Annotated in this window: 71 protein-coding genes (1 of these 71 cut by a window edge); 27 read left to right on the top strand and 44 right to left on the bottom strand. The window is 62.0% G+C overall.

All coding sequences use genetic code 11. From position 1 onward, the window contains the following. From LB515_RS21795 to LB515_RS21775, 5 genes are all read right to left on the bottom strand, one after another. Positions 1-558, bottom strand: partial view of a hypothetical protein gene (locus tag LB515_RS21795; protein ID WP_224708928.1) — the 5' portion only. 42 nt of this gene lie to the left of the window's left edge; only the first 558 of its 600 coding nucleotides appear in the window; its start codon is at positions 556-558; the stop codon falls past the left edge of the window. A 213-nt stretch (positions 559-771) separates the two neighbouring features. Beyond that, positions 772-1,455 (bottom strand): outer membrane protein, encoded by a 684-nt coding sequence (locus LB515_RS21790; protein ID WP_224708927.1) that lies wholly within the window; start codon positions 1,453-1,455, stop codon positions 772-774. Positions 1,456-1,714: 259 nt separating this feature from the next. Beyond that, positions 1,715-2,704 carry a Coat protein gene (locus LB515_RS21785; RefSeq protein WP_224708926.1) on the bottom strand — a complete coding sequence of 330 codons (990 nt, stop codon included), beginning with the start codon at positions 2,702-2,704 and terminating at the stop codon, positions 1,715-1,717. Positions 2,705-2,743: 39 nt separating this feature from the next. Beyond that, entirely contained in the window at positions 2,744-3,649 is a 906-nt protein-coding gene (locus LB515_RS21780; RefSeq protein WP_224708925.1) for a hypothetical protein, read from the bottom strand. 205 nt (positions 3,650-3,854) lie between these two features. Continuing rightward, a complete protein-coding gene (locus tag LB515_RS21775; protein WP_224708924.1) occupies positions 3,855-4,427 on the bottom strand; it encodes a hypothetical protein in 573 nt (190 codons plus the stop codon). Positions 4,428-4,791: 364 nt separating this feature from the next. Between LB515_RS21775 and LB515_RS21770 the strand changes: the two genes are divergently transcribed. Further along, the gene (locus LB515_RS21770) at positions 4,792-5,109 is read left to right on the top strand and encodes a YMGG-like glycine zipper-containing protein (protein WP_040980804.1); all 318 of its coding nucleotides are present in this window, start codon (positions 4,792-4,794) and stop codon (positions 5,107-5,109) included. Positions 5,110-5,332: 223 nt separating this feature from the next. Here the strand turns inward: LB515_RS21770 and LB515_RS21765 are convergent, their stop codons facing one another. The 6 genes from LB515_RS21765 to LB515_RS21740 form a co-directional block, all read right to left on the bottom strand. Next, the gene (locus LB515_RS21765) at positions 5,333-5,524 is read right to left on the bottom strand and encodes a hypothetical protein (protein ID WP_224708923.1); all 192 of its coding nucleotides are present in this window, start codon (positions 5,522-5,524) and stop codon (positions 5,333-5,335) included. Positions 5,525-5,526: 2 nt separating this feature from the next. Further along, a complete protein-coding gene (locus LB515_RS21760; RefSeq protein WP_224708922.1) occupies positions 5,527-5,916 on the bottom strand; it encodes an SMI1/KNR4 family protein in 390 nt (129 codons plus the stop codon). A 172-nt stretch (positions 5,917-6,088) separates the two neighbouring features. After that, positions 6,089-6,565, bottom strand: coding sequence for a DUF4826 family protein (locus tag LB515_RS21755; RefSeq protein ID WP_224708921.1), 477 nt, complete (start codon positions 6,563-6,565; stop codon positions 6,089-6,091). Between the two features lie 589 nt (positions 6,566-7,154). Continuing rightward, positions 7,155-7,709: a T6SS immunity protein Tdi1 domain-containing protein gene (locus tag LB515_RS21750; protein ID WP_224708920.1), complete on the bottom strand. Its 555-nt coding sequence runs from the start codon at positions 7,707-7,709 to the stop codon at positions 7,155-7,157. 309 nt (positions 7,710-8,018) lie between these two features. Beyond that, the gene (locus LB515_RS21745) at positions 8,019-8,330 is read right to left on the bottom strand and encodes a hypothetical protein (protein ID WP_224708919.1); all 312 of its coding nucleotides are present in this window, start codon (positions 8,328-8,330) and stop codon (positions 8,019-8,021) included. 73 nt (positions 8,331-8,403) lie between these two features. Further along, positions 8,404-8,829 (bottom strand): hypothetical protein, encoded by a 426-nt coding sequence (locus LB515_RS21740; protein ID WP_224708918.1) that lies wholly within the window; start codon positions 8,827-8,829, stop codon positions 8,404-8,406. A gap of 670 nt (positions 8,830-9,499) precedes the next feature. Between LB515_RS21740 and LB515_RS21735 the strand changes: the two genes are divergently transcribed. Then, positions 9,500-9,919: a hypothetical protein gene (locus LB515_RS21735; RefSeq protein WP_224708917.1), complete on the top strand. Its 420-nt coding sequence runs from the start codon at positions 9,500-9,502 to the stop codon at positions 9,917-9,919. Between the two features lie 34 nt (positions 9,920-9,953). On the opposite strand, the gene LB515_RS21730 is transcribed toward LB515_RS21735, so the two are convergent. From LB515_RS21730 to LB515_RS21660, 16 genes are all read right to left on the bottom strand, one after another. Further along, positions 9,954-12,170, bottom strand: a complete 2,217-nt coding sequence (locus LB515_RS21730; protein WP_224708916.1) for a hypothetical protein — start codon at positions 12,168-12,170, stop codon at positions 9,954-9,956. Positions 12,171-12,655: 485 nt separating this feature from the next. After that, positions 12,656-12,979, bottom strand: a complete 324-nt coding sequence (locus LB515_RS21725) for a hypothetical protein (protein WP_140868895.1) — start codon at positions 12,977-12,979, stop codon at positions 12,656-12,658. Continuing rightward, entirely contained in the window at positions 12,976-14,802 is a 1,827-nt protein-coding gene (locus tag LB515_RS21720) for a portal protein (RefSeq protein ID WP_224708915.1), read from the bottom strand. The genes LB515_RS21725 and LB515_RS21720 overlap by 4 nt, the downstream gene beginning before the upstream one ends. 322 nt (positions 14,803-15,124) lie before the next feature. Further along, a complete protein-coding gene (locus LB515_RS21715) occupies positions 15,125-16,285 on the bottom strand; it encodes an acyltransferase family protein (RefSeq protein WP_224708914.1) in 1,161 nt (386 codons plus the stop codon). 191 nt (positions 16,286-16,476) lie between these two features. Then, on the bottom strand, positions 16,477-16,602 hold the full coding sequence (locus tag LB515_RS28200) for a hypothetical protein (protein ID WP_263490369.1): 126 nt from the start codon (positions 16,600-16,602) through the stop codon (positions 16,477-16,479). Then, positions 16,589-17,140: a hypothetical protein gene (locus tag LB515_RS21710; RefSeq protein ID WP_224708913.1), complete on the bottom strand. Its 552-nt coding sequence runs from the start codon at positions 17,138-17,140 to the stop codon at positions 16,589-16,591. Before LB515_RS21710 ends, LB515_RS28200 begins: the two co-directional genes overlap by 14 nt. Positions 17,141-18,198: 1,058 nt before the next feature. Further along, the gene (locus LB515_RS21705) at positions 18,199-18,513 is read right to left on the bottom strand and encodes a hypothetical protein (protein ID WP_224708912.1); all 315 of its coding nucleotides are present in this window, start codon (positions 18,511-18,513) and stop codon (positions 18,199-18,201) included. A gap of 8 nt (positions 18,514-18,521) precedes the next feature. Then, positions 18,522-18,803, bottom strand: coding sequence for a hypothetical protein (locus LB515_RS21700; protein WP_224708911.1), 282 nt, complete (start codon positions 18,801-18,803; stop codon positions 18,522-18,524). Further along, on the bottom strand, positions 18,803-20,860 hold the full coding sequence (locus tag LB515_RS21695; RefSeq protein WP_224708910.1) for an HNH endonuclease: 2,058 nt from the start codon (positions 20,858-20,860) through the stop codon (positions 18,803-18,805). Before LB515_RS21695 ends, LB515_RS21700 begins: the two co-directional genes overlap by 1 nt. Beyond that, positions 20,850-21,602, bottom strand: coding sequence for a hypothetical protein (locus LB515_RS21690; protein ID WP_224708909.1), 753 nt, complete (start codon positions 21,600-21,602; stop codon positions 20,850-20,852). Before LB515_RS21690 ends, LB515_RS21695 begins: the two co-directional genes overlap by 11 nt. 289 nt (positions 21,603-21,891) lie before the next feature. After that, positions 21,892-22,647 carry a terminase large subunit domain-containing protein gene (locus LB515_RS21685; protein WP_224708908.1) on the bottom strand — a complete coding sequence of 252 codons (756 nt, stop codon included), beginning with the start codon at positions 22,645-22,647 and terminating at the stop codon, positions 21,892-21,894. Between the two features lie 164 nt (positions 22,648-22,811). Beyond that, positions 22,812-23,813, bottom strand: a complete 1,002-nt coding sequence (locus LB515_RS21680) for a bestrophin family protein (RefSeq protein WP_224601458.1) — start codon at positions 23,811-23,813, stop codon at positions 22,812-22,814. A gap of 260 nt (positions 23,814-24,073) precedes the next feature. After that, positions 24,074-24,427: a hypothetical protein gene (locus tag LB515_RS21675; RefSeq protein ID WP_224708907.1), complete on the bottom strand. Its 354-nt coding sequence runs from the start codon at positions 24,425-24,427 to the stop codon at positions 24,074-24,076. A gap of 207 nt (positions 24,428-24,634) precedes the next feature. After that, positions 24,635-25,375 (bottom strand): terminase large subunit domain-containing protein, encoded by a 741-nt coding sequence (locus tag LB515_RS21670; protein WP_224708906.1) that lies wholly within the window; start codon positions 25,373-25,375, stop codon positions 24,635-24,637. After that, the gene (locus tag LB515_RS21665) at positions 25,323-25,748 is read right to left on the bottom strand and encodes a hypothetical protein (protein ID WP_224708905.1); all 426 of its coding nucleotides are present in this window, start codon (positions 25,746-25,748) and stop codon (positions 25,323-25,325) included. The genes LB515_RS21670 and LB515_RS21665 overlap by 53 nt, the downstream gene beginning before the upstream one ends. Beyond that, positions 25,741-26,109 carry a hypothetical protein gene (locus tag LB515_RS21660; RefSeq protein ID WP_224544645.1) on the bottom strand — a complete coding sequence of 123 codons (369 nt, stop codon included), beginning with the start codon at positions 26,107-26,109 and terminating at the stop codon, positions 25,741-25,743. The genes LB515_RS21665 and LB515_RS21660 overlap by 8 nt, the downstream gene beginning before the upstream one ends. A gap of 297 nt (positions 26,110-26,406) precedes the next feature. On the opposite strand from LB515_RS21660, the gene LB515_RS21655 reads away from it, so the two are divergent. The 4 genes from LB515_RS21655 to LB515_RS21640 all read left to right on the top strand — a co-directional run bounded on the left by LB515_RS21655 (position 26,407) and on the right by LB515_RS21640 (position 28,138). Beyond that, entirely contained in the window at positions 26,407-26,634 is a 228-nt protein-coding gene (locus LB515_RS21655; protein WP_224637302.1) for a hypothetical protein, read from the top strand. 154 nt (positions 26,635-26,788) lie between these two features. Further along, complete coding sequence (locus tag LB515_RS21650) at positions 26,789-27,253, top strand: hypothetical protein (protein WP_224708904.1); 465 nt, start codon at positions 26,789-26,791, stop codon at positions 27,251-27,253. A 238-nt stretch (positions 27,254-27,491) separates the two neighbouring features. Further along, positions 27,492-27,761 (top strand): hypothetical protein, encoded by a 270-nt coding sequence (locus LB515_RS21645; RefSeq protein ID WP_224708903.1) that lies wholly within the window; start codon positions 27,492-27,494, stop codon positions 27,759-27,761. 71 nt (positions 27,762-27,832) lie between these two features. Next, positions 27,833-28,138 (top strand): hypothetical protein, encoded by a 306-nt coding sequence (locus LB515_RS21640; protein ID WP_095768409.1) that lies wholly within the window; start codon positions 27,833-27,835, stop codon positions 28,136-28,138. A gap of 91 nt (positions 28,139-28,229) precedes the next feature. Here the strand turns inward: LB515_RS21640 and LB515_RS21635 are convergent, their stop codons facing one another. Further along, a complete protein-coding gene (locus tag LB515_RS21635; RefSeq protein WP_095768408.1) occupies positions 28,230-28,643 on the bottom strand; it encodes a DoxX family protein in 414 nt (137 codons plus the stop codon). Positions 28,644-28,889: 246 nt separating this feature from the next. After that, on the bottom strand, positions 28,890-29,681 hold the full coding sequence (locus LB515_RS21630) for a tryptophan 2,3-dioxygenase family protein (RefSeq protein WP_224708902.1): 792 nt from the start codon (positions 29,679-29,681) through the stop codon (positions 28,890-28,892). Between the two features lie 137 nt (positions 29,682-29,818). On the opposite strand from LB515_RS21630, the gene LB515_RS21625 reads away from it, so the two are divergent. Then, positions 29,819-30,292: an Lrp/AsnC family transcriptional regulator gene (locus LB515_RS21625; RefSeq protein ID WP_095768406.1), complete on the top strand. Its 474-nt coding sequence runs from the start codon at positions 29,819-29,821 to the stop codon at positions 30,290-30,292. A 116-nt stretch (positions 30,293-30,408) separates the two neighbouring features. Here the strand turns inward: LB515_RS21625 and LB515_RS21620 are convergent, their stop codons facing one another. From LB515_RS21620 to LB515_RS21605, 4 genes are all read right to left on the bottom strand, one after another. Beyond that, positions 30,409-30,576, bottom strand: a complete 168-nt coding sequence (locus LB515_RS21620) for a hypothetical protein (protein WP_176477082.1) — start codon at positions 30,574-30,576, stop codon at positions 30,409-30,411. A 144-nt stretch (positions 30,577-30,720) separates the two neighbouring features. Beyond that, on the bottom strand, positions 30,721-31,080 hold the full coding sequence (locus tag LB515_RS21615; protein WP_095768502.1) for an SPW repeat protein: 360 nt from the start codon (positions 31,078-31,080) through the stop codon (positions 30,721-30,723). Between the two features lie 167 nt (positions 31,081-31,247). Then, entirely contained in the window at positions 31,248-32,303 is a 1,056-nt protein-coding gene (locus tag LB515_RS21610) for a PAS domain S-box protein (protein ID WP_224708901.1), read from the bottom strand. Positions 32,304-32,363: 60 nt separating this feature from the next. Continuing rightward, positions 32,364-32,609 (bottom strand): hypothetical protein, encoded by a 246-nt coding sequence (locus LB515_RS21605; RefSeq protein WP_095768404.1) that lies wholly within the window; start codon positions 32,607-32,609, stop codon positions 32,364-32,366. A 268-nt stretch (positions 32,610-32,877) separates the two neighbouring features. On the opposite strand from LB515_RS21605, the gene LB515_RS21600 reads away from it, so the two are divergent. Continuing rightward, on the top strand, positions 32,878-33,210 hold the full coding sequence (locus LB515_RS21600; RefSeq protein ID WP_095768403.1) for a hypothetical protein: 333 nt from the start codon (positions 32,878-32,880) through the stop codon (positions 33,208-33,210). Positions 33,211-33,251: 41 nt separating this feature from the next. Here the strand turns inward: LB515_RS21600 and LB515_RS21595 are convergent, their stop codons facing one another. Continuing rightward, positions 33,252-33,665 carry an HD domain-containing protein gene (locus LB515_RS21595; protein WP_140840707.1) on the bottom strand — a complete coding sequence of 138 codons (414 nt, stop codon included), beginning with the start codon at positions 33,663-33,665 and terminating at the stop codon, positions 33,252-33,254. Positions 33,666-34,209: 544 nt separating this feature from the next. Here LB515_RS21595 and LB515_RS21590 point away from each other — a divergent pair. Together LB515_RS21590 and LB515_RS21585 are read left to right on the top strand one after the other, a co-directional pair. Next, on the top strand, positions 34,210-34,413 hold the full coding sequence (locus LB515_RS21590; protein ID WP_224530904.1) for a CsbD family protein: 204 nt from the start codon (positions 34,210-34,212) through the stop codon (positions 34,411-34,413). A 357-nt stretch (positions 34,414-34,770) separates the two neighbouring features. Then, the gene (locus tag LB515_RS21585; RefSeq protein ID WP_140840705.1) at positions 34,771-34,971 is read left to right on the top strand and encodes a hypothetical protein; all 201 of its coding nucleotides are present in this window, start codon (positions 34,771-34,773) and stop codon (positions 34,969-34,971) included. A 95-nt stretch (positions 34,972-35,066) separates the two neighbouring features. Here LB515_RS21585 and LB515_RS21580 read toward each other — a convergent pair whose 3' ends face one another. Further along, positions 35,067-35,261 (bottom strand): hypothetical protein, encoded by a 195-nt coding sequence (locus LB515_RS21580; RefSeq protein WP_140543027.1) that lies wholly within the window; start codon positions 35,259-35,261, stop codon positions 35,067-35,069. A gap of 106 nt (positions 35,262-35,367) precedes the next feature. Then, entirely contained in the window at positions 35,368-35,577 is a 210-nt protein-coding gene (locus LB515_RS21575) for a cold-shock protein (protein ID WP_095768399.1), read from the bottom strand. Between the two features lie 404 nt (positions 35,578-35,981). On the opposite strand from LB515_RS21575, the gene LB515_RS21570 reads away from it, so the two are divergent. The 5 genes from LB515_RS21570 to LB515_RS21550 all read left to right on the top strand — a co-directional run bounded on the left by LB515_RS21570 (position 35,982) and on the right by LB515_RS21550 (position 39,506). Further along, positions 35,982-37,292, top strand: coding sequence for an Nramp family divalent metal transporter (locus LB515_RS21570; RefSeq protein WP_224708900.1), 1,311 nt, complete (start codon positions 35,982-35,984; stop codon positions 37,290-37,292). A 203-nt stretch (positions 37,293-37,495) separates the two neighbouring features. Then, positions 37,496-38,008: a ferritin-like domain-containing protein gene (locus tag LB515_RS21565; protein ID WP_224708899.1), complete on the top strand. Its 513-nt coding sequence runs from the start codon at positions 37,496-37,498 to the stop codon at positions 38,006-38,008. Between the two features lie 286 nt (positions 38,009-38,294). After that, positions 38,295-38,597 carry a DUF982 domain-containing protein gene (locus tag LB515_RS21560; protein ID WP_140840699.1) on the top strand — a complete coding sequence of 101 codons (303 nt, stop codon included), beginning with the start codon at positions 38,295-38,297 and terminating at the stop codon, positions 38,595-38,597. Between the two features lie 26 nt (positions 38,598-38,623). Next, positions 38,624-38,911, top strand: coding sequence for a DUF982 domain-containing protein (locus LB515_RS21555; RefSeq protein ID WP_140841064.1), 288 nt, complete (start codon positions 38,624-38,626; stop codon positions 38,909-38,911). 382 nt (positions 38,912-39,293) lie between these two features. Further along, positions 39,294-39,506, top strand: a complete 213-nt coding sequence (locus tag LB515_RS21550) for a hypothetical protein (RefSeq protein ID WP_224610575.1) — start codon at positions 39,294-39,296, stop codon at positions 39,504-39,506. A 26-nt stretch (positions 39,507-39,532) separates the two neighbouring features. Here LB515_RS21550 and LB515_RS21545 read toward each other — a convergent pair whose 3' ends face one another. Together LB515_RS21545 and LB515_RS21540 are read right to left on the bottom strand one after the other, a co-directional pair. After that, positions 39,533-40,591, bottom strand: a complete 1,059-nt coding sequence (locus tag LB515_RS21545; RefSeq protein ID WP_224708898.1) for a YihY/virulence factor BrkB family protein — start codon at positions 40,589-40,591, stop codon at positions 39,533-39,535. A 9-nt stretch (positions 40,592-40,600) separates the two neighbouring features. Continuing rightward, positions 40,601-41,704 carry a flavodoxin family protein gene (locus LB515_RS21540; protein WP_224610573.1) on the bottom strand — a complete coding sequence of 368 codons (1,104 nt, stop codon included), beginning with the start codon at positions 41,702-41,704 and terminating at the stop codon, positions 40,601-40,603. A 267-nt stretch (positions 41,705-41,971) separates the two neighbouring features. On the opposite strand from LB515_RS21540, the gene LB515_RS21535 reads away from it, so the two are divergent. Further along, positions 41,972-42,157: a hypothetical protein gene (locus tag LB515_RS21535; protein WP_095768392.1), complete on the top strand. Its 186-nt coding sequence runs from the start codon at positions 41,972-41,974 to the stop codon at positions 42,155-42,157. Between the two features lie 22 nt (positions 42,158-42,179). Here the strand turns inward: LB515_RS21535 and LB515_RS21530 are convergent, their stop codons facing one another. Then, the gene (locus tag LB515_RS21530; protein WP_095768391.1) at positions 42,180-42,485 is read right to left on the bottom strand and encodes a hypothetical protein; all 306 of its coding nucleotides are present in this window, start codon (positions 42,483-42,485) and stop codon (positions 42,180-42,182) included. A gap of 19 nt (positions 42,486-42,504) precedes the next feature. Further along, a complete protein-coding gene (locus LB515_RS21525) occupies positions 42,505-43,524 on the bottom strand; it encodes an SDR family oxidoreductase (RefSeq protein WP_224708897.1) in 1,020 nt (339 codons plus the stop codon). A gap of 160 nt (positions 43,525-43,684) precedes the next feature. On the opposite strand from LB515_RS21525, the gene LB515_RS21520 reads away from it, so the two are divergent. Then, complete coding sequence (locus LB515_RS21520; RefSeq protein ID WP_176477081.1) at positions 43,685-43,861, top strand: hypothetical protein; 177 nt, start codon at positions 43,685-43,687, stop codon at positions 43,859-43,861. Between the two features lie 208 nt (positions 43,862-44,069). After that, positions 44,070-44,369, top strand: coding sequence for a DUF982 domain-containing protein (locus tag LB515_RS21515; RefSeq protein WP_095768390.1), 300 nt, complete (start codon positions 44,070-44,072; stop codon positions 44,367-44,369). A gap of 4 nt (positions 44,370-44,373) precedes the next feature. Here LB515_RS21515 and LB515_RS21510 read toward each other — a convergent pair whose 3' ends face one another. Then, the gene (locus LB515_RS21510) at positions 44,374-45,093 is read right to left on the bottom strand and encodes a Crp/Fnr family transcriptional regulator (protein WP_224632204.1); all 720 of its coding nucleotides are present in this window, start codon (positions 45,091-45,093) and stop codon (positions 44,374-44,376) included. Positions 45,094-45,256: 163 nt separating this feature from the next. Here LB515_RS21510 and LB515_RS21505 point away from each other — a divergent pair, with 163 nt between their 5' ends. Together LB515_RS21505 and LB515_RS21500 are read left to right on the top strand one after the other, a co-directional pair. Then, positions 45,257-45,487, top strand: coding sequence for a DUF6894 family protein (locus LB515_RS21505; RefSeq protein ID WP_095768388.1), 231 nt, complete (start codon positions 45,257-45,259; stop codon positions 45,485-45,487). A 39-nt stretch (positions 45,488-45,526) separates the two neighbouring features. Further along, the gene (locus tag LB515_RS21500) at positions 45,527-46,420 is read left to right on the top strand and encodes an alpha/beta fold hydrolase (RefSeq protein WP_224708896.1); all 894 of its coding nucleotides are present in this window, start codon (positions 45,527-45,529) and stop codon (positions 46,418-46,420) included. A 55-nt stretch (positions 46,421-46,475) separates the two neighbouring features. On the opposite strand, the gene LB515_RS21495 is transcribed toward LB515_RS21500, so the two are convergent. Beyond that, positions 46,476-46,700 carry a hypothetical protein gene (locus LB515_RS21495; RefSeq protein ID WP_140840687.1) on the bottom strand — a complete coding sequence of 75 codons (225 nt, stop codon included), beginning with the start codon at positions 46,698-46,700 and terminating at the stop codon, positions 46,476-46,478. A gap of 324 nt (positions 46,701-47,024) precedes the next feature. Here LB515_RS21495 and LB515_RS28355 point away from each other — a divergent pair, with 324 nt between their 5' ends. From LB515_RS28355 to LB515_RS21470, 5 genes are all read left to right on the top strand, one after another. Then, complete coding sequence (locus LB515_RS28355) at positions 47,025-47,240, top strand: KGG domain-containing protein (protein ID WP_095768385.1); 216 nt, start codon at positions 47,025-47,027, stop codon at positions 47,238-47,240. Between the two features lie 145 nt (positions 47,241-47,385). Beyond that, positions 47,386-47,880 carry a hypothetical protein gene (locus LB515_RS21485; RefSeq protein ID WP_224708981.1) on the top strand — a complete coding sequence of 165 codons (495 nt, stop codon included), beginning with the start codon at positions 47,386-47,388 and terminating at the stop codon, positions 47,878-47,880. Between the two features lie 27 nt (positions 47,881-47,907). Continuing rightward, positions 47,908-48,126: a hypothetical protein gene (locus LB515_RS21480; RefSeq protein WP_140840683.1), complete on the top strand. Its 219-nt coding sequence runs from the start codon at positions 47,908-47,910 to the stop codon at positions 48,124-48,126. A gap of 50 nt (positions 48,127-48,176) precedes the next feature. After that, a complete protein-coding gene (locus LB515_RS21475) occupies positions 48,177-48,374 on the top strand; it encodes a hypothetical protein (RefSeq protein WP_140543043.1) in 198 nt (65 codons plus the stop codon). 36 nt (positions 48,375-48,410) lie between these two features. Further along, positions 48,411-48,731 carry a plasmid stabilization protein gene (locus LB515_RS21470; protein WP_095768382.1) on the top strand — a complete coding sequence of 107 codons (321 nt, stop codon included), beginning with the start codon at positions 48,411-48,413 and terminating at the stop codon, positions 48,729-48,731. A gap of 41 nt (positions 48,732-48,772) precedes the next feature. On the opposite strand, the gene LB515_RS21465 is transcribed toward LB515_RS21470, so the two are convergent. Next, positions 48,773-49,231, bottom strand: a complete 459-nt coding sequence (locus LB515_RS21465; protein WP_040981044.1) for an Lrp/AsnC family transcriptional regulator — start codon at positions 49,229-49,231, stop codon at positions 48,773-48,775. A 171-nt stretch (positions 49,232-49,402) separates the two neighbouring features. Here LB515_RS21465 and LB515_RS21460 point away from each other — a divergent pair, with 171 nt between their 5' ends. Together LB515_RS21460 and LB515_RS21455 are read left to right on the top strand one after the other, a co-directional pair. After that, entirely contained in the window at positions 49,403-50,146 is a 744-nt protein-coding gene (locus LB515_RS21460; protein ID WP_224708895.1) for an AzlC family ABC transporter permease, read from the top strand. Continuing rightward, positions 50,143-50,442 carry an AzlD family protein gene (locus LB515_RS21455; RefSeq protein WP_224530856.1) on the top strand — a complete coding sequence of 100 codons (300 nt, stop codon included), beginning with the start codon at positions 50,143-50,145 and terminating at the stop codon, positions 50,440-50,442. Before LB515_RS21460 ends, LB515_RS21455 begins: the two co-directional genes overlap by 4 nt. 5 nt (positions 50,443-50,447) lie before the next feature. On the opposite strand, the gene LB515_RS21450 is transcribed toward LB515_RS21455, so the two are convergent. Next, the gene (locus tag LB515_RS21450) at positions 50,448-50,951 is read right to left on the bottom strand and encodes a hypothetical protein (protein ID WP_224708894.1); all 504 of its coding nucleotides are present in this window, start codon (positions 50,949-50,951) and stop codon (positions 50,448-50,450) included. Between the last annotated feature and the right edge of the window lie 188 nt (positions 50,952-51,139).

Below are 51,139 nucleotides of genomic sequence, written 5' to 3'. Positions count from 1 at the left end.
GCCGGTATAGAGCCGGCCCCCGCGCTGGATGGCGTTGGCGCTGAAGGCCGCGTCGAGCGCGCGGTCATAGGCGGCGCGCGCGATGTCGATCATGCCGGCCTTGTGGGTCAGAGGATGCGCGATCTTGATCGCCAGCGCCGCCACCAGCACTTCGGTGAACAGCGCGTCCCAGTCATTCGGATCGGTGAGGTTGGCAAGGTAGCGGATGGTCAGCGGCCCCGGCTGGTCGGAATAGATCAGGCCCGCCTCCTGGCGCCAGGAGATCGGCTGGCCGTCGGGCTCGCCATTGGCGGTCAGCGGCAGCGGGCGGATGCAGTCGGCCGGCAATTCATAGGCATAGTTCAGCGTGCAGTCGCCACCGCCGGTAGCGGCGCCATCAACCTGCGCCGAAAGGATGGCGAACACCCAGGCGTGTTTCGCCAGTTCGCCCTCGCGGGTGAGATCGAAATGAAGGTTGAGCAGGCGGGCCGCCTTGACGTCCTGGTCAAGGCTGTCGATCGGCGCCTCGTCGAGGACTGCCAAAGCCATGTTGGCGATATCGAGCGGGGTGATGGCCATGGGTCAGCGCCTCGTCCGGTTTGGTCGAGCAAAAGTCATGGGGAACTCCGGGCATGAAAAAAGCCGCCATTGGCGGCTTGGATTACGTGCGGAATGTCGGCGTGTCGGCGCTTTACGGCGTCCTCTGCCCCGGCGGAGCCAGGAACGCTGGGGCCTTAGGCACCAGCGGATTCCCCTATCTTTGCAACAGCTCGGCCGAAGCCAGTGAGCACTCTAGAAATGATAGTTAATACCGATGCGGACGGTGTCGAAGTCGATGCGGTCCGTCGACGGATCCGGCGGATTGCTGGTCGAGAAGGACGGCCGGCCAAGGTCGACATGCAAATATTCGGCCTTGAACGAAACCTGCTGATTCATCGCCCATTCGACGCCGGCACCGGCTGACCAGCCCCAGCGTGTATCGCTGTAGCCGCAAGCCGACACGAGGGCGCAAGCCCCAGCATCGGCCGATCCCTTGACATGGCCGACTGCAAAGCCGCCGGTGGCGTAGGGTAGAAAATTGTCGAACGCATACCCGACGCGGGCGCGGCCGGTGCCAAACCAATCGACCTTGGCTGTGCACCCCTCGTCGCCGCACGGCGCCACAAACGGAACCTTGAGGACGCTCCCGTCAATATTGGCGTAGGAGACGTCGCCTTCGAGACCGAAAACAAATTGGCCCTTCTGCCAGCTATAGCCGCCAGTCAGGCCCCCTACGAAGCCGTTCACATCGAAATCGACCGAAGAAGCAAAATAGTGGTAAGTATCTCTATTCCACCCATATCCTGCGACGGCGCCAATGTAGGCGCCGGACCAATTGACGCCCCCGGCAGGTTCGCTCGCAACCACATCGGCGGCCAAAGCGGAACCGGCAACCAGCGAGAGCAAACCGGCAGACAGGAAAGAAAGTAAGCGCATCGAAAACCCCAAATCGAAAGCCCGATTTCAAGCGTATCAGCGATCGCTGATTTTTGGTGTCTCATTTTCGCAACACCTGAATGATTTCACAGCCGCCGGTTGGGGCAGGATCACCCGGCAACCGTCGGAAATCGCGCGTCAAGCCTTCGGCAGCACTATGCCCTTCACCAGTGCCAGCCGGGCCTTCTCGGGCGGTTTCGTATTTGTCTTCGTCGCTGCGGCTTGAAGAGGCGGAGCTAAGCCCCGCCTCTTCAAGAGTTCACGCTTCCGTCGTCTTCAGCGCGATGAAGCTCATGTTCTTCACGCTCGACGCGGTGCGGTCCCAGTTGACGGCCAGCGCGAGCTCGGCATCCGTGGCGAACTCGCCGACGCTGGAGGCATCGAGGAACCTCGTGCCCGGCACGTGCGCCACGAAATGCCGGCGGCCGACCATTTCGGTGACGCCGCCGCCATGGCTCTGGCGGGGCTTTCGGTCGAACTCCAGCGGGCCGCCTTCGGAGTTGACCGGCAGCTCGTTCCACAGGATCGCCTTGTCCTTGAACATGAAGGCCGTGTAGACGCCGGTCGCGACCGGGATGTCGTCGTCGACCACGCAGCGCAGGCCCATGTAATAGGGGATCAGCGGTCCGCCCTGCTCCGAGGACGGCACATAGTCGATCAGGTCGGCGAGCTTGAGTGCCTTCATCTGCTTGGAATGCATCCAGATGGTGCGGAACTTGTCTGCGCGATCGCCCATCAGGTACGCCGCCTCGATGATGTCGGTGTCGACAATCGAGGCGCCGGTGGTGCGCACCAGGTCGCCGCCGTCATTGGCGACGTTGTCGGCGAGCACGCCCTTGAGGATACCGAGCAGGGTGAGCTTGTTGGCGCGCTGCCAGTATTCGGTCTGGCGGCGCACGATCAGTTTTTGCGGATCGTCGCCGGCAAGGATGGCGGTCAGGTCCGGAACGCCCCAGGCCTGAGCGCGCACGTTGCGGGCGGCGACCTCGCGGCGCGAGCCGATCTTCTTCATCTCGATGGAGTCGGCCGGATCGTCATTGACCGGTTCGGACGGATCGTTGCCGAGATCCTTCCATCCGGGCATGTCGACGGAGCGGCCGCCCATCGACAGCTTTGACGAGATCGCCGGATCGGAAAACAGGATACCGGCCTGGTAGATTTCGAGGGACTGGACATGCTCCTCGAACGAGTACTGGGCATAGACGGACGGAACGATCGCGTCCGCGATGCGGGTATAGGCGTCTGCCATTTGGTCTTTCCTTTGAGGTTGGTGAGGTCAGGCTGGCGGCTAGAGCGGGTTGTTGGGCATCCAGAGATCCGGATTTTCGCCGGCATCCCGGGCGAGCCGCCGGGCGCGTTGAGGGTCGCTTTTGACAAGGGCGGAGATGGCCGAAATATTGCGCTCGCCGACTGCGTTGCGCCGGAAGGGATTTTGGCCCCTCGGCGCTCCATCGGCGTCGATCGTGTCTTCGCGGAACATCGCCTCGCCGATCGCATGGAAGGCGCGGGCGATCTGCGGATCGGTCAGCGCGCCGTCGGGCAGAAGAATGCCCTTCTGCTTGTAGGCGTCGACCAGGCCGAGCTTCTTCATCGCCCGGTTGGCGACCTCGAGCTTCTGGCGAAAGCCGTCGCTGTCGGTCGGTCCCCAGTCGCGCACCAGCTCGTCGTGGGTTACCTCCACCGAGCGTGAAAGCGCCGCCTGCTGCTGCGCAGCCTGCTCGGCCATATAGCCGACGAAGCGGTCGTGATAGGCCTGCGCGATCTTCGGGCTGGCGCCCGCTTCGACCGCCCAAGCCTTCGAGGCGTTGGCGAGCTCGTCCGAATAGGCGAAGTTCTCCGGCAGGTTTTCGGGCCGCCGGTATTCGACCTTCTCGGCCGAGGTCAGCGGACGCATGGCTTCCGGCAGTCTGGAGTGGAACCTGTCCCACTCCTCCTTCGGCGCGTCCTTTGAGGGAACCCGCAGGCTTTCGCCCTGCTGGCGCTCCAGTTCCGCGTAGGATGTGAAAACCCGATCGAGGTTTTCGGCCTTGGTCCAGCCCTTGGCTTCAGCGAGCTTGCGGTTGCCTTCGGAAAGACCGTCAAACCAACTTCTGCCGGCCGCCGGGGCGGACCCGTTGCCCCCGGAAGCCGGAGGCGTCGCCAGGTTGCCCGCCGGCCGCGAAGCCACGGACCCGGCCTCTGCCAGATCTGTCATGTGGTGTTCCTTTCTTCTCCTTCTCCCCCTGTGGGAGAAGGTGGATCGGCGCGCAGCGCCGAGACGGATGAGGGGTGTTGGAAGAAATGAGGCGTTGGTGATTTGGATCGAAGTGTGCGCCAAGCTGGAGCATCCCTCATCCGACCGAGCTTCGCTCGGCCACCTTCTCCCACAAGGGGAGAAGGGAGAGCGTCAACGCCTACGCCTACGCATTATCGCCCCAGTTCTCCCACAGCAGCGTCACCGTTCCCGTTACCGCGAGCGTGCCGTCGGCATCGATATCCGTGCCGGTGGCAAACGCCAGGTTGAGATAGAGGTCGACCGGCGTCGCCGTGCCGTCGAGCGTCGAGGCGGCGGCGATGTCGGCGGTGGAGCCGGAGGAGAGCGCAGCGCCCGCGCCGTCCAGCGTGCGAGCGGTGGAGGCCAGCACATTGACCATGGTGCCGGCGAGCGTGGCGCTGGACGCCGCCGCCGAACCCAGCGACCAGGTGAGCGCGGCGTTGTCGTTTATGGTGGATGCGCGCGTGGTCAGCACGGCAAACTGCAGCCTTGCCGTGCCGCCCTTGATGCGCACCTTGCCGTCGGTGAAATCGAAAATCTTCTGGCTCGCATAGGCGAGCGCATCGGTCACCGGCATTTGCATGCCGGCGAAGGTGAAGACGGTGCGGTAGGAGCCGCCCTGCCCGCTGGTCACGGCCTTCAGGCCGAGCTTGGGCGGCGCGAGGCCGGCCTCGCGGGCAGCGGCGCGGGCAAGGGTCCGGGGAAGTCCTCGGGTCATGTCGTTTCTCCATTCTTGGGGGGAATTCTTGGGGTTAAGGCGTGGCCGGCGCAGTGGGCGGAAAGCCAAGTGCCCGGCTTTCCAAACAACGAGCACCCGCAGCGGCAGCGAAGGACCTGGCGCCGATCGGCATGGTGCAGCCAGCTTATGGACGCCACCAAGGGCATCTTCGCAGGCTGATTCCGCCAACGGCGCTAAGCCACTGTTTGCGTGGTCTTTCCGGTTTGGAAACCATGGCGTTCAACCGCCGGGAAACCGTGACTCACTTCGTGAGGGGCTCCGCCGCCGTTCCGCCGCAATGCGACCGCAGTTCAGCTCCGTTCGCCCCGTCGTCAGTCCCTGGGGCTTCAGAGGAGTTCTAGTGATGATCATCAAGAAGGCTATTCTGGCGGTGCTGATGACTGCGGCACTTGCCGGCTGCGAGACGCAGACCGAAGGCCAGCAGCGGGCCACCACCGGCGCATTGCTGGGCGGCGCTGGCGGCGCGCTGGTCGGCCAGGCCATCGGCGGCAACACCAAGAGCACGGTGATCGGCGCTGCCAGCGGCGCGCTGCTTGGCGCCGTGGTCGGCTCAGCCACCACGCCGCAGCGCCGCGGCGACCAGCTCTGCCGCTACCAGGACCGTTACGGCCGCATCTACACCGCCCCCTGCGACGACCGGTACTACAATGGCAATTATTGATCTTTAGCCGCCTTCTCCCCGTTCAACGGGGAGAAGGTCCCGGCAGGGGGATGAGGGGCAGCGCCAGGATCCGAGATGCTGGCGCTGTCGAGGGCTCAATCCGTCCACCCATCTATGGGCGCATCGAGAATGAGTGCACCCGGAATGGTGCCCACTATGAATCTCGTCGACGCCTGCGGCTGATAAATCAGTTTAGTGAGGACATCGGAAGCCTCGACGCCGCCTATTCCTCCGCTCGCCCCGCCTTACGCAAATCCCCGATAGTTCGATTCCAAAAGCGCACCAATTCAAAATGCTCTTGCCTGGTCACCCAGATTTTATTCTCTAAACTGACTGGATCACCGCCAACGATGACAGGTGTAATCTCAAACAGTTCCATGCCCTTGCGGCGCGAATATCCATTTTTGTCGTTCATTTTCATTTCGCCAATCGAGAAAATAAATCAGCTATGTTACGCGCCGTTTTCAAAGCTAACTTCCTGTTCATACCGACGAACGGGACGCGCACGATTGGCATATCTGGATGTTGAGTATCAAAGCCATATCCTTCACCCCCTCCGTTAGACGCGAACAAGAGAATACCTGGCGCATATTTTTCGACTTCATACTCTCGATTGAAGTCGGCCAATTCTTCGGCCTTAAAGAAAATAATGTAGTTATCGTGAACAAAACCTTCGCCCCCATTATGCTCTTTGAGGAAGTCGGTATAGTCCTTGGGTAATTTTAATTCCAAGCGTGCGGACAGACCATCGACGACAGCAGATTCAGCCGGCGCGTCCAACTGTCCCTCGGTTAAGATATATCTCACTACTATCCTCCCAAGTGCTCAAGTAACTGATTCCACGATGACGTAGCTTGTTACCCGATGGACATCGCGAGGCAGGACGATCTTGTTGGCCGGGTCAATCGGCAATTGCGATGGCAGTGCACTTCCATTCCACTCGTCGACCAGCCCTTAGAACCAAGACGGCCAACATCGCTCAATCACCTTTGAGCTCTGGCAAAATCCTCTCGTCAAGGAATTTGAGGCGACCAGCCAGCATTTCCGCATTGGCGGGAGTTGCATCGACGTTGACCAGTATCAATTTCGCCACCGACTTTCCTTGCCGCGCCGCCTCGACCCATTCCTCCAAGGCACCAATGTAGCCATCAAGAGCTTCGAAGGGCGTGGCAGCGTCGTCTGCAGGGATATATGTCGGCGGCACGTCGCCAACGATCACCCAGATCCATTGATTCACCTCCGGCCGCCCCGGCTCTATTTCGAAAAGAAAGACGTAGATTATTCCTTCGGCTCCATATCCAAAATATTCGCCCTTGATGGATAGGACCCAGTTATAGAACTTGAGATATTGACGGGCTTCGACCAGGGCGGAATCGAGGTCATCGTCTCCGGTGCTGACATCAGCAGGAGGCAAGCGCGTGACGCTGCTGAAATCTGGCTCTGGAACGTTGCCCATTGGCTAAAAGGATCGATTCGAGCGGTCCGAGTGCCGTCAGCTTGCAGGCTGGCTTTGCCGGCGGCGGCCGCGAAGGAAATCCACAATCAGCCAGATCAACTAAGCAACAACGTAGAGTGGACTGCGAGACCAATCGGGCGCCCCGTCGACCGAGTAGCCATAAGCGGCGGCGGCAACGGCTAGCGCCCCGCAAACGATATGCACCAACAACAGGCGGGGCACGCCACCGTTCCAACGCTTTGTGATCCACAGCAATAAGCGACTCAGCAAAAATGTCGGAACCAGAGCCCCGAGCAGCATCGCGGCAGAACCTGCACCCATATAGTCCCCCTTTGTACGTATGGTAAGTTCGAATTCCAGACCGCCGGTTCACCAGACACTACCAAAGACGAGAATGACCGTTGGCCCCTCACATTCCATGCCTTGCAATCTATAATTGCATTACATATATATACAACCTTCTAGTTGCAAGCAAGCTGGCCGCGTTGAAAAACAAGGCAGCCCTGGACTTTCTCATCACCCGCCCCGAACCGCGGCCGGTTGCGCGGGATTGGGTTGAGCTGCAGGGTCGAATTCAGCTTTCTCGAAGTCACCCACCTTTGACGTTTATGCGCGTCCCCGGGGGCAAGCCCCTCGCCTTCGCGATGAGCTGAGCCGTGATATGCCAATAAACCTCCAGGTCCGTCAGTTCTAGATTTTCACGATCGTCTTTGCCGCCCAGGAAGAGCGGGACGTTATAGCCGATGCATTGGTTATAGGCAGGTTCGGCGCCGCCGTTGGCGCGCCATGTCGCATAAAAATTCGAAGCCAGCGCGGCATCCTGATACTCATCCAATTCGGTTTCATGAAAAGTCCGGACATTGGCCGGTATCTGAAGCGCTTCACCGGTCCCTGGTTCGAACATCACCACACCAGGCTCGCCTTCCTCGGTTCGTTTGGTGTCAATGGCGAATGTCCTGCCCAACCAATCGTATCCAAAACAGGTAATGCGCCCGGCAAATGCGGGGAAGCCCAAGATTATTCTGTTGCTCCACGCAGCCAAATCCTGGGCACGGACGATCCGGTAAAGGCCGTGGTTGAACGACACGCCACCGAAACTGGAAAGCAGTTCATTTAGGCTTGGCACGCCAGTGTCGATGTTCACGGAGTCAGGTTTGCGGCCTGCGTCTGGGGAAAAGCTTTGCCGAAACTTTGGAAACATTATCGATCTCCGATCGTTACCTTGCCAATTCTCGTCCCGTGAGGCAGATGCTTTATCTGATGGTATATCTGGGGACCCAAGCTACGGTTCACGCTTGAATCCAGCGGAGCCATGTTATGCGTCGCCTCGGCACCTCCCAATTGCAAATCGTGTACATGATCCACGTCATGGCCGCTACTCGACTTACTCAGTTGCACGGCAGTGGGATCGTCAACGCTTCATTGTGACGGTCAACGGCGAATTACAACGGGACTAATTCGTCGGCTCAGGGAGCTCTGGAGGCATTTTGCCTCGCTTCCACGGCGAGGTTTTTGTATCGCGCCAAGCATGCCAGCCTAAGGGCAAATCCGCTAGCTGTGCAACACTCTCATCAAGCTCGACCACCTCAATCAACCCAACTAAAATCAGGTCATCGTGATCAACTTCAGGTTCATTTCCGTAAAATTGCCACGACTCATCCTCGACATCATGCGACACATATGCAATCCAGCCACCCCCACGGAATATCCTTCGTGTCGAGATAACAGCCAGGTTTTTCGGGTCTTTGAACTTCCAATCATCCATACTTTCACCTAGAATTACCGTGACAGCGCACTTTTTGCATGTTCAGCGAGCTGTCGCCGCAATTTCCAGTCTTTCAGTCGTCGAACGGCTTGAAGCTCGCCATAGGAAGGCCCAGTTCATCCAGCACATCCAAGATGAGTTCCGAAATAACGAGTCGCAGATCCGAGGCAATACCGAAGTCGGCGTGACCGGCCTTTCCATCTATCTTCAGCCAGACAAGAGGCGGAATCTTAACATCGGAGTAAACGTCACGAAAATTGTCGGAGATTGTGATTTCGACGTCAGCGAATGTCGCACCAGAGAATCCGACCTTCTGCAACGCAAATTTAGCTTCCTCCGTGATCAGAAAGCAAGGAAAGCTTGCTACGAGAACATCGCCGGGCCAGGCATCGACTCGAAAGACAAGCTTGCTGACGATTGGCGGATGCACACTTACGTCCATCACAGTACCCTCACCGAAGTCGCCCACAACAATCGGCTCTACGGAAAAGTATTTCATTAATCACCTATGGGAGGCTCGAAAAGATGCCCGTACTTCCTGTCTATCTCTGTAACTTTGTCAATTATTTGCTGGCGAGTCGCCGTGGGATGGGAGCGATAAAAATCACTCCACTCACCCTTAGTGGCAGGGGCTGGGAACGTACTTGGCTGCTTGAGCAGCTTCATCAAGTTTTCTTTGCGCTGCGTGACGATCGATGGACTTCGGCTTGTTAGAAAAACTTGCTTGTTTGTTTGGCTTCTTCACCCCGCCCCCCTTGGTACAGTGACTAAAGCATCAGAACTATAATTTTAGAACAATGTCAAAGCATCGGTTAAACCCGTTCGTGAACGGTTAGGATCTGACGGGCGAACCCGATGGGTTACGGATCTGGGAGCGATACAGGTTGCATCTGCCGCTGGCCTGTTCGATCTGCTCGAGGCAGATGTCATGGCCTTCAACGCCTTGCGTAAGGCGGAGAGCATCAGCCGGCCGAGCCTTTTTGGATCGGGTTGCAAGCCAAATCCGCAAGGCGGTGAGGCATCGGAAACGAGGACGTCCCACCAAAGTGAAATAGTGCATTGTCACCGTAATTCGAAGCAAACGCATGCGATCGGCTGGACATCTCTATAAAGCAAGATACAACCATTATGAAACAGACTTCTTCACCTTGCAACCTTAGGAGGCATCTTTGCGCTCGCTCATTTTCGCCGCGATGGTTGCGCTTGCGCTGTCGTCCGGAGCGGCTAGATCGGATGACACGGATCAGCCGGAAACTTTATTCAAAAGCTGCCCTAAGGGCGTACTTTTTAAGGCGGACGAGTCAGGTGCTGTCGTGACCGTGATCAGACAAGGCTCCGGTAAGGCATGTTTCTCGGATGATTGCAGCCAGTTGCAGGCGGCAACGGCGGCAGAGATAGTTACGAAAGATGGCGAGCATGGGTTTATCGCCGGCCCAATGCTTTCTTATATGTTCGCGGTGGAGCCGAAGATCGTAAAAGACTTCAAATGGAGGCCCGCCGAAACTGCGTCTACAACGTTCTACACCATCCGCACGGATGACGGCAGCGACGTTGACTTCACCCTTCAAGATATGGGGTGTGCTCCCTAATGCTGCGACGCCGTCCTCGGTATCGGCGCCGTCGTTACGGGGGAGTCATCGCATCAGGATAATAATCATCAGGAAGCTCGATCCCAAACTCCTTTGGACGGAACGGAACGTTGTCTTTTGCCGTGCCGTAGAATTGTCGCCCGAGCCACTTTCCGTCTTTAATGCCCTTTATCCAGGCTTGACTTTTTTGATCAGACTTACCTGGATTTGCATAATTCAACCTAGTTCCGGCTACGGCATGCGCTCCAGCAGCTCGCCGCAATAAATACTCATCAATCAACTTTGATACTCTAGCGAATCTTGGGTCAGATATCGACAGCTGGTCAACGTCATGCTGTCCATTTTCCCTACTTGTTTCGCTATTTATGGCAGTAAATTGAGCATCCTTGTTTAGAAGCTCGCGAAAATCGTTTCCGAAATGCCCAGAGACGTATCTGTTCAGTATAACGTCGAGGACACCTCTCGCCTCGTCCTCATCGTCGATCTGGAGCCACTCTGTCATTACCGCTTTCTTGAGCCGAAGAATGTCTGCAGGAGACAGATAGATAGACTTCGCAAATTTTGCAGGTCGTTCGGAATCGACACCGTCAGATTGGTCTGAGCTCGAAATCACCCCGGCCGCAGCCGGCGTCTGTGATCGAGCCGCCTCGATACCATCCAACTGCTTGGCCAACGCCTTACGCCACTTTGGGTCCACTATTCCCTCCAGCGCTTGTCTACGCGCTTCCTCGGGATCACGTGAATCTCCCCAGGCCCTGAGCAAGCCCTCGGCGTCGGACCGGGGCAGCGGCTGGGGCTTTGCAATACCCAACTGACGCTGAGCAGCAAACGACTGGGCAAGCGCGGCCTGTAAATTCTGCGGCGTCGATAAATCCTTGAGTGCAGCATCGAGGCTGGCGCTGACCCTGCGAGCGTAGCCAGCGGGGTCGACCTGCCTCTGCTGGATAACCAACGCAGCAGCGTCCGCATTCAGTTGATAGCGCTTCTCATCCTGCTCATAGCGCGCCTGATCGAGCTTATACATTTCGGGGTCTTGCTTCGGCGAAAACCGGTTCGGGACAGGTTTCGCCGCGAAAATGGACGCGTCGATCTCATTGGTGGGCTTCACGCGCATGTCAGCCAGATATGGGCTCACATCTGTCCTCCAGTTGAAGGCTCTGGACCTCTTGCCGCCCTCTTCGGCGCCGAAGACTTGCGCGAATTCGGTGTCGTCATGCCTTGAACCGGAATAGGGCTCCATATTGGCTATGGCGGCCTTTGCCTTCTGCGCGTCGGTGTCGAGATCGGCGTGCATGGAGATAAAGCTGGCAGCGTCCGCGCTGCGGGCCTGGCGAATGACGTCGGTGTATGAGCCGGGCGAAAGCTCAGCGAGCAGCGCGCTGATGGGGGCATTATCCAGAGACGCCTGCGCTACCCGTTCGCTTGGGTCCAGTTTGCGAAGGCGATCTTCCTTCTCACCAGACACAACGGCGCTGTCGGGTCGCCGGACCGAGCCGGTGGTGATGCCATCGACGCCCCGCTCGGCTGGGTTGGTCTCGTCACTGCCTTTCAGCCCGAGGAGATTGAGCGCCGCCTGCGGATTCTTGGCGATCAGCGCTTCAATCCGCGCCTTTGCCGAGCGGTCGAGCCAGCCGGCTTCGGCCAGCGCCTTGGCTCGCGGGTCAAGGTCCATCTTGGCGAGGAGGTCGAGGCCGGCCTGGCGGGAGGCGTCGAAGGCGGCGGTGTCGTTCGGGTCGCTTCGCGCGATATTGTCGAGCTCGGCGGTGTGGACCTCCGCCAGCTGGTCCTGCTCATATTGCTTGCGGCGCTGATTTTGCTGCAGCGCCAGGCGTATCGCGCCCGCCTCCCGCAGCGCTTCCTTGCGGCTGGCAAGACCGGGGCGCAGTTCGGGCGGCACCTGCTTCAGGAAATTGCCGAACAGCGTGTCGAACTGGCCGGTCTTCACCACCTGGTCGGTATACGGATCGACCTGGCCGTACATGGCTTCGTGCAGGCCGGTGCCGTCGGCGGGGGAGTTGGCCACCGTCTCGGCCTCGGCCTGAGCGAGCTCGCCGTTCAGCCGGCGTGCGGTGATCTCGGTGTCGAAGGCCTGCTGCTGCGCCTTGCGCTGCTCGTAACGCTCGGCGGCTGCCTGCCACCTGTCGCCGAACTGCTGCATCGCTTCGCCGACCGGCGAGGAGTCCGGATATTGCACCGCATTGCCGGTATCGAGCCGGCGCTCGCCGACAAAAAGAGGGATGATGTGGACCATTGGACTGTTTCCTGCCCGGGCGGTTTTTTGGGACGCGCGGAGACGGGCCGCAGCGGATGGCGGCCGGTTCGGCGGTGCGGATGGTGAGGGTTCGGCTGGAAAGTGGTGGAGGGAGTGAGTTGGGCGTTAGGGCGCGGCGCGCGCGATAGCCGATCTCCCCCCTCGTGGGGGAGATGTCCGGCAGGACAGAGGGGGTGCTGTCCCGCCGGCGCTTCAATGCTTGGACTGGTTTATATGGCGCGCTTCGTCATCCTCGGGCTTGACCCGAGGATCCATGCCGTGACCTTCGCCGGAGGACGCAGCGGAGCAGAATTCTGAACCGTTGCAATACCTTAGCGTCACGGCATGGATCCTAGGGTCTGCGCTCGTCGCTGCGCTCCTCGCTCCGCCCTAGGATGACGAAGGCGACAGGTCGCGTTCCTTCGCGCCCCCTCTGCCCTGCCGGGCATCTCCCCCACTTGGGGGGAGATTGCGGTTTCAGCGCCTCACCTCTCCTCGGCGCGCGCTGCCTTTTCCAGCGCGGCGAGGTCGGCGTCTTCGAGCGCGAGAAATCCCATGATGTGTTGCACCACTTCCGCCCGCGCGTTGGAGAGCGCGCTGTGCAGCTCAAAACCTTCGGGCGTCTTGGTGCGGGCCAGCCAGTCGCCGTAGGAGGGGCGGCGGTAGTAGCCTGTCGTGGCAGTGAGATCGGCCAGCACCAGCTCGCCGTCCTCGCCGGAGAAGACGCGGCGATAGGCCTTGGTCAGCGCCTCGCGCGCGGCGAGCGGACCGCCGGCGTCGGAGGGACGGGCGAAGCGTTTGCGGCTCATGCGGCACCATTGGTGGCGCCGCCCTGAGAACCAGCTACCGCGCCCTGCCCGCCGGGCGTCGCGCCTTGTGCCGCACCGGGCGGACCGGCCGCGCCACCGCCAGCCCCGCCCTGAGCGCCCTGCATCATCGCCTGCAGGCTGTCGAGCAGGCCGCTGTCGCGCGCCTGGACGGCCGCCGGCACCGCGTCCTTGGCCACCTTGCCGGCGGTGGCGATCGCCGCCATGCCGGCCTGGGCCTGCTGCGCCTGCGCCCGCGCGCCACGCATCCCTTCCACCTCGTCCTTGCGGCGGAAAATGCGCTGCGGACTGCGCCCGGCGCTCTGCACGACGCGGATCGCCTCGTCGCCGTCGATATTGTCCATGATACCGGGATCGAACTGCGCCATCTGCATGGCGGTGGTGACCACCTGGATGGTGTCGCGCGCCTCGGCCGAGCGGCGCAGCACATCGAGCGGGCCGGTGAAGGTCGGCTGCACCGCCTTGCCGGCGAGGCTTTCCGGCGGGCGGAAGCGGCTGTCATCGTCATAGAGTCCCTTGTCCTCGAGGATCGACAGCTCGCGGTCGAGATTGGCGGCAAAGCCGGCCTGGATGATCGAGCCCGAGGGCCCAAGCAGCGCGCCCTTCTCCTCCTGCCGGATCAGCGCCTCGGTGGCGGTCATCTGCGGGTTCTGAACCAGCGTCTGGAACAGATTGACGAACATCATGTCGCGGATCTCCTCCGCGCGGCTCGCCGCATAGTCGAAGGCATAGCTCGGGTTCTGGCCGGTGGCGATCGGCTGGATCAGCGGCCGGCCATTGTCGTCGATCAGGCCCGGATAGTTTTCGCCGGGATTGAGCACCGGCACATAATCGAGCCTGGCCTTGGACGCGGTCGGCGGATCGGTGATCTGCTGCAGCGCACGCAAGCCGGAGCGGCGCACGGCATTCTCCTCGCGGACCGTGGTCAGCGCCTCGATCGCCGGCGAAATGCCATAGGCGTCGCCCTCGTAGCGGCGCCAGTTGAAGGTCGAGACCGGGAAAGTGCGGAAGCCGCTCTCCTTGACGATCTCCTCCTCGTCCTCGATGACGTGGTAGGAGGCGAAGGCCTGGTCGAGATATTGGTAGGAGCCGCCCTTGCGGTACATACGGCGCTCGTCGCGCGGCTGGACGCATTGGATGAGCGAGATCTTCTCCTCGCATTTGGCGGGGTCGTCGACGAGCGCCTTGATGCGCGCCGGCAGTTTTTCATAGCCCAGAAGCTGCGCCGCCTGGCGCGCGGTGCGCTCGTAGCGGCGGTGAAAAATGTCGACCTGGCCCCAGCGGTTGCGCGACAGGTAGCCTTCGACCACGGGGATCGAGGCGTAGCGGATCGGCGTGCCGCCAAAACCTTCCTCGGCATAGAGATAGGCCGGGCCGTAGCGCACGACGTTCCTGAGGCAGGCTTGCGTCGCCGGCACGAAATTGGAGTTGGCGGAATAGCGTAACGCGAACAGGAAATCGCGCAAGGCTTCCGCCCATTCCTTCTCTTCGTCGGTCTCCTCGTCATTCATCTCGGCCGTGGTCAGCCCGTGCCATTTTTCGGACTGCGGGATGATCAGGCTCTCCAGGCCGGCGGCGAGCCGGTTGGCGGCGGAGTTGATGGTGTTGGCGTAGACGCGTGAGCCGCGCCGCTCCTGCCGCTCGGCCTGGCTCTCGCCGCGGCTGGTGCGGCGACCCGACCAGATATCGGGCGCATCCGGATCGCAGAACTCCGCCACCGCCTCCCAGACGGGTTCGTAAGTGGCGCGTTCGGTCTCGAGTTCGGCCTGTCGCGACAGGATATCGCGGGCGCGGGAATCGGTCATGGGGATCAGCCTTGGTGAGATCTGGACGAGATGATTGGAGAGGTCGGCGCCTCCTCTGGCTTGCCATCTCCCCCCTCGACAGCGGAGATCAGCAGCTCGAGCTCGGCGCACGCCTTGCCACGTCGGCGAGTGGCGAGGCAAAAGCGATTCAATCTCCTCTTGAGGAGAGATGTCCGGCAAGACAGAGGGGGCGTGACGAACGCCAGCTTCTGAGGTGGCGATCTAGAAAACGCTGGAAAGGCGCGACAGCCGTACGCTTGGCTTGCCCGGGTCGGATCGGCCTCTCGCCCTAAGGGAGGAGCGGCGGTTCTGCCGGCCGCTTCTACTCGGCCGGCGTCGTTCCCAGCACCGGCTTCCTGCGCGCGAACCGGCTCAGCACCGCCCGGCCGAGTTGCTGGCCGGGCATCTCGATGACCCTGTAGGTGACGAAGGAGAGAAGGCAGACCACCGGCAGCACGATCGCCAGCACGATGGCGAAGCGCAGCGGCGCGTCCATCTCCTGGCCGTAGCGGGCAATGACGAATGCCGCGACCGGCTGCAGCACCAGCAAGTGGATGAGATAGATGCTGTAGGACAGCTCGCCCAGAACATGAAAGACACCGCCGCCCAGCGCCACGGCGACCTTTTTCGCCACGACGCCCGCCGAGCCGGGCAGCATGCGGTAGAGGACAAGGGCAAAGAAGCCCAGCACCAGCGCTTCGCGTATCAGGAATTTCGAAACCCCGTAGCCGTCGCCAAAGGGGATCGCAGCAAGCGCCATGGCCAGGACCAGATGCAGCAGTGGCCTCGGTTGGCTTTGTGCCAGGACGCCCGCCAGCAGCATGCCGCAAAGAAACACCTGGATCTTCAGCGGCAGGAAGGATGGCATCGGGAAATGGACCGACAGCGACTCGAGGATCATCACCGCCAGACCGCCGAGCGCCGCCACGAGTATGGCGCTCCATATCCAGTCGAAGCGGCGCACCAAAAGCATCAGCGCCGGGAAGACTGCGTAGAACTGCATTTCCAGGCCAAGACTCCAGTCGGGCAGCGGCGTCCGATAGGCGAGGTTCGGCGACAGGCCGAACAGGAATGTCAGGTGGGCGACGATGTTCTTCAGGCTGCCGTCGAGGAATCGCTCGGGCGCCTGTGGCGCGCGCTGCAGGAAGGCATCGATGACCGTCCGTGACCCATAGAGATACGGCCCGAGCGCCAGGGCGAAGAGCAACATGACGTAGAACAGCGGCGCAATGCGAAAATAGCGCCGCGTCCAGAATTTCAGCCAGGTCTCAGGCCGTTGCCAAGGCTCCTTGGCCTGGCGCAACTGATAGTGAAACACCATCAGAAATCCGGACAGCATGATGAAGAGATCGACGCCGAGCGCAGGGTCGCCAAGCACCGGAACATGCCAGCCGGTCAACAGCAGGCAGTGACCGACCAGCACCCACAGCGCGGCGGCGGCGCGAAGGCCATCCAGGCATTCGATGCGCGATGACTCGGTCATGCTCTCTCCATGCTGCGATGCAGCATGACCAGGGGAGTCTCAATGTCAACCCGGTTTCGCCACTCGCCCTCTGCCGCTCGCGGCAAGGCTGGCGTCAGCCCGCCCGTTTCTTCACCAGCCGCGCGTGCCGCCGCCAATACCACCAATCCAGCACGCGCCTGCGAAAACTGCGTTTCATCGCGGTCATGGTGTCATACTCCCAGCAGCACGCGGCGCCGGCCGGCGACGTCGCTCGGCGCAAGGTCGGTCTTGACGGTGGAGAGCGTGCCCTGGCGCTGTTCGAGCTCAGCGCGAAGCGCGGCTTCACGCTCCTGCACGTCCTTGTCCTGCGCGGTCGGCACCGGCGGCAGCGGCTTCAGTTCCGGTGGTTTTTGAAAGAGACACATTGTTCCAGCCTTCTCTTGTCCAGTCATAGAGGAAGAAATCTTTGCCGTTCCGGCCATAGCCCGGCAGGCGGCAGCGTTGGGTGGCGCCGAGCCTGTCCAGCCAGCGCAAGGCAAGCTCGTTGTCGGCAAGCGCCCTCGCCTCGACGCGCCAGGCACCCTTGGCCGCGACCTGAGGCCCGAGCACGGCATGAAAGAAGCGGGTGATCTCGGGCACGCAGCGCCTCATGCGGCACGTGCCCCAGCTCCAGGCGATCCACAGGCCGCCGCGCTGCTCGGCGGCGCCGAAGCCCGCCTCCGGATTGCCGTCGAGCTCGGCGACATAGGCAAAGCCCTGAAGTGCTGTCAGCGCCAGCAGCGCCGGCGACCAATGGTCGAGCTGGCAGTCGATCTCGGCCCGGTCCTCGGGACGCAGATTGGCAGCGATGTAGGAAAGGTCCCGCAGCGTGGCGGGAACGATGCGGATGGGCATGGATGGACTTTCGTCGGCGGCGGAGGTCAAGCAACAGGACGCGCCGGCGACCCGAACTGCGTTATTCCAGAGCGCATCGAGCTTCGATGCACCACCGAGCTTCTGTTCACCAGTGTCGCATTTATGATTTTATGCAGTCCTTAAATTCTTCAACATCCGAACAACGGAGCGTTCGCCCGTTCTGCCGTTTCGCTTCTTCACATGGCGAAGAATGGGGGCCATCCGCGAAATAGGCACCGGGACCCGAAAAGTAATTATCAAGAAGGTCCATCGCGAAGCGCTGGGCGTCCTCCTGACTGATCGAGGCACCACGGGTCCCAATGGGAGGTAGCCCCCGCCTTTCAATTGATCCCATTAACATGGCTCCTTAATCTATATAAAAGCGCTGTCTACGATGGATTCTCAAATGCAGCTCGGATCGAAGTTCTTTATTTCTGCCGCGACGCTCATCTTTGCCACGACGCTTCCGAGTCTTACTCAAGATGTCTCAAACAGCTATTCTATAAAATTTTCTCTAAAGACGAGCGACGGGCGATATTTCGGCGGAACTGCTGTATGTAAAAAGAACTCCGACAGCCACGCGCAGTTCGACAAAGGATTCCAAATGAGCCTTATTGACTACAAAGATAGCTATAGCTTATCGATATACAATATAAGCGACGAAGCGTCCCTGCAACGATGCTGTTCATTTCAAAACGGAAAAGACACCATCTCCTTAGATCGAAAGCGCAGAAAACATGTTGTGAGATTGTACCATTCCGTGAGACAAGATCTTTCTTACGAGAACTTATCGAATACGGTGATATTTTCATAGATACGTCGGACCGAGATTAATCCTCTACTGTAAACTTATCATCACACTAACATAAATTAATTGCTTTATGAGCGACATTCTCAGATTTGGATCGACCGTATCGCCCAATAGGCTGCGGCTCAGTGCTCGCGTGGCTTCGCGTTGCGATTTGTTGCCAATCAACGACATAATGGCGTCTTCAGCGATAGAGTTCGGCAACGGCTGAACGTCTTCTATGCTGAGCATTGTATCAGAGGATGACCGATCAACCGGCGAAGTTGTTGTCCACGAACATTTCCGCAAATTGCTGAGGCGTGAGCGTCACCTTGTTGTCCTGGGCGATTTTGAGGTTTTTCTTCCACATATCCCGGATTGCCTCCGGCATCGTGTCGGGCATGTGGAGAGCCTTGGCGATCGCATCTTCCCACCGTCCGTCGCCGCCATAGATGGCCTGCAACTTGGGAGCCATGGCGTTCAACGATTTTTCCGACTCCCGAGAGAGTTCTCCAATCGCCTTCAGCACATAGAGCTCAAGGAGCCTGAGCAGCGGCTTTCCGTCATAACGCTTGTCGGTCGCCATTTTCCCTCTCACGCGTCATAGGTGGCGTAATAAATCAGCCTGTCACAGATTGCTGACAGGCTGGGCTTTTCCTTCTGCGACCCGATCCATCCCTCTGTGACCTCAATCGCAATGAATATTTCGATGAAATAGGTCAGACCCGCTTTGGCTGCCGCCTGTGGCGGTACCATAGTATCGTCGGGCGCGGTCGCAACCATTGCGTCGGAATCTTCGGTCCAAGGCTCAGATACATAAATCGTGTCCTCTTCATCAAAATCCGACAACCTCCCAACGACATCCAGTAACTTCATTATTTTCCCCATATGGAAAATCCTCCTCGGCGATTCGGATGAAAGGTTTTCTGGAAGATAGTGCCAAGATCGTGTTGGTATCTAGGAACGAGTTGCATCACACCGGGTTCGTCGGCGTGATGCCATGTGTAGCCGGGAGGCGCAGTCCGGGGGACAAGCCCCCTCTTTGTCCGCTGAAGGCTAATCCCGCCTTCTCGCAGAATCTTTGCGAAATCCGGTTCCCTTTCCATGAGCACCAGCAGGGCTTCATTGGCTGCCTGGAAATGGTTCGGACGTGAGAAGCCAGGATACAATGCAGGATCGAGCTTTGTTTCAAATACCACACTATAGAACTGACCGGTCGGCGTCTTTGCTTCGCCACTTGCAGCTTCTGGTGCCGGCCCCAACCCGGGCTTGAATAGATCGTCTACTCCTTCGTTACGGTTAGCTACGTCTGGAAGAACTTCATCCGCCGACTTGGTGAGGTCACTACTATCATTTGGGATAAGAGCCTCAGCCCCTTCACCCAGTTCGTCCGACCATTTCAAAACCCTCGGTACTTTCTCGACCAAGGGGCTGGCGATTTTGCCAGCTTGTTTTAGGCCTATGAACGCCAGCCGATCGGCGGGGACCGCCCCTAGAGCATTGAGTGCTGCGTCGCCATAGTTGCCATAAAGTGCGGAAGTGAGAGCTTGGTCTCCCGCGAAAAGAGCGCCAATCGGCGTGATGTCGGCTACGGAAAGCCCCTCCTCACCACCGCCTTCAGAACCGACGAACGACCGCGCAATATTGCGCCACACGCTGTCCGGCTTAGTATCGCCGACCAAAAAGCCGCCAACCTTATCCCGAAGCGTAGGGATATAGTTTTCGACCTGGTTGGTGTTTACTAGACCGAGCTCAACCGCTTTCGGAACGTCGAGCATCATCCGGGGATCGACTATCGACTCGCGACGCGTCCGGTCTACCGCGCTTGTCTCTGTCCGGGCTGAACTTGTCGCCAGAAGATGACGTAGCATCGCCTCACGGTCAGCCGGGGTAGAGAGCGTACCGAAGAGGCTCGCCAATTTTGCCTCTTGGTCGGCAACGCCACCTGCGGCGGATTCGGGCAGAGCTTGAGTGGTCTCAAAATCCAGTTGGTCCTGGGCAGCCATCGGGCCGACGATCGTTGCTCCCGGCGTCTGCGCCTGTCCTCCAAGCAACCCAGCCCCGGCGAACTGCCGCGACATCGCCGTCTTGAGGGCCGGATCCGTCGTTCCGGCAAGCAGGCCGTTCATCCCGGCCCACCTGTCTTGCGGCGGTAGTGCGCCGAGGTCCTTCAGCACCGATTGCGGCACGGGCTGAGCGTTCTCCATGCCGAGATGGCGTTGTGTGGCGATGGTCAGGGCCAGTGCATTCTGGACCGCGGCAGGATCGCGCCAGCCCTGGTCGGCCGCCAAGTGCCAGGCCTCTTTCGCCTGCGGAAACGCCTTGATGGCCTCGCCGGCCGGATCGTTCTGCCTGGCTTCCAGCACGTGTTGGGCGGCAGCGGCGGTTACCCGATAGCGCGACTGGCCCTCCGGCGAATTCGCCGCGCCGACGGCTGCGTCCAGAAGCTGGCTGTTTATATCCCGAGCCGGCATGACACGCATGTCGAAGGCCTGCTTGCCCATCTCCAGGCTCTGGTCGAATTTCGCCAGTTGCCGGCGGCCCTCCTCGACGCCGAAGACGTAGGCGAAGTCCTCGGGCTTGGGCATGACCCCGGCGTAGCTGCCGGTGTCCGCGAAAGCCTTCGGGGCGTTCTGAAAGGCCATCGAAATATTGGCGCGGGCACCGATCAGTTGGGAGGTCGCCGCCGCACGCGCACGCCGATAGAGCGCATCGGTGGCGTCCGGCGTGAGATCGGCAAGTACCGCTGCGACCGGCCGATCATTGTTCGCTAGGGCGTCGGCGGGCGGGTGCTTCTTCAGCGCCTGCTCCACCCTGTCATAGAGCGGGGCGAGTTCAGCGGTCTGGTCCTTGGCGCCGGCCTGTTCGCCAGTGTCGTTGGTTTGCTCCTCAGCGCCATCCAAGACCGTTCCGCTGTCGAGTTTACGATCCATCGTCTTGGCCCCTGTCGTTTTTGAATGTCTGGCCGCCGCCCGGCTGTGCCTGCTGAGCGATCCCGCCTCGCAACAGCTCCAGTGCGCCACGAGGATCCCGCGCAATCAGCGCCTCCACCCGTGCCGTTGCCGTGCTCTCGCGCCAGTCGGCTTCGGCCTGCAGCCTGCTCTCGGGATCGAGGTTCATCTTGGCGATGAGATCGAGGCCGGCATGGCGGGAGGCATCGAAGGCGGCGTGGTCGTCCGGGTCGCTCTTCGCGATCATGTCGAGCTCTTCGGCCTGGGCCGTGGCGAGCTGGTCCTGCTCATACTGGGCGCGGCGCTGGAGCTGTCGCATCGCCATGCGCATCGAGCCTGCCTCTCGCAGGGCTGGCTTGCGGCTGGCGAGGCCGGCACGCAGCTCGGGCGGCGCCTGCATCAGGAAATTGTCGAACAGCGTGTCGAACCGGCCTTTGAGCACCACACGGCCGGTATGCGGATCGACCTCGCCATACATGGCGTGGTGCAGCCCTTCGCCGTCGGCCGGCGCGTTGGCCGCGACATCGGCCTCGGCGCTCGCGATCTCGCCATCCAGCCTGCGCGCGGCGATCTCCGTATCGAAGGCCTGCTGCTGCGCCATGCGCCGTTCATAGTGAGCGGCAACCTCCTGCCAGTAGGGATCGAGCGGGCCGGCCGGCGCAGCGCCGGGCGCCGCATCGCCAGGGCGGCGCTGATCGGTGAAGAGAGGAATGATGTGGACCATGGGGGGCTTCCAGGCGCGCGCAAGCGCCGCCGGCGGCAGGGCCAACGCGTGGCGCATTGGTTGCCGCTTGCGGGACTATCGGATCGGGATTTTCGGGAAGACGAGAAGGTGTCGGCGTTGCGGAATGAGGGGCCGGCTGTACGAGCCTCGTCATCCTAGGACGAAGCGGGGAGCGGAGCGACGCGGCGTAACGCTAACGAATTCCGCCCCGTTGCGCTCTATGGCAGGCGTCACGGCATGGATTACTCGGGTCAAGCCCGAGTATGACGAAGTGAGAGGGCGGCCCTCGTTACCTGAAAGCCCCCAGCGGGTCGCTCTGTTCCGTCGGCCGCCGCGCCGCCTTGAATTCCGCCGGATCGACCACCGCCTCGCGCAGCATCATCATCCCGTAGCGCGTCGCGGCCATCAGGTCGTCGCGCAGCTTCACCACCTGGCCGTACTTGCGGTGGTAGAGGCGGAACTCCTCAAACCATGCGTGAAGGGTGGAAAACACCTTGAAGCGGCCGGACTGCATGCGGTCGAGCATTTCCATCAGCCCGGCCTCGACCGAAACCGAACCGTCGGCGAAGCGGGCGTGGCTGGTCAGCATGTTCAGCCCGTGGGCGGCATATTGCTTTGCCAGCGCCACACCGGCGCCTTCCAGCGTTTCGCGGCGGCCATCGCGCGGCCAAGCGAAGGGCAGCCAGTCGCCCCAGCCCTTCAGCGCCAGCGCCTGCATCGCCGGCGTCTGCTGCGAAGCCCGGTGAGCTTTCGTCACATAGACGACATCGGCTTCGGTATCCCAGGCCAGCTCGACCGCGGCCGAAGGATGGTCCCAGCCGAAATCGAGGGCGCCGATGCGCGGCCACCAGCGCGGCAATTTGAAGGGCTCGCAAGCGATCGTCTCCTCCGCCACCGGGAAGATGCGGCCGGAGCCCAGCACCGGAATGCCTTTCGCGCGCGCCTCGCGCTCGTGCTCGGGAAAGGCAGCGACGATCTCTGCGCGCTGCTCGGGCGTGTAATGCCCGGCATCGTCGATAGTCATGAACGTAACGTGGCGGGACATGGCAAACCTTTCCCTTCTCCCCTTGTGGGAGAAGGTGGATCGGCGCGCAGCGCCGAGACGGATGAGGGGTGTTCCAGCGGAGAGACGCGCTGGCGTTCCCTGGAGCACCCCTCATCCGGCCGCTTCGCGGCCACCTTCTCCCGCATGGGGAGAAGGAAAGAACTTCACGTCGCGATGTCGTTCACCGGCGCCAGCGGCGCGGGAAGCGCGGCCTCGCCAAGGCCACGGCGCAGCTCGATCTCGATGTCGCGGCAGATTTGCGAGATCGGCACGTCGTTGGCGTTGCCTTCGAACGGATTGGCGCTGCTTTCGCCGACCAGATCCAGCGACATGTAGACCCAGCCCAGCAGCGCGCTGAACGGGATGGTCAGCCAGATCGAGATCCAGCCGAGCACGCCGCCCAGCTTGGCCATGTCGGCAAAGACCGGAACAACGCCGAAGGGCAGCAAGGTGCAGAAGATGATCATGAACATCGAGCTCACGATCGCGTATTGCCGGGGATAGGGATTGTTCTTGATGCGATCGCAACGCGCCTGCTGGTCCTGCAAGTCGCGTATCAGCTTGATCAGCTCGGAGTAGACCTGCGTCGGAACGGCTGAACTCTTCAACAAGCCGTTGACCTCGGCCAATTGCCTGTCGAGAAGCTCTATCGCCGGCTGTGGCGATTTCAGCACGCTTTCGGCTTCCTCGCCCAGCAGCCTGCGCAGTTCCTCGGCAAGCGAGGTCTTGTCCTCCTCAATGTGATAGCGGCGGCGCCGGAACTCGATGTTGGCCGCTTTCGCCAGCGATTCCCAAGGCATCGGCCGCCGCAGCGAAAAACGCAGCGCCGTCAGCCAGGCGAGATGGCGGTAGATCAGCCGCCGGGCGGTGGCAGCATCCATGAAATCCCGGCAGAAGCCGGACAGCATCCGGCTGCTGGCGGTGATCTGCGAGAAGGCCTGCAGAGCCTCGTTGGCGCGGGTGAAGACCTGCGAATTCTTGAATCCGGCGACGAGCGACACCGTGGTGCCGAGCACCAGCACGACCGACCACGGCACCGAGAAGCCCGCGGTCGCCGGAAGGCGGTAGGCGGCGATCGCCAACCCGCTCACCACGACCATGTAGATGACGCTGCGCCGCGACCAGAGCGCGAAGTCCAGCAACCTGTAAGAACGGCCTACATACATTCCTGAAATCCCTTACGGCATGCAAGTCGCGCGACCGCGCGTTCGCGCACCATAAGGGGTGGAAATCGTTTTGAAAGCTCCAGTTCCTCGCCCCCACTCAAGTGGGTAGAGGTAGCGGCGAAGCCGCGATGGAGAGGGGGCGGCGCCAACTTGGATAAACGGACACGAGACCGCTCGGAGACGCTGTCGCCCCACGAAGACCCCTCCCCGGCCGCTGCGCGGCCACCTCTCCCCGCTTCGCCCGGGGCGAGGAAACCGGCTCAGCCCTTATATCCCTCGTTGACGCAGTCGTTCTTCCAGGCCCAGTCGAAATCGGCCTGCGACATGGACGAGCCGAGGCCCGGTTCGACATAGGGCCCGGCGCCGTCGATATAGACGATGAAGCGCGCTTCCTTGGTGAAGATCCCGACCTTGCTTGCGATGACGCCGCAGGTTTGGCCGCTCGCGCTGTCGCCGGTCAGGTCGACATGCGAGAAACTCGCCGCCGGATCGTTGGTCAGGCTCCGCATCCTGGCTTCGGCCGAAACGATTGCATCCCCGCGCCAATCGCCGGCGGAGCCGGAGCAGGCGGAGAGAAACGCGCAGGCAAGAAGCAGGCTCGGTATCGGTCGCATGTCGGCTCCGTATCGCGGCAGGAAACTACTCGATCTTCGATTGCGGCCAAAGCGACATCGCAAATCGTGGTTTCGGCACGGTTTCCCGAAGCCCAGTTCCTCACCCCCACGCGAGTGGGGGACAGGTGGCGCAGCGAAGCCGCGACGGAGAGGGGGCGGCGCCAACCGGGATGAACGGACACGAGATCACTCGGAAACGCTGCCGCCCTACGAAGCCCCCCTCTCCGGCCGCTGCGCGGCCACCTCTCCCCCGCCTTGCGGGGGCGAGGAACCCAAGTCCTGAACCGCCTCCGCGCTCAAAAACCGCAGCACCACGTCGCTCATGCCGAGCAGCGGCGTGAACGTGACGATCGTGATGCCGTCCGTGGCATTCGTACGGGTGAGGCCCTCGGAATAGATATCCAGCGGCGGTTCCTCGTCAAACCAGACGCCGTGCAGCGTCTCGCCCTGCCATTTCTCGCGGCCTTTTTCGTAGCTCTTGAAAGAAAGCACGCTCTCGCCGGCCTGCACATCGCCGCCACCGCCCCAGCGCACGACGACGCTGTCCAGCGCTCCCGGCGCGCCGCGGCCCATTACCGTGTCGGCGATGGCATCGGCCGGGATCATGCCGGTGCCCCATTCTGCCTGTTGCTGCGGAGGACCGACCAGCACGCGCTGCGGATTGTCGCGCGTGCCTTCGCCGGTGACGCCGGCGGCCCAGAGCCTGACGGGTTGGCCGAACACCTTGCCCTTCCACCAGCCCGGATAGCGGCCGGTGAGGTGCATGGCCCATTCCGCGCCGCCTGCCCTGGTCTTGCCGAGCTGGTTGCCTGCCATGAACAGACGCTCGCGGTGGGTCGCGCCTGCCGAATGAAATTCGGCCTGCCGCTTGTATGGCGCGTAGGCTGCAAGAAGGTTACGGCGACGCCTGCGGTCCATCTCCTCGAGCAGCGCCAGATAGGTTTGCATCGCTGTCCAGGAGCGGCCGGAGGCTCGTTTCGAGGCTGCGGATGCGGCTGCGGATCTCCTCATCGCTCAATTGCCCGAGGCTGGTTTGCTTGGCATCGACACGTTCCGAGAAATCCTTGGCCGAGAAATCCTTGGGCAGCAGCGTCAGCACGACCTTCAGATACTGCTCGGGTTTTTCGGCGCGCACCGCGGCGATGACGCCGGCGCCATGGACGCGGAAATCGGCGCGAAGCGCGGCGGCGAAATCGTCGACGAGCGTCCTTCGCGAGCGCTTGGGGCGGGGGGACGGAGCGGCAGCGGCTTTGGTAGCTTTCGGCTTTCGCCCCGCCCGCTTCGCGCCTACGGCCTCGCGGCGTCTGTTTTCGTCAGCCATGAGTGACAGAATCCGATGGCGCTGCTTTCGCCGCCTTCGCCTTGCGGACCTTGCGGGCCGGCTTCCTGCGCGGCCTTGCCATGGCCGGCCTGGCGGGCCGGGCATCGGCGGACGGCGCGGCCATTGCCTTCAGCCCCGCCGTGGCTGTGCGGACCGCAGCCGGGCCGAGGCCCTGGCGCGGGAAACCGAAACCGGCGACGGCTTCATCAAGGCCACCGCGAACCATACCGATGCGCACGCCCGGCGCGACCTGCTCGAAACGGCCCGAGCGGTGCGGAAGGCTTGTGCCTTCGAATTCGCCGATAGCGCTGACGATCTCGGCGCCGTCATCGGCGGTGACGATGGTGGCATAGCGTGGCATCTGGGCCTCCAGCAGAATGTTGAAAGCGCCGCAGGAAAGGGAAGGCGCCGCCAGCGCTTCGAAAGAATGGATGGGCGCGAAAAACAAAAAACCCGCCGGCGGCGGGTCGTTGGCGCAAATCAGCACCATGGACAAAATAGTAGCATAGCTGCCTTCACCAGCAATAGCCTCTAGGTACATTTTCCTAAATTTCTCAAAATACCGGCGGCAAAGCGCCCTGTGCGCCACACCTATCAATTGAAACGCCGGGCCAGATCGCGACGGCGGCGATAGCCCAGAACGCGGGTACCGCCGGAAATGACGGCACGGGCCGTTACCGTCGAGCCGAAGACGCCGGCCGCGCCGTCGCCTGACCAGGCCGCTCCGCCCGATACCGGCACGACCGGCAGCATCACAGGCGGCGACATGAATTCGAACGCCGACAAGAACTGCGCGAATCATCCGCAGGGCGCAATGGGCGATGCCAACAACAGCACCGCCACCACGGTGCAGCCGAACGTGAACGACAACAACTGCGGCAAGTAACTGCGGCAAGCAAGGGCATCGGGCTTGGACCAAGGGCCGTGGAGTTCGCTTCGCGGCCCTCGTCTTTTGGTCTGGCGGCGCGCCTGCGGAAAACCGCGGGGGAACAATGGCACGGCTCGGCCGTTCGTTCCCAGGAGGCAAAAAGGAGAGACCGATGGCAGACAATGACACCAGCACCACCAATTCAGCCAACGGCAACGCGAAAACCGCCGCCGCGCGCGCCACGCGCACCCGTCCCGCGTCCCGCAGCAGCGCACGAGCCTCGCGGGCATCGGAAGACGCGATGAAGAAGCAGATCGCCGAATTGAAGCGTGAGGTGAACCGGCTGAACCGCACGCTTTCCGAACAGGCCGGGGAAGCCGCAGAGACCGCGCATGGCTGGTATCGGGGCGCGGCCGACCGGGCCTCGAACCTTTACAGCGGCGCCTCCGACCGCGCGTCGCGCGCGGCGAGCCAGTTGCGCAGCCAAGCGCAGAGCGTTTCGGAGACCGTGCAGCAGAACCCCGGCACCTTCTCGACCGCGATGTTGGTCGGCGGCCTGGTCGGCTTGCTGGCCGGCATGGCGATCAGCCGAAACGCCGACCCCGAGCCGGACTGGCTGCACCGCTGGCACAGATAGACATTTTCCGGTCCGGCCGCAGTGGCCGAACGGATGAACGGTGCTACACCAAGGCTGCCTTGCCGAGGCCGCCCGGAAGGAAAGGCCAGGCCATCGCGCCCGGCCTTCTTCTTTTCGTGGCAGGCTTTTCCAGTTCAAAGTTGTGTTGTTCCCTGCCTCCAGCTGTGTCCGATTGTCCCGGGCTGGTCATTAGCCGGAGCTTATGGAATCATTCCCTAAGGGAATCGCGGAGAGCAGCATGGACAGACCTGCCATGGCATCCGTCTTTCGGATGCGGCATGTGCCTGCAAGCATTTCGGGCGTTCGCAGCCTGGGCCGGGGCCAGGCCGATCCGATCTTCCATTCGAGACCGCTCGGCGAAGCCATCCGCTTCATCGCCCAGGCCGAGGGCCAATATGACCTCAGCGCCGTCGCTGTCTTCTACGGCGACCGCCAGACGCCGCCGCTCGGCAACCGCGAGATCAGGCGGCTATGGAGCGAGTATGGAGAGCGGTGGATGGAGGCCTAAGCGAGGCTCGCGCATCTCCGGATCGTAACCGCGGCTCGCGCGTTTCACCCCGGTCAATGGGAGCAAAAGCCATGAATGTCGCCAATCTGCAGCTCGAGGGCCTCCTGATGGCCGTCGCTTCGGTCAACCAGGTGCTGGTGCGCAAGGGCGTGCTGACGGTCGAGGAGATCGACATCGCGCTGCGCAAGGCGGAGGCCAGCGAAACCAGCGAGGAGCGCTCGGAAGGCATGTCGGCCTCGAGCCGCGACGCCGTCAACTTCCCGATCCGGCTGCTCGAACTCGCCAACCAGTGCCAGCCGGAGGCCGACATGCCGTCCTTCTCGAAGCTGGCGCGCATGGTCGGCCAGATGAAAGAGCCGTATAACGATCAGATGTGAGCATGTGGGAAGGCGCCTTGTCTTGAAATGTTGGCGCCGCCCCTCATCCGGCCTTCGGCCACTTTCTCCCGTAGAACGGGAGAAGGAAAGTTCATGCCCTGCCCGGCCAACCCAGCTTGACGGCCAGCACGCTGCCCGGGCCGTGGGCGGCGGCGTAGAGCAGGCCGGCGGCGAACGGGAAATGCGACATGAAGGCGCCAAACTCGGCCTGGTTTCCGGCCCAGTGCGACGGGCCGTGAAAGGCGAAGCCGAGGAAGGTGACGTAGACGGCGCCGATCAACGCCAACGGCGTCAGATAAGCGCCGGTGAGGAAGGCGATCACCAGCAACGCTTCGAGGATCGCCGCGCACCAGGCCAGGAACAGCGGGAACGGGAAGCCGGCGGCCGCGATGTAGCCTGCGGTGGCGCCGATATCCATCAGCTTGAAGGCGACGGCCATCGCGAACATGGCGGCGAAGATCAGGCGGGCGATGAGAATGGCGGCGGTCTGCCAGGTCGACTGCATTTCCACGATGTCCTCCGGATTGTTGAAGCGGTTGATGCCCCCAAGGACGGGCGGAGAGAGATGGTTCCGACAGGGGGGTCGCAAAATTATGCGAGGCGAAGACGCGGCGCCTCGCCTTCTCCCTTGCGAGGTCCGAAGGACGGGCGAGACCCGTGGGCTCGCCCCGGGCGGTGGATCGGCGCGCAGCGCCGAGACGGATGGTGGTGTTCCAGCGGAGCGAGACGTCCGTGTTGCCTGGAACACGCCTCATCCGGCCGCTTCGCGGCCACCTTCTTCCACAAGGGAAGAAGGAGAAAGTTGCGGCGGATGGCTGATCGAATCCCGAACGGTGCCGTATTCGGCGCCCCAGCGGTCCGTCATGGCGCAGCGAATGTCCCAGAGCTCGGGGAAGAAGCGGTGGCGGGCGCCGCCTTCGAGGATCTCCACCGGCCTGCCTTTCAGCGACTTCGCGCCGAGCCCGATCGAGCGGTGGATCAGATAGAGGTGGTTGGCGCGGAATTTCTGGAACAGCTCGTCGAACTCGATCAGCGCCTCGGCCACGACATAGGAATCGCCGTGGTCGTAATGCTCGTCATAGATATCCTCCACGGTCAGCCCGCGGCCGTCGAGATAGGCATGCCTGAAGGCCCGCCAAAGGTCCGGCGGCAGGCGCAGCAAAAGCTTGAAGCCCGGCGATTCCTGGCCGCTGCCATTGCCGAGCTGCAGGCGGATCTGCTGGTACTCCTTGGGCGACATAGTCTCCAGGAGGTCGAGCTGCGCCGTCATCATGCGCATCAGCCGGTGCACGCGGCCCATCAGCGTGACGATGCGATGCGTGTCCTGTTTCTCCAGATAGTCGAGCACGTCAACCAGCGTGTAGGCGATGAGCTTCATCCACAGTTCCTCGACCTGGTGCACGATCTGGAACTGCAGCTCGTCGGCGTTGACCATGTCGGAGAGCGGTTTTTGGCAGGCGAGCAGCTGATCGCATTTCAGATAGACGCCGTAGTCGCGCATCTCGGGGGCCCCGATGCGGGCGTGATAGTCCGTCTTTTTCATGGCGTATCCTCCTCGCGGCAGGTTTTCGACCAGGCGACAAGGATAGCGCTTTCGGCTTGAACATTGTTCCTTTCTGTTATCCAAATGACGTGGAATGAAGGACGATCGTCGATATCTTCTGTCATATTGGAGAACGAATGACGCTGGATGCTCTCGACCGCAGAATAGTCGCCGCGCTTGAGCGCGACGCACGCATCTCGTTCGGCGAACTCGCCGAGGAGGTCGGCTTGAGCAAGACGCCTTGCTGGAAACGGGTGAAGGCGCTGGAAGAGGCCGGCGTTATCCGGGGATATTCGACCCGCATCGACCCGGCCAGGATCGGCTTCGGCATCGAGGCCTTCATTCAGGTGTCGATCGACTTCGAGGTGTCGGATGCCTTCGAGGCGGCAGTGAAGAAGCACCCGCTGATCCGCCGCTGCTACGCCACCACGGGCGAAGCCGACTATCTGCTCCAGATCGTCACCGTCGACATGATGGCGCTCGACCGGATGCTGCGCGAGGAACTCAGCCGCCTGCCCGGCGTGCGCCGCACGGTGACTTCGATGGCGATGCGCGAGATCAAGGGCGACATCTCGTTCGCCGAGGCGGCGGCGCGTGCGCTGAGGGGATAAGGCGAGCAGCAAATTGAGACCTCGGCTCGACGGTACCCCTGTCGGCAATCGAGCCGTGGACGCGGACCGCGCAGGCCCGCGCCGCATGGTGTCTTTATGGCGACGCAAGGCGCGATCTACTGGTTGGAGGACGCGTGACGAGAATATGGGAGCCTGATCACGGCCGGCTCCCGCTCCACCTTTTCCTTCTCAGCGTCGGCCTTGCGTTTCGGGCATTCCTCGAAATCATGGTCGCGGCCGCCGCAGTAGGAGCAGCACTTGGCCGGGGTGTCGGGGTTAAGCATCGAGACCATTCCCAAGAATGCACCAAAACGTTTCCCGTTGCAGCAATCGCGTGAAGACGCTGCAATGGCCGTTCAGCCCGATGCCCAGACGCCGCAGTAACAGGAGCTCGCCGCTTGCGCGGCGGGCTCCCGCTCAATCACCGCTCACGCATGAGCGTGGGGATGACGGAAGTCCCAGACAGCCCAGGCCGATGCCGCGACCACCAGCACGCCGAGAACGACATGCGTGGCCATGACATACGTGTCAGCCGCGAAGTGTAGCAACCAGGGCGACACGATCAGCCAGAGCCCGAGGACGACGTTTACCCATTCTTCCCATTCGGCGAACACCGAAAGCGTCGCGAGCGCCAGCGCGCCGAGAAGAACGCCGACAATCCAGGCGTTCCACGCGGGCACCGTCGCTGCGGTGAATCCGATGACCCATGGTGAGATGAACAGGCAAATCGCCAGGATCAGGGTGATCCAGTCCTGACTCTTTCTTGCTTCCATCAGTTTGCTTGGCATGACAACCTCCATAGACGAAGCTTGACCAAAGCAACTGTATCCGCGTGGACATTGCACGCTTAGCGATTGATGTAATTACGTTTCTATCAGGCTGCAAGTGGCGGGGGGGGAAGGCCCGAAACGCGCGTCGCCCGGCGTGGGATGGCAGAAATCCCGCCGCCTGCCGCTCAGACGCTGAAGTCGGTGTCGCCCTCCGCCCCCAGCTGCGGAACGACGATCGCCTCGAGCGGCGCGTCGAGCGTCCATTTCACGCTGCCGGGCGAGCGTTCGAGGCTTGAGGAACCGCTCAGCGACTGCGGCGCCACCCGCTGCAGCACCACGGTGCCAAAACCCTTGCGCTCACTCGTCTTCTGCTCAGCTCCAACGGCCGTCGCGCCGGATGTCTCGTGCCACAGAAGATGAAAGCGCCGCTGCGCTTGCGGGCCGGGCTCGACCTGCCAGGTGATTTCGATACGGCCGCCTTCGCCCGCCAGCGCGCCATATTTGGATGAGTTGGTGCCCAACTCGTGGAAGGCCATGCCGAGATTCTGCACGGCGTTGGACTGCAGCGTCAGGAGCGGCCCGGAAAGCGAGATGCGCTCCTCATGGCCGAAAGGCTTCAGATGTTCCTGGATCAGATCGAACAGGCTGGCGCCGGCCCATTCGGAGGTGACCAGGAGATCGTGCGAGCGCGACAGCGCCATGATGCGCGAACGGATCAGTTCCTCGAACTCGCCCGGATCGGTGGAGCGCTTGCTGGTTTCCCTGATCATCGACAGGATCACGGCGAACTGGTTCTTCACGCGGTGGTTGACCTCGCGCATCAAGAGCCGGATGCGGCGCTCGCTTTCCTTGGCAGCGCTGATATCGCGGGCGATTGTCGAGGCGCCGATGATCTCGCCCGCATTGTTCTTGATCGGCGAAATCGTCAGTGAAACGGTGATCAGCGAGCCGTCTCTGCGCTTGCGCACCGTCTCAAAGCTCGGAATGCGCTCCCCCTTGCGGATGCGGCCGATGATCTCGGTTTCCTCGTCTTGCATATGCTCTGGGATCAGCATCAGGATCGACCGGCCGATGGCCTCTTCGGCGGTATGGCCGAACATGCGCTCGGCCGCGTGGTTCCAGTCGGTGATCACGCTGTCCAGAGTCTTACCGACGATGGCGTCGTAGGAAGAATCGACGATCGCGGCCAAGCGCGCATCGGCGTTCGGATCGTGTCGGAACGTCCCCCCGGGATTGGTCATGGACGGTAATTAGGGCCGGCCGAGGTCAAGGCAATCTGCCGCGAGCGAGCGTGCATCTGCTCAGGGCTTCGAGTCGCTGGAGCCATCTGCGACCTTCCGATCCAGCGATATCACGCCGAAATCCTGCGACTTCGCGCCTAGGTCAGCGGTCAGAAACCCATCGGACGCCAGCCCACGGCGCAAAAGCTCGCGCACGGCGGCCGAGCGGCTCGGCATGCGTTTTTCGAAACGCCAGTTTTCCAGCGCCGCCAGTTCCTCGTCGGTCAGCATGATCTGCAATCTTTGCGGCCGTTCAAGCTCAACCACTTCCGCCTCCATCCGAGCCGAATGCTGTGAGTTAGTATGTGCCTAACTGTGAGTAGAAATAGGAAGCGGCCATAAGGCGTCAAGAGGGGATGATTTGCCGACCGGCAATGAAGCCAACGATGCTAAGGATGCGGTGAAACTGCGTTTGATATACTTTGCTAACCGGCTGATTTATTTATTGTTTTTAAAATTTGTGTATTGCCAACCGCACTGCTCCAGCGCATGGTTGCAACCGAGGGATAGACCCCCGCGAAAGGAGGGTTTTCCAATGATGCGAGGATTTTCCAACCGGCTGCGCGACGACTCTCACTGCAAGGTCCAGCAGGCCCTGCGGATCGACGGCATCGTCAACATCATCCGGGTTGCGGAAGAAATCAGGCTCAAGAACCTCGCCGAGAACATCGCCCGCGAGGACATAGAAAGCCTGGTGATGCAAATCGCCCAACTTTACGGGGCGCCGATCGAGTTCGACGACCAGGCCTTAACGGCGCTCGACCTGCCGGAAGCCACGGGCGGCGACAACCGCAACGACCTCGAAAGGGCCCTGTGGGAGCACGCGCTGCCCGACGCGCGGCTCGATTTGCTGCAGCTCGACGAATAGCGGGGGCGACGCCGGCAGCAACCTAGTGCCCCCAACGCCGCTCAGTCCCTGGCGGCCAACTCGCCCAGGATGTCGAGGCCCGTCTCATACCGGTCCGGCGCAACGCCCGCCTGATGAGCTTGCCACAGATTGTCGCGCAGGTCGGCTATCTTAACCGGCAGGGCAAGCTCGTTCGAGGCGGCGCGGAAAATGAAACCCTCCTCGCTCTCGTCCATGCGCCTGGTCAGCGCATCGACCGCCGCCACCACCGGCAGGCCGAAGCCGGCGCCGTGCAGCCGCTCGAGACTCCAACCCTCGCCTTTCTCGACCACGTCATGCAGATAGGCAACCGTCTTTTCGTCCAGCGTTTCGACCGCATCGGCAACCCGTCTCAGATGTTCGATGTAAGGTCTGCCGGTCTTGTCTTTCTGACCCCGATGGGCCTGCTCGGCGATTTTGGCGGCTTGGTGAAGCATGGTCCTTCCGATCTCGTCACGATAAAGCCCGTCCCGGCTAGGGACGGCCGAGGCGGGCTTGCTCGGGTCGGAACCCGGTCCGGATGACGGGCCTTCGGGGAAACTGCGCGCCATCCATGCCGCAAGAACCTCGGCACCGGCCTAATGTTCCAACGCTGCCGGATTTTTGAGGATGCCATCGCCAATCCGCGCCACCCGTTCCAGGCGGGATGCCAGCACCTGAGGCGCGTCGCTGAAATGAATTCAGACGACACGCTTTAAGTCTTTGTTTTGATGCCCGTCGTCCCAGAACCGCTGCGCATTCTGGGCGACAGCATTAAAAAGAAGCCCGGACCAGGAGCCGGGCAAGAGAGGTCTTGGGAACATGCTGACCGGGGGTCACGTTCAGCGTTTGCTAATTTGGCGGTTCATTATGACGGCCAGATGAAGGCACATTCGTCCGTGTCGTTGTGCTCAGTGCCTGCCTCGACGCAGAAAGAGCTTTCGACAGGAACTTCGCGGTCGTGTTGCCGTTAGCCCTCCGTGTCCAACAGGAGGTCCGGCCATGGACTGGAACCGCGTCGAAGGCAATTGGAAGCAGGTTAAAGGCAAGGTGAAGGAACAGTGGGGCAAGCTGACCGACGACGATCTCGATCGTATCGCCGGAAAGCGCGACCAGCTCGAAGGCGTAATCCAGGAACGCTACGGCCTGGAGAAGGATCGCGTGCGCCGCGACATCGACGACTGGTACAGGATGCAGAGCTGGTAAACAGCCGGCTCCCCAAAACGAAGGGCGTTGCCTCGCGGCAGCGCCTTTGAGTAAGCCGGTCACCCGCGCGACGGCGGCGTATGCGTCTCGACCTGCAGGTCGGGCGGCATGAATGGTTCTGATGGGCTACCATGGCCGAGTTCCGCCCGCGCCGAAGGCGCGCTGGATTATCCGGATCGGCTTGCCTTCGCGAGGCCCCGGGCGCGCCGCCTTGCGCCGGTTCCAGAAAGGCGCCGCATCGGGGATCAGCCGCGGATCTCATGGTCCGCCGCCAGCGGGACGCCTCGGGACATCAAATTGCGGAAACGCATGAAACATGCTGCCGCCTCGAAAGTTCCTACCGGAAGGAGTTGGCTCATGATCAACCGAGGCGACGGCGCCGAACCCGGCGATGGCAAAGCGGCTCAACCAGCACACGGCGATGTGGAATTGCTTGCCCGCCGCCTGGCAAAGGATACCGACATCTCGGAGGACGAAGCTCGCGAACTGATCAAGCTTATCGGCCCTGACTGGACTTCACTGGTGAGAGAGGCGAGGTTCCTCAAGGGACGGCACTGATCAAAGGCTTATCGAGATTTTCCCGCAGCCGGGGCGACCATCTCAGGAAAGGGTGAACCCAGCCCGGTCGCCACGGCGCCGCTCACGCCGCGCCCCTATTTGGCGGCGGCCTTCTTCTTCACCTTCTTTACCGGCTCCTCCACCGGCTCCTGCGCAAGCCTGGCCTTGCGAAGACGCGCCGTTTTGGCAACCCTGGCCGCCGCCTCGCTGTCGATGATGGCGCGCGCGGTTTTTGTAGTGGCCTCGTTCTTGGCGTCGCCTTTCGGCTTGAACACATTCGTATCAGCCATGTGCTACCTCGCTATGCAAATGAAAAAGGCCGGGCGAACCCGACCTTCCCTCAAAGCCCCAGCGCCTGTGCCGGTACATCCGTGGTCAAAGGCGCCGACGCATGGCTTAGGCTGCCTGGAGGTTCTCCGCGGCGCTCTTGCCGCTGCGAGCGTCCTTGACGACGTCAAAGCTTACCTTCTGGCCTTCGACGAGAGAACGCATCCCTGCGCGCTCCACGGCGGAGATGTGAACGAACACGTCCGGCTGGCCGCCGCCCTGTTCGATGAAGCCAAAGCCCTTGGTGGCGTTGAAAAACTTCACGGTTCCAGTAGTCATACGATTTCCTTTCAAATCGACGCAAATTACCGGCGCTTGGCCGAATGCCAAACGTCACGGTTTTCGAAATTGAGAGGGAAGATCGTCGGACGCAAAGGCCCTGAAACAACGTTCGTTCAACAAGATCGATATCACACATATAGCGTTTAAACTGACTCCCGGCAAGACAACCCCCGATATATTTATGCAGGACCTTTTTTCGGCACCCGGCCGGATCCGCCCTCTGATGCGAAAGTGACGATGACGGCGGAACCGACGTCATCGCCGCCAGTTACCCACCATCTTCGTTAGCTCTTGCTTATCTACGCAAACACCTGTCCGAGCCTGTCGTACAGTCGCTCCGATTAATCCCTGGCCTCGGCTGCCATTGCGCTAGCGCTCGGCCGGGCATGGAAGAACCAACGATGGCCGAAGCCGGTTCGCACATCGAGAGAGAACGAAGCAACACGTCGGCGAAGGGACCTTTGCAACGGTTCCTGCGTATGATCGGCCCCGGTTTTATCACCGGCGCATCCGACGACGATCCCTCCGGCATCGGAACTTACAGCCAGGCCGGCGCGCAGCTCGGTTTCAATATCGGCTGGAGCATGCTGTTCACCTTCCCGCTGATGGCGGCGATCCAGGAGATCGCCGCCCGCATCGGCCGCACCACCGGCAAAGGGATTTCCGGCAATCTCAGCAGACACTATCCCGCCTCGCTGCTCTGCGTCGTGGTGGTGTTGCTTTCCGTCGCCAACGTCATCAATATCGGTGCCGACCTCAGCGCCATGGCGGACGCGTTGGAGCTGCTCATCGGCGGGCCGAGCCCGCTCTATGTCATCGCATTCGCGATCGTCTGTATCTGCGCGATCGTCTTCATCGACTACACCCGCTACGTGAAAGTGCTCAAATGGACAACTTTGAGCCTCTTCGCCTACGTCATTGCCATGTTCGCCGCGAATGTAGCCTGGGCCGATGCGGCCAAAGGCCTGTTTGTTCCGCACATTCAATGGAGTGGCGCTTTCTTCACCACGCTGCTCGCGATCCTCGGCACGACGATCTCGCCTTATCTGTTCTTCTGGCAGGCCTCGCAAGAAGTCGAGGAGGAGGAACTCAAGCCAAGCGCCAAGCCGCTGCGATGGGCGCCGTGGCAAGCTTCCAGGGCATTCCGGCGGATACGCGCCGATACGCTGGTCGGAATGGCGTTTTCGAATTTGATAGGCGTCGCGATCATCTTCACCACGGCCGCCACGCTTCACAAGGCGGGGGTGACCGATATTGCTTCGTCCACGGACGCGGCCAAGGCTCTGGAGCCGGCCGCCGGAAAGTTCGCCTTCATCATTTTCTCGATGGGAATTATCGGCACCGGGCTTTTGGCTGTGCCGGTGCTGGCGGGGTCAGCGGCTTTCGCCGTTGGCGAAGCCCTGCACTGGACGGTGGGGCTGCAGCGCAAGCCGAAGGAAGCGTTGGCGTTTTACGTCACACTCGCCGCCGCGACCGCTCTTGGCACCGGGATCATGTTTACCCCGATCGACCCGATCAAGGCGCTTTACTGGAGCGCCGTCATCAACGGCATATGCGCCGTTCCCGTGCTGATCGTCATGATGCGGATGGCCGGCCGCAAGGACATCATGGGTGAATTCCCAATTCAGGGTTGGCTGCGCGCACTGGGATGGCTAACGACAATGACAATGGCAGCCTCGTCAGTGGGCCTCATCGTGCAGTGGTTTGCGTGAATCCTGAGCAGGGGAACGCGGCTTTTCAGATGCGACAGTCGGGCGATTCATGCGTCGGTCCGGCCAATTGCCTGGCCGCGGCGGTGCTTCGTCGCCGTCAATAACAATTGATGCTTTTAGCTGTGTCGCCGCATGTATTTCTTTCTGGAACAACTTTGGTCGGGCCGTGTTGGTGGTGATCCAACCGCACCAGGAGATTCAGAATGGCGACGACGAAAGCGGCCTCGAACAAGGGCCTCAACGAACTTTTCCACGACACGCTGAAGGATATCTATTTCGCCGAGAAGAAAATCCTGACGACGCTGCCCAAGATGGCGAAGGCGGCGCAGGACGACGCGCTGAAAACGGCCTTCGAGAAGCATCGCGACCAGACGGAGGAACATGTCGCCCGTCTCGAGGAAGTGTTCGAGGTGATCGATAAGAAACCGACGGGCAAGACTTGCGCCGCCATCATAGGCATCACCGAGGAAGGTGCCGAGATCATGGACGAGTACAAGGGCTCGCCCTCGCTCGACGCCGGCCTGTTGGCTGCCGCCCAAGCCGTCGAGCATTACGAGATCTCTCGCTACGGCACGCTCAGGACCTGGGCCCAGGAACTCGGCCTGACGGAGGCCGTCACCTTGCTCGACAAGACGCTGAACGAAGAAAAGGAAACGGACGCCGCGCTCACCCAGCTTGCCGAATCCGCGGTCAACGTCGCGGCTGAAGCCGCATAGCGGACGATCCGCTGACGGCCGCCGAGCCCCGGCAGCTTGCCAGGGGTCTCTGCCACATTGCAGGTCTAATCGAACGACGGCGGCCGCTGCCCGCGCCACCAACGATCTTAGCTGTTTGTTGGACCGACAATTCGTCGTGGATGGCAGAATTGGCGCGCCGGTTCTTGCAGCGACCCCGGGCCTCTTGACGGTCAAGATCTACAAACCCATATCGCCGCTGAGCTTGGGCCGCTGTCGGCACCAAGCCGTTGCCTGAACTCAATTGTTCGTTCGATTGGAGGACGTTATGAACGATCGCATGTTCGACAGCCCTGTTTTCGTGAAGAGCGGAGACAGCCTCATCCAGGAAATCGCGTGCCTGGAAGATGCCCTGGAATTTCTTTACGCGTGGCCCAAGAACAGGCGCGGAACCATCTTTGAAACGGCACTTCGTGCCTGCCAGCGGGCATTCGACAGCGGCTATCCGCTGACTGCCGCCAGAGATGCTTTTAGCGGTTTCGCAAGGTCGGTCAAAATTCTCGAGGACGTGAGTATGCCCTTGCCATGGATGACCGGCAAAGGCGGCCGCGGCGGCGGACTGACTGTTTGAAAGTTTCGCGGTTATGGGAGTTCGCGATGCTTTCCAAACCTTTCGAGAAACCCCTTCGCGTTTGGGTCGGACTGGGCTTTCCCCGGCAACTGAACACCGTCGTCGATGCCTATCAGTTCGCGACCGACTGGTGCGGCAATAGCCCGGAGCAGAAAGCGGCTATCCGTGCCTGCAAGGCGGCTTTGGTCGGCGAAGTCGACGCGGAAACCGCGCGAGGCGTTTTCGCCGCATTCGCGCGCAAGAAGGATATCCTTGTCGAGGACGGACCAATCCCCCCCGCGATAGAAAAAGCTCGGCCGTCAGATTACCGATGAGGATCGGGGCGCGCCCCGCGACCGCTGTCGGGGCGCCTCACAGCGTGCCGCATGTCATCCGGTCCGCCCCTTGGCACTGGATCGTTGGCCTCGAATGAACGCCCACCAGTCGCGGGAATGATGGGCGTTCAAACAGTTGACGATGAAGGGACTCAAATATCCGTCAAACCGTCCCCCAACCACGAACGGCGGGCCAAGGTTTCACTGCTTGGACCAAAAGCGGCGCTGCGTGCGACTTCAGTCCCAAGTGAGTTGTATGTTGCGGCCGGCCAGCCTGCCTTCCCGGTTTCCAGCAAGTGCCTCATGCCGCCACCGTCGTGGAGGAACATCGGCTAAATGGAACCTCGATCCTGATTGTCTGTTCATTGGAAGGCGGGCCAACATGACCAGATCGTCGCTTCATCTTCTCAAGGGTACAGGGTATCTGATTTCCACAGTGAGCGTGGCGCTGCTGGCGATCGTCAGTTGGGACAATGCCTCGAAAAGTCCGTTGCTGATTGCTTGTCTGCTCGGCGGAGCCGCTACCTCGGTTATCGGCATGTTCTGCCGCTGGCTGTCCTACGAAATCGAGAAACGGCAGGAAGAACGGCGGTAAGGCACGAGCCCGGCGACGAGGTCGTATCAGCCTGAGCGGCGCAAGACCCCCGTGACAAGTAGAGCGATCAGGCTGCCGAGGACAATCCATAGGACGATCCCGCCGCCGGATGCCCGACGCGCCGCCGCGCCGACACTTGCACCAGCGTCGGCCGGCATCGTCGTCCCCGGTTTGGCTACTTCTTCGGCATGGTGCAGCGCAGCCCGGTCGGTTGCATTCGCAACGACCGGCGCGAGGTCGCGCCGGCTGCCGCGCCGTACCGAATAGGCGCGGGTAATCTCGGCGCCGAAAAGAAAAATCTGTGCCGAATAATAGACCCAGACCAGCACCACCATCAGCGCGCCCGCCGCTCCGTAAGACGTCGCTATGGCGCTGGTACCGATGTACCAGCCGATCAGCGATTTGCCGATGGTGAAGAGCAACGCCGTGACCGCAGCGCCGATGCCGACATCGCGCCATTTGAGCGTGCGGTCCGGCAGGACCTTGTAGATCGCGGCGAAGAGCAGCGCGATCAGCACAAAAGAGACGATCGTGTTGATGCCGCTGACGATCAGCGTTCCAAACGGCAGGCTGCGGTTAATGACTTCGCCAAGCGCGGCGATTGCAGTGCTGGCTGCAAGCGACACCAGCAGCAGGAAGCCGAGCGCCGCCACAAGTCCGAGGCTCACCGCCCTCGCCCGCACCAGGCGCGAAAACGACACGCTGGTGGGCTTGACCTTCCAGATCTCGTTCAATGTCTGCTGCATCTCGCCGAAGACGCCGGACGCGGTGATTAAAAGCGTGACCAGCCCGATCAAGGCGGCCAAAGTACCGGACCCGCGCTGCGAGGCGGTCTCGACCGTTGCCTTGAGAAGATCAGCGCTCTGCGGTCCCATGACGCCCGATATCTGTGCCGAGAGCGCCAGTTGCGCGGCATCGTTGCCGATGACAAACCCGGCGATCGCGACCACGATCAGCAGGATCGGCGCCAGCGAGGTGGTGGCGTAGAAGGCCATCGCCGCGCCGTGGCTCAGCGCATTGTCGGCAATATAGCCGGAGACGCTTTCCTTGAGGATTGTCCAGCCTTCGTTCGCCCAGCGCGGCATCTTCTTCCCCTATTTTGGGCGTGGATCCTTGAGATCGGCTCCGATGGTGGGGAATTCCCCTGCCCGGCGCCTCGCCACCGCTTCGGCCAGGGCTAGCGCGGCGTTGGTTACTTCAACCTGAACGTCCTTGTCAGCGTCGAGCTCGTCATGGCTGGTTGCATAGGGCTTCCAGTAGCCAATATAGCGGTCGAGTTCGGCAATCTCGCCGACGGGATCGAGCTTCATCGAACGCAGCCAGTCGGCAAGCGCATGCCGCACGTTCGCAGCGCCTTCCGTATCGCCATGAACGACAACCGAAAACAACCGGCCTTCGAGATGGCGGGGATAGCTCCAGCCAGCGAGTTCGGCTTGCTTGGCAAGCGCTGCATCCTTGCCCTGCGTCAAAGACGGATCGGGATTGCCACCGTCAGCGCAGACCAGCCGGTCCATCATCAACTTCACCGGCGAGGAGGTCTGGTACCAGTTGACGGGCGTGACGATCATCACGCCATGCGCCTCGACCCAAAGGGGATAAATGTCGTTCATCCAGTCGTGCGCCTGGCCGAGCGAATGGTTCGGATAGCACGAGCACGGCCAGTGGCAGAGCGCCGCCGCTGTCGAGAAGCAGGCCTTGCAAGGGTAGATCCTGCGGCCATATTCGGAAGCGAGCCGCGACAGATCGAGCACTTCAACGGAAAAGCCCGGCCTGCCAGCAATGGCGCGGCGCGCCAGTTCGACGAGACGAAAGCTTTTCGACATTTCGCCCGGGCAAGTATGCTCGCTGCGTGAGGAGCCGTTGATGATCAGGATGCGCGACGGTGCAGTTCTGTCCTCGTGGCGCCGTTGCGCGGCCTTGACCGCATCGTGAGCGGCGATCCATTCGACGGAGAGATCGTAGCTTGGGTCGTGAAAACCCTCCCCCGCTTTGCGGGTCACCGGACTTTTGCGTTCCTCGCTATAGGCCTGCCAAGCGATTTCGGCCAGCCTGCCTATGGCTTCGGCCTCCGGCTCGAAGGCCGGATCGTAGAACAGCTTCCTGTAGCGTTGCTTGAACTCGCTCTCGCCGAGACGCGGGCTGGGCATGCCCTTGCGCGGTTCGACGCCGCCACCGTTTGATTCCGTATCCACTGCCATGTACTGCCCCAAGCTCGGAGCGGGCCGGGTGGGACAAGAGCTCGACTGCCTTTTCGTTGGCCAGGGCGGGAAGCCGGAGAAACCAGCCCTGTTCTCTTTGCCACCAGGTCCGGCTGACGCGGCCCGCAAGTCACAATCCTGTGCCGGCGCGATGGTTCCCAATGGCACAGGCAGCCCAGCAGGATCGCCAAAAGCAGCGGTGAATTTGCAATGAGAAACAACGGGCCTATATTTAGCTGACTAAGTGATTCATGGCGCGGTGAACCGATGGCCAAGAAGAAGCACAGACGGCCGGCTTCCACTGTTTCGGCGGCTTCCGAGGCCGAGATCCTCGAAGCGGCTTACTTTGCCCGCAAATGCGGCCTCACGCGTGAGGAGGCATTGCAGATGATACGCGAGGCCCACAACTTGCCGGCCGCCAAGGCGACCGAGGGCGAGAAGCGCAAGCATTGAACCCTTGTTGTTGAAGACGGCCTCATTGGCCGGTCTGCGGCGGAATTTCGCCCGGCTTGATCACCGGCATGTCGCTGCCTGTCGGGGGCGGCGGCGTCGCGTTTTTGTCGCCGGTCGGCGGCGGCTTCAGCACGCCGCCGCAATTGCCGAGTTTTTTCGACAGCTCATCCGTGTCGGCCTGCTGCTTTTGTTTCTGCTGCTGGTCGTTGGCGTCGGGCTTGGCCTGGCAGTTCTGCGCCTGCTGGTCGTTCGGCTGGGCGGCATTCTGGGCCACCGCCGGCAGGGCCGGGATCAGGGTGACGACTGCAATGAGAAGCGCTTTTTTCATGAGATCCTCCTCATGGGTGTCAGTAACCCCCGATGATCGGCAGGATTTCGCCGGTGATGTAGCTCGAGCATTGCGGCGAGGCCAGGAACACATAGGCCGGCGCGATCTCCTCCGGCTGGGCGGGCCGCTTCATCGGCGTCTTGGCGCCGAACTGCGAAACGTCTTCCGCTTGTTTTTCGGATGGGTTGAGCGGCGTCCAGACCGGACCCGGCGCCACCGCATTGACGCGGATGCCCTTCGAGATGAGGTTGCCGGAGAGAGCGCGGGTGAAGGCGTGAATGCCGCCCTTGGTCATCGAGTAGTCGACCAGTTCCTTCGAACCCTCGATGCCGGTGACCGAACCCGTGTTGATGATCGCCGAGCCCGGCTTCATGTGCGGCACAGCTTCCTGCGCCATGTGGAAATAGCCGTAGAGATTGGTCTTCAGCGTAGTGTCGAAATGTTCCTCGGTCAGATCGGCGAAATCGGTCGAGTGGATTTGAAAGGCGGCATTGTTGACCAGCACGTCGAGCTTGCCGAAGGCCTTGAGCGTTTCCGCCACCGCCTTGCGGCAGAAGGCGCGTTCGGCCACGTCGCCGCGCAAGGTGATGCAGCGCCTGCCCTCCGCCTCAATCGCATGCTTAGTCGCCTCGGCATCGCGGTCCTCGCTGAGATAGGCGATGGCGACATCGGCACCCTCGCGTGCGAACAGCACGGCCACAGCGCGGCCGATGCCGGAATCGCCGCCGGTGATCAGCGCGACCTTGTCCTTGAGCTTGCCCGATCCTTGCCAGAAGGGCGCATCATAAAGCGGCGCGGGCTCGATCGCCCATTCCTCACCGGGCTTGGGATGATGCTGCCTGGGGAAAGGCGGCGTGGGGTATTTGCGCGCGCCGGCCTGCATGGCGCCCGGCGATTTGGGTTTCGGCTTGCTGCGGTCGGTGGCGTCGACTTTGCGTTGCACGCCGCGCTGCCTGTTCGCGGCCTTCGCCGTGTCTGTCTTCTTGGCGGTCGCTGATTTTCTGGCTGTATCGGTTTTCGTTCGGCTGCTGGTCGGCATGGTCATCTCCTTTCGGAGGACAACGCATGCCAACGGAAAAGGTTGGCCCTTGGATCGCCGCACCTCGCCGAGATGCCTGCGCGTACATCAAAGTTAAATGCGGCCGCCCGGCCGCGGTGCTAACGCTTGGTCGCTGGGGGACTCTTCAGGAGGAGTCCACATGGACGTTCGAACGCTCATCGGCAGTCTCTCGGCCGCAATGCTGCGCCGGCGCGCCGCAGCGCCACCAGTCCCCGTCAGGGTGATCCGCGCTTCGCTGGCCGAGGTGCCGCTCAGGCCGCGCCCACGTCCGCCGCACCGCCCGGCGCCGCCGGCCCGGCCCGCGAGCAATATGTAGCCTCGGATTTGCAGCCTTGGACCATCCGGCCGGATGCAACCGACTGCCGAAGTCATCGTTTACTGCCATCCGCAATTTTTACGGTGAAAAATGAAATCCATGCGTACGAACAGCCCGCTTTTTGTCCTCGCCGCCGCCATGATCACGGCCGCGCCCTTTGTCGGTCTTGCCTGGCGCACGCGCGAATGGCTCGGATGGTGAAAGACCGATGAGCCGTTTCCTGCCCCTCACGATACGCTTCGTCAGCGGCGGCACGATGGTTGTCACCACCGTCGCCGAGGCCAAGAAGGCGCTTGGAGGCGCTTGGAAGAACAAGGAGGCGCCAGCCTATCTCGAAGCGGCGCGGCTGGTGGACGACGCGATCGCCGGCACCTGCCGTCCGGCCATTGCCTTTGCCGCCTTCAAGAAGGTCGCCGCGCAGCAGGGCCTGCTGAGGCCTGCCCAGCCGAGTGCCGCGCTTACCATGCTAGACGAGTTGTGGTCGCGCTCCAAGACTCCGCGCAGCTAGATGCCTATCTCGGCTCGCGCGTCATGCTGAGATAGGTTGGATCGAATTCGGCGATCGCAACCAGCCGCTCCCAGTCGAGGATCGTGATCATATGGTTCGTCCAGCTGACCACGTTCATGCGGCGCAGCGTGCCGATGACCCGGTTCATATGGACAACGGAGAGGCCGAGCACGTCGGCGAGCTCGGCCTGCGACAGCGGCAGATGGAAGCTCATCTCGCGCGTCTTTTTCACCACCTGCAGCCTGACGAACAGCTCGCATATCAAATGCGCGAGATGGGAGGTCTTGGAGCGCCGGCCCATGGCCACGATCCATTCGCGGTGGATGGCGCCATCGACCAGCGTGTCCAGCCACAACAGCCGGGTAAGGTGCGGCGCCTGCTCGGTAATCGTCTTGAGCTTGCTATGCTCCGCTGCGGCGACGTGGCAGGGAGATAGCGCGACGATGCCATGGTCCATCGTCTTCAGCAAAAAAGCATGAAGGTCGACGAAATCGCCCGCGACCTGCAGCGAGGTGAACTGGCGGCCGCCGTGCTCCAATACTTTGTAGCGGGCGGCAAACCCGTCGATGATGAGCGTGCTGTAGGTCGGCCGCGTGCCTTCCGTGACGATATCCTCGCCGGCGGCGACGTATCTTTCGAGCGGCATGGCGCCGGCGAGCAGCGCCTTCTCTTCTTCTGACAGCGCGTCATGCTGGCCCAGGTTGAGGTAAAGCGATTCCAGCATCCGCGGTTCTCCATGCGCAACAGGTAACGCCGCAGGGCCGGGCCGGTTGCAGGCGGCGGCGCAGCAAGGGCCGGCGCACCGCGGATTTCCCTGAGGATCAACCGCTTGGAACCATGATCGGGGCCAGGGATTGAACTTGCCAAACGCCCGGAGTGCTTCATCGATGGAACGCTACTATTTCGACCTCCATAATGCCGAGCATGGCCAGATTGACGACCACGGGCAGCTTTTTGCCGACCGCGAGCGTGCCCGTCTTGAGGCGTTGCGCATCCTGCACGACATTGCCCGCGACGAGGCGCCCGGGACCGAACAGTTGAAGATCACCGTGAAGCTGCGCACCGAGAAGGAGCAGATATTCGAGGCGTCGCTGACGCTGGACTCGGCCTGGAAGTGAGGCCTTTGCCATCAGCATCGCATCCCGCCGGGGCCAAGCATGTTCGCCAATTTTGACACATTGGAAGTAGACACCGGCGAGGCGCGTATCTTCGTCCGACATGGTGGCAGCGGGCCTGGCCTGCTCCTGCTGCACGGCTTTCCCGAAACGCATGCGATGTGGCGCGACGTGGCGCCCAGCCTGGCGCGGGATTTCAGCGTCGTCTGTGCCGATCTGCGGGGTTATGGGCAAAGCTCCTGCCCGCCATCGGCTGCCGATCATGCGCCCTACGGCAAGCGCGCCATGGCGGCCGACATGGCGGCACTCATGGGGGACCTCGGCTTCCAACGTTTCCTGGTCGCCGGCCATGATCGCGGCGGGCGCGTCGCCTACCGGCTGGCGCTCGATCATCCGGACCGCGTCGAGAAGCTCGCCGTGCTCGACATCGTCCCTACCGCCGAGGTCTGGGACCGGGCCGATGCCAGGCTGGCGCTAGGCTTTTGGCCATGGTCGCTGCTGGCGCAGCCCGAGCCGCTGCCGGAGACGATATTGGCGGCGACGGCCGAAGCAATCATCGACAATGCGCTTTCCGGCTGGGGATCCGCCGCCGACGCGTTCCCGCCCGGCGTGCGGCAGGCTTATGTCGATGCGCTGCGCGATCCGGCGCATATCCACGCCATCTGCGAAGAGTATCGCGCGGCGGCTTCGCTCGACCGGCTGCACGACCATGCGGACCGCGAGGCCGGCCGGCGTATATCCTGCCCCGTGTTGGCGCTGTGGAGCGAGCATGGCGCGCTGGCCGAATGGTATCGGGACGAAGACGGACCGCTGGGCATATGGCGGAACTGGGCCGACGATGCCAGCGGCGGGGCGATGCCCGGCGGCCATTTCTTTCCGGAGGAATCGCCGATCGAAACGGCGGCCACGCTCGACGCCTTCTTTTCCGGAAGATAGAGACGATCCTTTCCGGCAGATGGCGCCGGCCGGCCAAGCGGCCGGTCGGCCTGGCTCACCTCAGCATCAGCCAGAGCAACGGCAGGGCCGCCAGGCCGATCGCCATTGTGATGAGCGCGGCATGGCCGAGACGCTCTGCGCGCCTGGCAATATCGGCGACCTCGTCCTCGTCATTGATGATGTCGAGGAACGAAAGATCGGCAAGGGTGGTACGCTGGTTGTCATTGGCAGGCAGGCTTTCGGCATCCTGCCGAGCGGGCTTTGCAGAGATATAGGTCAAAACGTCGTCTCGCTCCGAGGTCGGCTGCGCGGCCTTCTGTTTATGGATAACGGTGCCCGCCGGAATTGCGCGGGGCTGACCGGCGGGCACCATGATAGCCGGCGATGGAGGGGGCTTTCTCGTCGGCCGCTCACCAATTCGCAAAAGGAGGTTTGGTTGCACAAGCCAGCCCAATGCGCTGGCCGGATCGGACTTCAGTCTGACGAGTCACAAAATGTTTCGACCGGAACATCGGTTGCCGACGCCTGTTGCCCTTACTCAGGGATGTTGGACGCGTCCTTGAATTCACCCTCAAGAAAAATCCGAATTAACGGAGAATTCGATATGCCCAATCAAGGCGGAACCCACGAACAGCACGTCAAGGCCGGCCAGCAGAGCCACAAGAACCGCGAAGACCAGCATCGCGGCAGCGGGCAGCAGCAGGCCGAGGATCGCAACATGGGTCAGCGGAGCGCCGGCCAGCACCGAGGTGGCAGCGGCAACTTCGCCGAAGACCGCCAGCGCGCCTCCGAGGCCGGCCGTAAAGGCGGTCAGCGCTGAATTCAAATGGCGTCCGTGTCCTTCACGGACGCCATTTCATCTGCCCGCGGGATCTCCCCCGCGATGGAACTTCTGCCCCGCCCTCCAGTTCCTCTTCAGTCGGTTGCCCAGGCTGCCGCCGCAGGATGTTTGAACGGAGGCATCAATGTCGCTGCAAACGCTTCATCCCGAACAGGTCGATGAGACCCGCATGCAAGCCTACTCGACCTTCGGTCCGTTGCTGATCCAAGCTCTGGCGCAGAAACTTGGGCACTGCCAGGGCATGCGCGAGTTGGACAAGCTCGAACAATCGCTTGTTCGCCTGATCGAGGAGACCGACGTCGCCGCCCCGCACGGCGAGGAGATGAAGGAATTCGCCGTCGAACTCGTCGTGTCGACGCTGCGCAATGTGCGCGAGCATCCCGACGCCAAGCAAGATCTGGAAGAGATCGACGGACGTCGCGCCGAAGGCCGTTCGGAAGACCCGGATACGCTGGAGGAGCAGTTGCAGTCCGGCCTTGAGGACTCCTTTCCGGCAAGCGATCCGCCGGCCGTGGTCTCGACCGCGATCACCGGCGGCTCGAAGGACATCGTCGGCACCGACGAGGTGCTGCGCCGCAAGAAGGAAGCGCGCCGCAGGCACTCCCAGACAGCGAACTGATACGGCGGAAATCGAAGGAGGCCTGCGATGACCCAGGCGAACGACAATATACCGAACCGGCCGGGCGCCGCCGATGCGACGGCGACCGGCAATTTGCCGACCAAGGGCGGCGACGATCCCGACGTGCGCTTCCTGGCGGAGAATACCGATCTGTCGCCGAAGCAGGCGCGCGAACTGATCCGGGAGCACGGGCACGACCGCGACAAACTCTTGAAGATCGCACGGACCATGAAAGCGGAAGGCTGACGGTTCTCCAAGGATGGAGGGCAAACGGCTTTCTCGAAAGCGAGGTTAAGATGAGCAATTCACCCAATACCGGACGTCCCGGAACCTCCGATCAATGGCCGCGCTGGGAAGGCCCGAAGGCCAACAAGCCGCGCGGCTATCTGCCGGCCAAGGATGATCCCGACGAGGATCGCGACGCGGCCGACGAGAACAACAAGGATCCGGAACGGGCCGACCTCGGCGACGTCGCCAAGAAAAAGGGTTCCTGAGACTCTCAATCACTCAGCGCAACAAGGAGCAGGACAATGCCACGCGGAGATAAATCGAAATACACCGACAAGCAGGAACGCAAGGCCGACCATATCGCCGAAGGCTACGAGAAGCGCGGCGTGTCCGAGAAAGAAGCCGAGCGCCGCGCCTGGGCGACGGTCAACAAGGACGACGCCGGCGGCAAGAAGGCAGGGGGCTCCGGCCGCGGCAAGCATACCGGTCATCCGGCGGCGCATAAGGGCGGGAAGGCTGGCGGCAAGGCGTCGGGCGAGCGATCCGCGGCCGCGCGCTCCGCTTCCGCGAAGAAGGCAGCGGCCACGCGCAAGCGCAACGCGGAGCACCACGCCCATCATTGAGGACTTTGCCTTCTCCCCTTGTTGTGGAGAAGGCAAGGGCCTCACAGCGGCATCTCCGAGGTCTGCTTGATCGTCTGGCTTGGCACATCCGTCTTGACGTTCTGCACGCCCTTGATGCGGCTCAGATGCTCCGACTGGAAGCGGCGGTAGTCGTCGATGCCGGCCGCCACGATCCGCACCATAGCGTCGCAGTCGCCCAGCATCAGATAGCACTCCATCACTTCGGGGAATTTCGCCACCTCGGCGGCGAAATGCTCGATCGTGTCCTCATCCTGCTGCTTCAGCCAGATGCGGGTGAAAAAGGTCTGGCCGCGGCCGATCTTGGCCGGGTTGAGCACCGCGACGTAGCGATCGATGACACCGGCCTCCTCCAGCAACTTGACGCGCCGCAGGCAAGGCGACGGCGAGAGGCCGACTTCCTTGGCCAGATCGTTGTTGGCCATGCGCCCGTCGCGCTGCAAGGCGCGCAGAATGCGCCTGTCGATCTCATCCAGCTTCATGGTGTCAGATTCCAACCTTTTTCCTGAATGCGCCATTCAATGCTAAATTTTCGCATAAACGTGGCACCTTCGCAACCCGATTGCGAGGCAATTCGGCTATAGTGCCCCACCGATAGCAACCCACAACCGAGCGGGAGAACGGCGGCCGCGAGGCCAGCCGAAAGCAAAGCCATGAGCGTTTCCGAGATCGCCCTCGCCGAGGGTCAAAGCACCGATGGACGCGGCGGCGAGTTCCGGCGCGGGCTCGCCGCTTCGACGCCGGTGCTGCTCGGCATCATCCCCTACGCGCTGGTGCTCGGCGCGCAGGCCGCGCAGAAGGGCCTGAGCGTGGCCGAGGTGCCGCTGATGACCGGCCTCAATTTCGCCGGCGGCTCAGAATTCGCCGCGATCCAGCTCTGGACTTCGCCGCCGCATATCCTGTTGGTCGCCGCCATCACCTTTCTGGTCAACAGCCGGCATTTCCTGATGGGCGCCGCACTTGCGCCGTTCATCAACCATCTGCCGAAGCGGCAGGTGTTTCCGGCGCTGTTCCTGATGTGCGACGAAAGCTGGGCCGTAGGCCTTGCGGATGCGCGGCGGCGCGCCGACGCCGACATGCGGCCGGCCTTCAGCCTGGCCTTTTATCTGGGCGCCGCCCTGCCCTTCTACCTCGCCTGGGTGGCTTTCACGACCTGCGGCGCGGCACTCGGGCCGGTGCTCGGCGACGTCGAGACCTACGGTTTTGCCTTGGCTTTCCCTGCTGTCTTCCTGGTGTTGCTTCGGGGCATGTGGACGGGCTTTGCCGCGGCGCGGCCCTGGCTGGTCAGCCTGGCGGTGGCGACGCTCACCTATCTCGTCGTGCCCGGCGCCTGGTATGTGGCGGCCGGTGCGCTGTCCGGCCTGGTGGCCGCGTGGTTCCTGGCAGGTGAGAGATGATCGATCCGATGACCGTGCTCGCCATCCTGGCGATGGCCGGCGTGACGTATCTCACCCGCGTCGGCGGCTATGTGGTGCTGAGGAACCGCGCGCTCGGCCCGCGCGCCACGGCGGTGATGGAAGCCGCGCCCGGCTGCGTGCTGATCTCGGTGATCGCTCCGGATTTCGTCTCGAAGAATCCGGCCGATCTGGCGGCGCTTGCAATCACGGTGCTGGCGGCGACACGGCTGTCGATGCTGCCGACGGTGGTGATCGGGGTGGCTTCGGCGGGCATGCTGAGATGGCTGATAGGCTAGCTGCCTCAGCCGCCGTAAAGCCCGAGCTCGTCCAGCTGGATCGATGCGGCGTCGCCTGCGCCCGGTCCGTCCGCATGCTGCTTCAACGCGGCATCCAGCCTTTTGCTATCGCTGCCTCGCGGATCGGCTATCGCGTCGACGAGCCTATCGAGAGAAACGCCAAGCTGGTCCAGGCCAAGCTGTCTCTCGATCTGGGCGATCGCCGACGGCGATTGCCGTTTCAACGCTTCGACGGCGTTCTTGATCGCCGTACCGTAGGACGACACTGACTCATATTCGGCCTGATCGATGCGGAACTCATTGCCCGCACGTTCCATCAGTCGGACCTTCGTCGCTGTGATATTGAGGTTGTCGAGGCTGAACTTGGATGCTGGGGCCGTGGGCTCCGCCTGCATGAGCGGCGAAGCCGCGGCGCCGACGGCGCTGTGGCTACTGGCAGCCGGCCTGGCCGTCGGCAACAGGCGCTGCGGCTGCAGGGTCACAATGGCGATGTTGACGGTCGAGGACATTACGGGTCTCGCAGGCGGCCCTCCGTCATGGTTCGGACGCCGGACAGTCGAGCCAAGACGTCATGTCCCGAGCAAAGCGTTTCACAGGCAATTAGCCCAGTTGTCCTAAGAGTTCGATAGAAGGATGGCTCACCTTTTAACGATGGGCGCGTTATCACCCCAAGAGTCATTCGTCCCCGCCACCGTCA

Source organism: Mesorhizobium sp. CA15 (assembly GCF_020165215.1).
Taxonomy (GTDB): Bacteria; Pseudomonadota; Alphaproteobacteria; order Rhizobiales; family Rhizobiaceae; genus Mesorhizobium.
The sequence above is the reverse complement of the archived record's forward strand: the minus strand, read 5'-3'. Positions and strand labels throughout refer to the sequence as shown.

Excerpts from the sequence above, each read along its gene's own strand:
- LB515_RS21790 (WP_224708927.1), bottom strand. The coding sequence starts at position 1,455 with ATGCGCTTACTTTCTTTCCTGTCTGCCGGTTTGCTCTCGCTGGTTGCC.
- LB515_RS21785 (WP_224708926.1), bottom strand. The coding sequence starts at position 2,704 with ATGGCAGACGCCTATACCCGCATCGCGGACGCGATCGTTCCGTCCGTC.
- LB515_RS21780 (WP_224708925.1), bottom strand. The coding sequence starts at position 3,649 with ATGACAGATCTGGCAGAGGCCGGGTCCGTGGCTTCGCGGCCGGCGGGC.
- LB515_RS21775 (WP_224708924.1), bottom strand. The coding sequence starts at position 4,427 with ATGACCCGAGGACTTCCCCGGACCCTTGCCCGCGCCGCTGCCCGCGAG.
- LB515_RS21770 (WP_040980804.1), top strand. The coding sequence starts at position 4,792 with ATGATCATCAAGAAGGCTATTCTGGCGGTGCTGATGACTGCGGCACTT.
- LB515_RS21765 (WP_224708923.1), bottom strand. The coding sequence starts at position 5,524 with ATGAACGACAAAAATGGATATTCGCGCCGCAAGGGCATGGAACTGTTT.
- LB515_RS21755 (WP_224708921.1), bottom strand. The coding sequence starts at position 6,565 with ATGGGCAACGTTCCAGAGCCAGATTTCAGCAGCGTCACGCGCTTGCCT.
- LB515_RS21745 (WP_224708919.1), bottom strand. The coding sequence starts at position 8,330 with ATGGATGATTGGAAGTTCAAAGACCCGAAAAACCTGGCTGTTATCTCG.
- LB515_RS21740 (WP_224708918.1), bottom strand. The coding sequence starts at position 8,829 with ATGAAATACTTTTCCGTAGAGCCGATTGTTGTGGGCGACTTCGGTGAG.
- LB515_RS21730 (WP_224708916.1), bottom strand. The coding sequence starts at position 12,170 with ATGGTCCACATCATCCCTCTTTTTGTCGGCGAGCGCCGGCTCGATACC.
- LB515_RS21725 (WP_140868895.1), bottom strand. The coding sequence starts at position 12,979 with ATGAGCCGCAAACGCTTCGCCCGTCCCTCCGACGCCGGCGGTCCGCTC.
- LB515_RS21720 (WP_224708915.1), bottom strand. The coding sequence starts at position 14,802 with ATGACCGATTCCCGCGCCCGCGATATCCTGTCGCGACAGGCCGAACTC.
- LB515_RS21715 (WP_224708914.1), bottom strand. The coding sequence starts at position 16,285 with ATGACCGAGTCATCGCGCATCGAATGCCTGGATGGCCTTCGCGCCGCC.
- LB515_RS21710 (WP_224708913.1), bottom strand. The coding sequence starts at position 17,140 with ATGCCCATCCGCATCGTTCCCGCCACGCTGCGGGACCTTTCCTACATC.
- LB515_RS21705 (WP_224708912.1), bottom strand. The coding sequence starts at position 18,513 with ATGGCGACCGACAAGCGTTATGACGGAAAGCCGCTGCTCAGGCTCCTT.
- LB515_RS21700 (WP_224708911.1), bottom strand. The coding sequence starts at position 18,803 with ATGAAGTTACTGGATGTCGTTGGGAGGTTGTCGGATTTTGATGAAGAG.
- LB515_RS21695 (WP_224708910.1), bottom strand. The coding sequence starts at position 20,860 with ATGGATCGTAAACTCGACAGCGGAACGGTCTTGGATGGCGCTGAGGAG.
- LB515_RS21690 (WP_224708909.1), bottom strand. The coding sequence starts at position 21,602 with ATGGTCCACATCATTCCTCTCTTCACCGATCAGCGCCGCCCTGGCGAT.
- LB515_RS21685 (WP_224708908.1), bottom strand. The coding sequence starts at position 22,647 with ATGTCCCGCCACGTTACGTTCATGACTATCGACGATGCCGGGCATTAC.
- LB515_RS21680 (WP_224601458.1), bottom strand. The coding sequence starts at position 23,813 with ATGTATGTAGGCCGTTCTTACAGGTTGCTGGACTTCGCGCTCTGGTCG.
- LB515_RS21675 (WP_224708907.1), bottom strand. The coding sequence starts at position 24,427 with ATGCGACCGATACCGAGCCTGCTTCTTGCCTGCGCGTTTCTCTCCGCC.
- LB515_RS21670 (WP_224708906.1), bottom strand. The coding sequence starts at position 25,375 with ATGCAAACCTATCTGGCGCTGCTCGAGGAGATGGACCGCAGGCGTCGC.
- LB515_RS21665 (WP_224708905.1), bottom strand. The coding sequence starts at position 25,748 with ATGGCTGACGAAAACAGACGCCGCGAGGCCGTAGGCGCGAAGCGGGCG.
- LB515_RS21660 (WP_224544645.1), bottom strand. The coding sequence starts at position 26,109 with ATGCCACGCTATGCCACCATCGTCACCGCCGATGACGGCGCCGAGATC.
- LB515_RS21655 (WP_224637302.1), top strand. The coding sequence starts at position 26,407 with ATGACGGCACGGGCCGTTACCGTCGAGCCGAAGACGCCGGCCGCGCCG.
- LB515_RS21650 (WP_224708904.1), top strand. The coding sequence starts at position 26,789 with ATGGCAGACAATGACACCAGCACCACCAATTCAGCCAACGGCAACGCG.
- LB515_RS21645 (WP_224708903.1), top strand. The coding sequence starts at position 27,492 with ATGGACAGACCTGCCATGGCATCCGTCTTTCGGATGCGGCATGTGCCT.
- LB515_RS21640 (WP_095768409.1), top strand. The coding sequence starts at position 27,833 with ATGAATGTCGCCAATCTGCAGCTCGAGGGCCTCCTGATGGCCGTCGCT.
- LB515_RS21635 (WP_095768408.1), bottom strand. The coding sequence starts at position 28,643 with ATGCAGTCGACCTGGCAGACCGCCGCCATTCTCATCGCCCGCCTGATC.
- LB515_RS21630 (WP_224708902.1), bottom strand. The coding sequence starts at position 29,681 with ATGAAAAAGACGGACTATCACGCCCGCATCGGGGCCCCCGAGATGCGC.
- LB515_RS21625 (WP_095768406.1), top strand. The coding sequence starts at position 29,819 with ATGACGCTGGATGCTCTCGACCGCAGAATAGTCGCCGCGCTTGAGCGC.
- LB515_RS21620 (WP_176477082.1), bottom strand. The coding sequence starts at position 30,576 with ATGCTTAACCCCGACACCCCGGCCAAGTGCTGCTCCTACTGCGGCGGC.
- LB515_RS21615 (WP_095768502.1), bottom strand. The coding sequence starts at position 31,080 with ATGCCAAGCAAACTGATGGAAGCAAGAAAGAGTCAGGACTGGATCACC.
- LB515_RS21610 (WP_224708901.1), bottom strand. The coding sequence starts at position 32,303 with ATGACCAATCCCGGGGGGACGTTCCGACACGATCCGAACGCCGATGCG.
- LB515_RS21600 (WP_095768403.1), top strand. The coding sequence starts at position 32,878 with ATGATGCGAGGATTTTCCAACCGGCTGCGCGACGACTCTCACTGCAAG.
- LB515_RS21595 (WP_140840707.1), bottom strand. The coding sequence starts at position 33,665 with ATGCTTCACCAAGCCGCCAAAATCGCCGAGCAGGCCCATCGGGGTCAG.
- LB515_RS21590 (WP_224530904.1), top strand. The coding sequence starts at position 34,210 with ATGGACTGGAACCGCGTCGAAGGCAATTGGAAGCAGGTTAAAGGCAAG.
- LB515_RS21585 (WP_140840705.1), top strand. The coding sequence starts at position 34,771 with ATGATCAACCGAGGCGACGGCGCCGAACCCGGCGATGGCAAAGCGGCT.
- LB515_RS21580 (WP_140543027.1), bottom strand. The coding sequence starts at position 35,261 with ATGGCTGATACGAATGTGTTCAAGCCGAAAGGCGACGCCAAGAACGAG.
- LB515_RS21575 (WP_095768399.1), bottom strand. The coding sequence starts at position 35,577 with ATGACTACTGGAACCGTGAAGTTTTTCAACGCCACCAAGGGCTTTGGC.
- LB515_RS21570 (WP_224708900.1), top strand. The coding sequence starts at position 35,982 with ATGGCCGAAGCCGGTTCGCACATCGAGAGAGAACGAAGCAACACGTCG.
- LB515_RS21565 (WP_224708899.1), top strand. The coding sequence starts at position 37,496 with ATGGCGACGACGAAAGCGGCCTCGAACAAGGGCCTCAACGAACTTTTC.
- LB515_RS21560 (WP_140840699.1), top strand. The coding sequence starts at position 38,295 with ATGAACGATCGCATGTTCGACAGCCCTGTTTTCGTGAAGAGCGGAGAC.
- LB515_RS21555 (WP_140841064.1), top strand. The coding sequence starts at position 38,624 with ATGCTTTCCAAACCTTTCGAGAAACCCCTTCGCGTTTGGGTCGGACTG.
- LB515_RS21550 (WP_224610575.1), top strand. The coding sequence starts at position 39,294 with ATGACCAGATCGTCGCTTCATCTTCTCAAGGGTACAGGGTATCTGATT.
- LB515_RS21545 (WP_224708898.1), bottom strand. The coding sequence starts at position 40,591 with ATGCCGCGCTGGGCGAACGAAGGCTGGACAATCCTCAAGGAAAGCGTC.
- LB515_RS21540 (WP_224610573.1), bottom strand. The coding sequence starts at position 41,704 with ATGGCAGTGGATACGGAATCAAACGGTGGCGGCGTCGAACCGCGCAAG.
- LB515_RS21535 (WP_095768392.1), top strand. The coding sequence starts at position 41,972 with ATGGCCAAGAAGAAGCACAGACGGCCGGCTTCCACTGTTTCGGCGGCT.
- LB515_RS21530 (WP_095768391.1), bottom strand. The coding sequence starts at position 42,485 with ATGAAAAAAGCGCTTCTCATTGCAGTCGTCACCCTGATCCCGGCCCTG.
- LB515_RS21525 (WP_224708897.1), bottom strand. The coding sequence starts at position 43,524 with ATGCCGACCAGCAGCCGAACGAAAACCGATACAGCCAGAAAATCAGCG.
- LB515_RS21520 (WP_176477081.1), top strand. The coding sequence starts at position 43,685 with ATGGACGTTCGAACGCTCATCGGCAGTCTCTCGGCCGCAATGCTGCGC.
- LB515_RS21515 (WP_095768390.1), top strand. The coding sequence starts at position 44,070 with ATGAGCCGTTTCCTGCCCCTCACGATACGCTTCGTCAGCGGCGGCACG.
- LB515_RS21510 (WP_224632204.1), bottom strand. The coding sequence starts at position 45,093 with ATGCTGGAATCGCTTTACCTCAACCTGGGCCAGCATGACGCGCTGTCA.
- LB515_RS21505 (WP_095768388.1), top strand. The coding sequence starts at position 45,257 with ATGGAACGCTACTATTTCGACCTCCATAATGCCGAGCATGGCCAGATT.
- LB515_RS21500 (WP_224708896.1), top strand. The coding sequence starts at position 45,527 with ATGTTCGCCAATTTTGACACATTGGAAGTAGACACCGGCGAGGCGCGT.
- LB515_RS28355 (WP_095768385.1), top strand. The coding sequence starts at position 47,025 with ATGCCCAATCAAGGCGGAACCCACGAACAGCACGTCAAGGCCGGCCAG.
- LB515_RS21485 (WP_224708981.1), top strand. The coding sequence starts at position 47,386 with ATGTCGCTGCAAACGCTTCATCCCGAACAGGTCGATGAGACCCGCATG.
- LB515_RS21480 (WP_140840683.1), top strand. The coding sequence starts at position 47,908 with ATGACCCAGGCGAACGACAATATACCGAACCGGCCGGGCGCCGCCGAT.
- LB515_RS21475 (WP_140543043.1), top strand. The coding sequence starts at position 48,177 with ATGAGCAATTCACCCAATACCGGACGTCCCGGAACCTCCGATCAATGG.
- LB515_RS21470 (WP_095768382.1), top strand. The coding sequence starts at position 48,411 with ATGCCACGCGGAGATAAATCGAAATACACCGACAAGCAGGAACGCAAG.
- LB515_RS21465 (WP_040981044.1), bottom strand. The coding sequence starts at position 49,231 with ATGAAGCTGGATGAGATCGACAGGCGCATTCTGCGCGCCTTGCAGCGC.
- LB515_RS21460 (WP_224708895.1), top strand. The coding sequence starts at position 49,403 with ATGAGCGTTTCCGAGATCGCCCTCGCCGAGGGTCAAAGCACCGATGGA.
- LB515_RS21455 (WP_224530856.1), top strand. The coding sequence starts at position 50,143 with ATGATCGATCCGATGACCGTGCTCGCCATCCTGGCGATGGCCGGCGTG.
- LB515_RS21450 (WP_224708894.1), bottom strand. The coding sequence starts at position 50,951 with ATGTCCTCGACCGTCAACATCGCCATTGTGACCCTGCAGCCGCAGCGC.